A 55995-nucleotide genomic window follows, 5' to 3' on the forward strand; every position below is an offset into this window, starting at 1 on the left:
TCTGTATACAGAGTTCCATGTCCTGAGAGGGTGAGAAATGAAAGTTTTCTACGACAAAGATGCGGACATGTCGCTGTTGCTGGATAGGCGGATCGCGGTGATCGGTTATGGCTCTCAAGGCCATGCCCAAGCGCTGAACCTCAGGGACAGCGGCGCTGATGTGGTCATCGGATTGCGTGAGGGTGGTGCATCCTGGGGCAAAGCGGCCGCGGCCGGGCTGGTGGTGATGAGCGTAGATGAGGCTGTTAGCGGTGCAGATCTGGTGGTGTTGCTGATCCCCGATGAGCTGATCGCCGAGGTCTACACCCGTGACGTTGTACCGGCCATTCGTAAAGGTGCGGCGCTGGTGTTTGCCCACGGTTTCAACATTCACTACGGCCAGGTGATGCCGCGCGCCGATTTGGATGTGTTCATGGTCGCGCCGAAGGCACCGGGGCACACCGTGCGCTCAACTTATGCGGCAGGTGGTGGCGTGCCAGCGCTGATTGCCATCGATCAGGACGTGTCCGGTACTGCTCGCTCATTGGCGCTGGCCTACGCTTCGGCGATTGGCTGTGGCAAGGCCGGAATCATCGAAACCGATTTCCGTGAGGAAACCGAGACCGATCTGTTCGGTGAGCAGGTGGTGTTGTGTGGCGGTGCGGTGGATCTGATCAAGAACGGCTTTGAAGTGCTGGTCGAGGCAGGCTATTCGCCCGAGCTCGCTTACTTCGAGTGTCTGCACGAACTGAAACTGATCGTCGACCTGATCTATGAAGGCGGTATCTCGACGATGAACTACAGCATTTCCAACAATGCCGAATTCGGTGAGTACATCACTGGGCCGAAAATTGTCACTGCCGAAACCAAACAGGCCATGCGCGAAGCCTTGGCGTTCATCCAGGACGGCTCCTACGCCAAGGCCTTCATCCTTGAAAGCAAGGCTGGCAATCCGACGCTCACCTCGCGTCGCAATCAGCTCAAGCGCCACCAGATCGAAGTGGTCGGTGAGCAGCTGCGCGGCATGATGCCGTGGATCAAGGCGTCCGCCCTTGTGGACAAGGCTCACAACTAACTAAACGCTGATAGATGAGGAGTGAAATCATCCACAAACCGCGCGTCATTTTGTTCAGATAAATTGTATACAGAGTTCAGTAGCCTGAAATCTCGCTTAAGAACAAAAACGGAGATAATGTCATGACCGAGAAACTCGAACAGCACGAAGCCAAGCAGTCCACCGGCGGCGCAGCGCCCATCCCGAAGAAGCTGATCGCTTACGGCGGTTACCACACCAACAAGGTTCCAGATCACGACCCGGAGCTGACTGAAACCGGCCCTGGCACGCCTACCGGGGAGTACATGCGGCGTTTCTGGCATCCGGTGTGTATGTCTCTGGAGCTGACCGATACTCCACGCTTTCTGAAGATCCTCGGCGAGGAGCTGGTCGCCTTCCGCGATGGCAGCGGTCAGATCGGTGTCATGCACGCACATTGCTGCCACCGTGGTGCATCCTTGGAGTACGGCGCCATTCAGGAGAAGGGCATCAAATGCTGCTACCACGGCATGGTCTTCGATGTGGACGGGGCCTGCCTGCACGTACCGTTCCCGGCTGGTGAGGAAAAGGACGCGGAGAAATACGCAAGCTCGATTCGACAGGGTGCCTACAAGGCCTTCGAACGTCATGGTCTGGTGTTTGCCTACATGGGCCCGCCGGAAGAAGAGCCGCCGTTTCCTGAGTGGGAAGGCAATTTCACGGTGATGGAAGGCGACGAACTGGTGCCTTACAGCAACTTCCAGCATTGCAACTGGTTGCAGGTGCAGGACAACGCCGCTGACAACTTCCACCCGACCGCACTGCATGCCGCCAAAAACGTGGTGGACGAGCACTTCCAGGGCACCACCTTCGATGAGGTAGGCGCGGCCTCCATGGAAGTCGCCCCGGATATGCAGTTCATTCCAGTACATCAGGGCCGTAGCCTGGCCTGCGCGGGTGCTCGTCGTGTCGACAAGGACAAGATGTTCCTACGCGTGCAGCATCAGGTACTGCCCAACCTCAGTCTGCATGCCTACACCTCTGAAGATGGCTCGAAGAAGAAACTCTTCAGTCGCTTCCATATCGTGCGCTGGACGGTGCCGGTGGATGACGAGAACAGCAAAATGATCGGTTGGCGCGTCATGGGCCCCGGTATCGATACCCGTGGTGTGGGCAACAAGGAAATGGTCGGCTACGAAACCATCGACTTCCTTGAGGGCCAGGTGGCCATGCGCCGCCCAGAGCGTTTCGGCAAGTACAAGCTCAGTGATATTCCGCCGATTCCATCGAACCACCGTGAGCGTGAGAACTACAAGGATGCGCAGTACGCGCCGGGTGACTACGAAGCAATCATTTCGCAGCGCCCCATCGCCGTGCACAAGCTGGAAAACCCGACCAAGTTCGACGCCGGCCTGTATGCCTTCCGCAAGATGCTGCGTGATGGTGTACGCGGTACCAACCCAGCTGCTTCAGCCAAGGGCTTTGCCGACTGGCTGCGTTCCATGGCAGGTGAACCGAACAGCTACTGCACCGGTAACGTGTTCGAAATGCCGCTGGCAGACACCGTCGAGCAGGAAGTCGCTAACCGCCGACGCCTGGCCAAGGAGACCGTCGCGATCATGTCCGAGGCAGATACGCTCAAGGGCCGTGATCGCGAGATCTTCGTCAAGGAACGGCTGGAGCAACTTGAGCAGAGCTTCAAAAAATAACAACAAAGCCACTCCGTAACCGGGCTCGACATAGTCCGGTTACGGCATTGAGCAATGCCGAGGTGAGGTATGAACGCTATTTTAGAAGAGGCTTCCGTGACACATCTTGAGTTGCTGGTTAAGCAAATCCGGATGGAAGCGACCGGAATCAACTCCTACGAATTTGTATCGCCTGATGGGGCGCCGTTGCCGCCGTTTACCGCAGGTGCACACATTGATATTCATGCGGCTCCTGGTGTCGTTCGGCAGTACTCCCTGTGCAACTCGCCCAGCGACCGTCACCGCTATGTCATCGCCGTGTTGAAGGATCTCAAAGGGCGTGGTGGATCCGCCGCCGTGCACGAGAACATCAAGGTTGGCGACACCGTTCGGGTAAGTGTCCCGCGTAATAATTTCGAGCTGGTGCCAGGGCTGGGAAAAGTCTATCTCCTCGCAGGTGGTATCGGTGTCACGCCGATGAAATCGATGGCTCACCAGCTCGAAGCCGAAGGCATCCCCTACGAGTTGTACTATTGCTCCAGAGGCGCCGAGTTTGCGGCCTTCCAGGATGAGCTGGAGGATTTGGCCAAATCAGGGAAAGTGAGGTTCCACTTCGATGGGGGGGATCCCAACAACAGCCTGGACATTACGACGCTGCTGGAAAGCCCGGGTGAAGAGTGCCATCTGTACTACTGCGGGCCAGGTGGCTTCATGGAGGCATGCAAGGTCGCATCGAAGCACTGGCCAACGGGCACGGTGCATTTTGAGCACTTCAAGGCTCCGGTCAAAGAGTCATTGGCCGATGCCGGGCTGCAAGACGGCTTCATCGCAGAGATCGCGAGCACCGGAGAGAAGCTTCACATCGCGCCTGACCAGAGCCTCGCAGAGATCCTGCAACAGGCAGGCTACCCAGTGGAGACATCCTGTCTGTCGGGGTTGTGTGGCACTTGCAAGATCGGCTACCTCGCCGGAGAAGTTGATCACCAGGACTTCATTCTTGATGACGCAGAGAAGGGATCGTGCCTGACGGCTTGCGTGTCTCGAGCGAAGGGCTCGACTCTTCTGCTTGATCTCTAGTTCGTGCCGATCCAGCTGACGCCTAAGGCCGAAAGATTATCATCGCGTAAAGCCGGCTTGTGGCCGGCTTTCGTAAGGCAGGTCGGGCTTATTTTTGATAAGCCGCAGCTGCCTTGGTGATCTCGGCGCGGGCCGCTTCGGCGTTGCCCCAACCTTCGACCTTGACCCATTTGCCTTTCTCGAGATCCTTGTAGTTTTCGAAGAAGTGCTTGATCTGCTCGATCAGCAGCGGGGGCAGGTCGGTGTATTCCTGGACGTCCTTGTAGATGGTGGTCAGCTTGTCGTGCGGGACGGCGATCAGTTTGGCGTCGCCACCGGCTTCGTCGGTCATGTGCAGGACGCCGACCGGGCGGGCACGGATCACCGAGCCTGGCGCTACCGGATATGGGGTCACGACCAGCACGTCGAGGGGGTCACCGTCGTCGGCCAGGGTGTGCGGGATGAAACCGTAGTTGGCCGGGTAGAACATCGGGGTGGCCATGAAACGGTCGACGAACAGGCAGTCGGTGTCGTGATCGATTTCGTATTTGATCGGCGCGTGGTTGGCCGGGATTTCGATAGCGACGTAGATGTCATTCGGCAGGTCTTTACCGGCCGGAACCTTGCTGTAGCTCATGGGTGACTCCCTGATGTGGGCCAAAAAAGTGGCCGAATTATAGGGGGATTCCCACCTTGTTGCCATTCTGCCATTCCAGCCATTGGTCTTATTCGCCTAGGCAGAGTGAAGTGGCGTTCTTACGCCAAGTCTAGCTCTATCGTGCTTCCATCCACGCTTGGTGCAGGCGCTCTATTAGTAGTGGGCGCTGCGGTCAACCAAACCGAGCATCGGTTCGCCACGCTGATGCCTGCGCAGGTTGGCGAGCAGCACTGCGAAGGCACTGTGTGGCGAGGTCATTGCGCCTATATGGGGGGTTAGCCAGATACGCGGATGCTGCCAGAAGGCGTGGGAGTGTTCTGGCGGCTCGCTATCGAGCACATCGATGATGGCATGTGCCAGCTGTCCGCTGTCCAGCGCTGCGAGTAGGTGATCTTCCTGAAGGTGTGCGCCACGACCAAGGTTGATCAACTGTGCACCGCGCGGCAATGCGGCAAAGGTCTGGGCGTTGAGAATGCCTTGGGTTTCGCTGGTCAGCGGTAGCAGGCAGACGAGGATGTCGCATTGGGCGAGAAATTCCGGCAACTGTTGTATGCCGTGATAGCTCTGCACGCCCTCGAGTTGCTTGGGCGAGCGTGACCAGCCGCTGAGCGGGAAACCGAAGGGGCGCAGGCTGTCGAGCGCAGCGCTGCCCAGATTACCCAACCCCATGATACCGATACGCCGTTGCGCCGCGGGCAGCAGAGCGTGTGCTTGCCACTGTTGTTGCTTCTGCTGGTCGAGGTAGAGGGGGATCTGGCGATGCAGAGCCATGACGGCAAAGCACAGATATTCGGTTATACCCTGGGTGATGCCCGGGTCGAGCATGCGCACCAGGTCGATGGAATCGGGCAACTGCGCCGGGTCGAACTGGTCAACGCCGGCCGAGGTGGCGAACACCACGCTCAGGTTGGGGAAGCGCGTCGCGAGGTCTGCGGGTGGCTGCCAGGCGGCGAAGTAGCGGATGTCACGCGCATCACCTACAGCCGGCCAGAGGCGTACCTCAATGTCGGGGGCGTACTGCTCGAAGAGCGCCTGCCATTGCCGGGCGCGCTCATCATCGGTTTTGAACAGCAGGGCCATGAGTCGTCTCGTTGCAGTCGTGAAGATGTTGTAACCATGCCTGAGCGGCGCGCAACAATCCTCTGAATCCTGCTGCTGAAACAGAAGATTGCGCGCTATTCCGAGTTGTCAGCAGGCTGCTGCGATGGCCTTGCCGAGCGCCTCGGTGTTGCCGGTGCCACCAATATCACGGGTCAGCGGCGCGCGCTCCGGCCCCATGGCCAGGACGTTTTCGATGGCCGCCAGCACGGCAGCACCGGCCTCCGGGTGACCGAGGTGGTCGAGCATCATGGCGCCGCACCAGATCTGTCCGATGGGGTTGGCGATGCCTTTGCCGGCAATGTCCGGTGCCGAACCGTGCACCGGCTCGAACAGGCTCGGGAAGTTGCGCTCTGGGTTGATGTTGGCCGACGGTGCGATGCCTATGGTGCCGGTACAGGCCGGACCCAGGTCGGAAAGGATGTCGCCGAACAGGTTGCTCGCAACGACTACATCGAACCAATCGGGGTGCAGGACGAAGTTCGCGGTGAGGATATCGATGTGGTACTTGTCGACCTTCACCTCGGGGTATTTCTTGCCCATTTCGGCGACACGTTCATCCCAATACGGCATGGTGATGGCGATTCCGTTGGATTTGGTAGCGGAGGTCAGGTGCCTCTTCGGCCGGCTCTGCGCCAGGTTGTAGGCGAACTTGAGAATGCGGTCGACGCCCACCCGGGTCATCACCGTTTCCTGCAGGACGATTTCCCGCTCGGTACCCGGGAACATCTTGCCTCCGACGCTGGAATACTCGCCTTCGGTGTTCTCGCGTACTACCCAGAAATCGATGTCGCCGGGCTTGCGATTGGCCAGGGGCGCTTTCACGCCAGGCATCAGGCGGCAGGGCCGCAGATTGACGTACTGATCGAACTCGCGGCGGAACTGCAGCAGCGAATCCCAGAGAGAGATGTGATCCGGCACCACGTCTGGCCAGCCGACTGCGCCGAAGTAGATGGCATCGTACTCCTTGAGCAGCTCGAACCAGTTGTCGGGCATCATCTTGCCGTGAGCCAGGTAGTAATCGGCGCTGGCGAAGTCGAACCAGTCCCACTGCAGTTCGATGTTGTGCTTGGCCGTCACCGCGTCGAGCACGCGCACTCCCTCTGGCATGACTTCCTTGCCAATGCCGTCGCCGGGGATCACTGCGATCTTGTAATGGGCTTTGCTCATGATGCGACTCCTGGGATTGAAGGTAGACGCCGGCCAGTGTATGCAGTGTTCATGGATTAATAATTGGTCTGCGGCGAAAGCCATTATTAGATTTAGAGAAAGAATCCGTGAGTGCGATCGATGATCTGAGTTTTTTCCAGCAAGTGGCCACCCGCGGCAGCCTCACCGAAGTGGCGCGCCACCTGGGCCTTTCATTGCCAGCCGTGAGCAAGCGTCTGAGTCAGCTAGAGGCGCGACTGGGTGTGCAATTGCTGCAACGCACCACGCGGCGGCTTTCGCTGACCCCTGAGGGGGCGCAGTATCTGGAAGGCGGGCGGCCGATCCTGCGGCAGCTCGAGGAGCTGGAGAGCGCGCTCGACAGTCGCCAGGCGACATTACGCGGTCGGCTGCGGATCAACGCTACCCTGGGATTCGGTAGGCGCCATCTGGCTCCCGTGGTTTCGGAGTTCGCTCGTCTGCATCCCGGGCTGGAAATATTCCTGGAGCTCACCAGTCAGCCCTTGAGCCTGCTGGATGATCAGTTCGACGTCGGCTTGTGCATGGGCGAACCGCCGGATTCGCGCCTGATCGGCGTCAGGCTATTGGAGAATCCGCGCATTCTATGTGCATCACCACGATACCTTGAAGCTATGCCTGAGCCGGCCTGCGTGGCTGATCTGGCGGCGCACAACTGTATCGTTTTACGCCAGTTCGGTAGCGACTATGCAATCTGGCGTTTCCGCAAGAACGGCCAGGAGTTCTCTCACAAGGTCAATGGCACATTATCCAGCAACGACGGTGAGGTGGCCGTCAGCCTGGCGCTGGAAGGTCACGGGCTGATCCTGCGCTCACGCTGGGATGTGCAGGAGCACCTTGAGACCAGACGCCTGCAGGCGCTACTGACAGATCATCAGGCCCCCCATGGCGATATCTACGCGGTCTACCAGCATCGCCGCCATATTCCCCAGCGTATTTCGATATTCGTTCGCTACCTGGCTCATGCGCTAAGTCAGCGACTACCGTTTGCCGCGCTCAGGTGACGGTTTCGAAGCGATCATTCAGAGGTGTTTTGTGCATGATTTGAGGTTATGGGGTTGGTAACTATTCGTGCATTGCCCTGGCGCGTCATGCTCTTGTAACGTCCAGCTGTCCCGCTCGGATAAACAAAAAAAGCAAACCTGAGCAGAGCACGCGGGTGCCGGGTGTCAGTCGAGGGTTTTTGCGCTGCCGAATTAATCTACTTCCAGGATGATTTGCCATGAAAACCTTGTCTGTTGCTGCAGCTTTTGCTTCCGTCCTATCCCTGTTGAGTCTTTCGGTGGCGTGTGCGACATCCGCCATGGCCGACCAGATCACCTTTGTCTCCCAAGGCGGTAGCTATCAGGAGGCGCAGACCAAGGCCATTCTCGACCCTGCCGCGAAAAAGCTGGGCCTGACCATCAAACAGGACAGTGCGCCGGACGCCTGGCCAATGGTCAAGGCCCAGGGCGACGCGAAGAAACCGGTATGGGATGTGATCGATACGCCACCATCAAACTGCTTGCGTGGTGGCAACGAAGGACTGATCGAGCCGCTGGATCTGAGCAAGATGCCCAACGTGAAAAGCATGCCGGAGTCATACCGCACGCCGTACTCGGTGGCCTACGAATTCTATTCATCGGTGATCGGCTACAACCAGAAAAACCTGAAAAAGATCCCCCAGACCTGGGCCGAATTCTGGGATGTGGAAAACTTCCCCGGCACCCGCGCCCTGCGTAACGATCCCATGAGTACCCTCGAAGCAGCGCTGCTTTCCGACGGCGTTCCGCGTGACGAACTCTATCCCCTGGATGTCGATCGCGCTTACAAGCGGCTGGAGCAGATCAAGCCGGACATCGCCGTGTGGTGGAGTTCGGGTGGGCAGTCGGCGCAGTTGCTGGCCGATGGCGAGGTCGACATGCTGATGATCTGGAACGGTCGCGCCAGCGCCGTTCAGCAGAGCAACCCGGATGTCGCCTTCACCTATAACGACGGCCTGCTGCAGAACACGCAGCTGTGTATCCTCAAGAATGCGCCGAACTACGATGCCGCGGTCAGGTTCATCAACGAAGCGCTGTCGCCTGAATTGCAGGCCAACCTGCCGCTGTATATCGACTACGGCCCAGGTAACCCGGCGGCCTTCGAGACTGGCAAGATCACCGAGCAGCGTGCCAAGGAGCTGCCAAGTTCGCCGGATAACGCTGCCAGGCAAGCGTTGATGTCGGAAGAGTGGTGGGCCTCGGCAGCCGGTATCGCGGCCAAGGATCGCTGGCTGAAATTCATTCAGTAAGCGCAGGGTACCTGCATGATCGATTACCTGATCCTAGGTGGCGGCTCGGCGGGTTGTGTGCTCGCTGCGCGGCTTTCCGAAGACCCGGATAAACAGGTCTGTCTGATCGAGGCCGGGCGGGATATTTCCCTGAGCACGATGCCGCCAGCGATTCGCAGTCGTTATCCGGGCCGTGCCTACCTGGACGTCAGCAATATCTGGCAGCGGCTCGGCGCCTGGATGGGGAACCGGGCCGAGGCCGAGCGGCGTTATGAGCAGGGGCGAATTCTTGGTGGCGGCTCGGCGATCAATGCGCTGATGACCAACCGCGGAGCGCCGGCGGACTATGACGAATGGCAGCAACTGGGCGCTGAGGGCTGGAGCTGGGAGAGCTGTCTGCCGTACTTTCGCAAGCTGGAAAACGATCAGGACTTCACCGGGGCCGAGCATGCCGGGCTGCATGGGCATGGCGGCCCGGTGCGTATCCGGCGCACGCCCGACGAACGCCTGTCGCCTTTTGTCCGAGCGGTGATCGACACCCTTGGTCGCCAGGGGCTGGCGCACAAGCCCGACCAGAATGGCCGCTGGGAAGAGGGCGTGTTCGTGGGGGCGATTGGCGTCAGCGAGCAGGGCGAGCGTATTCCAACCTCGGTATGTTATCTGACCGATGAGGTGCGCAAGCGCAGCAATCTGACCATTCGCACGCACTGCCTGGTGGATCGAGTGTTGTTCGAGTCGGCAAAGGCCATCGGGGCGCGCATTGTGCCTCGGGGCGGCGAAAGCGAATCGCTGATGGCGCGCGAGGTGATCGTCTGTGCTGGCGCCCTGCACAGCCCCGCCGTGTTGATGCGCAGCGGTATCGGCCCGGCTGACGAGCTCATGTCGCTTGGCATTGCGATGGTGGCCGACAGGCCGGGAGTCGGTGGCAACCTGATGGAGCACCCGTCGATTGCCGTCTCGGCCTTGCTCACCCGGCGGGGCCGCACGCCGTTTCCGGAGGAGCACCACGAGCAGGCGATAGTGCGTTTTTCCTCCGAGCTGGCCGGTACGGTGATGGGCGATATGCATGGGGCGATTCTGTCGCGCTCCGGGTGGCACTCCATCGGTTACCGGTTGGGGACGATGTTTTTCTGGGTCAACAAGTCCTATTCCCGCGGTCGCCTGCGTCTCGCCTCTAAGGATCCGCAGGTTGAACCGCAGGTGCGCTTCGATATGCTTTCCGACCCCCGTGATCTGCAGCGCCTCAAGCAGGCTTTGCGGTTCGGCGCGACAATTCTCTCGGACGAGCAGATGGCCGCGCAGCGTAGCGTGGTGTTTCCATCCAGCTATTCGCCACGGGTGGCCAGAGTGGCGATGCCGGGTCTTTTCAACGCCTTGCAGCGTGGCGCCCTGAGCCTGTTGCTGGATATCGCCGGGCCGCTGCGCAAGGCACTGGTGCACGGGCTGATCACCCGGGGCGTGACCCTGGACAAGCTGCTGGCCGACGATGCGGCGTTGACCGACTTCGTGCAGCGCAATGTCGGTGGTACCTGGCATCCATCCGGTACCTGCCGCATGGGGCGTGCAGACGATCCGCTGGCGGTGACCGGGGGGGATGGTCGGGTGATCGATGTCGAAGGTTTGCGGGTCTGCGATGCGTCGCTGATGCCATCGATTCCCTGCGCCAACACCAACGTGCCGACCATCATGATCGCCGAGCGCATCGCTGACTTGATCAGGGCAGAGGTGCCCGTGACGAAGCTTGAGTCAGAAATGCTCGGCGCTTAGCCAGGGGGCGGGAGTCAGCTCGCTGACCAGCTGACTCTCGGAACGCTCAGTTTCCCCAGCCAACGATGCCCTTGGTTTCCAGAAATGCTTCAAGCCCCCATTCGGCGTACTCGCGGCCATTGCCCGATTGCTTGTAGCCGCCGAACGGAGCGGCGGCATCCCAGTCGGGATAGTTGATGTAGACGCTGCCGGCGCGCATCTGCAGGGCAACGCTGCGGGCTCGCTGCAGGTCGGACGATTGCACGTAGGCGGCCAGGCCAAAGACGCTGTCATTGGCCATGCTCACTGCCTGCTCCTGATCCTCGTACGGTTGAATCACCAGCACCGGGCCAAAGATTTCTTCACGGGCGATGGTCATGTCCTGCGTGACATCGGCGAAGATCGTCGGCTGCACGTAATAGCCCTCGGGCAGATGCGCGGGGCGACCCAGGCCGCCGCATACCAGTTGTGCGCCTTCGTCGATGCCGGTGGCGATCATCCGTTGAATCGAGTCGAACTGCCGCTGGCTGATCACCGGGCCCAGGGTGGTACCCGCCTCGTCGGGCACGCCGAGGCGATGGTCAAGGGCAGCGCGGCGGGCGATCTCCACGGCCTGGTCGTGCAGGGCGGCGGGCACCAGCATGCGGGTCGGAGCGTTGCATGACTGGCCGCTGTTGCTGAAGCAACTGTTCACGCCCGCGGAGACGGCACTTTGCAGATCCACATCGTCAAGCAGGATGTTCGCTGACTTGCCGCCCAGTTCCTGGTGCACCCTTTTTACCGTGGGCGCCGCCAGCCGGGCGATTTCAATGCCCGCACGGGTCGAGCCGGTGAACGACACCATGTCGACTTGCGGGTGCGCACAAAGGGTAGCGCCCACGGTCGGGCCATCGCCATTGATCAGGTTGAAGACCCCGGCAGGTACGCCGGCATCGTGCATTACCTCGGCGAACAGCAGGGCATTGAGCGGCGCGATTTCGCTGGGTTTCAATACCATGGTGCAGCCCGCGGCTAGCGCCGGGGCGACCTTGCAGACTACCTGGTTGATCGGCCAGTTCCATGGGGTGATCAGAGCGACTACGCCCACCGGCTCCTGGCTGATCAGCGTGTTGCCGCGAGCTTTCTGGAACTCGAAGCTGTCGAGGGTACGCAGTAGTTGCTCGAGATGGCGCTTGCCGATACCAGCCTGCCAGGCATGGGACAGCGCTTCAGGGGCACCTACCTCGCGGGTGATGATCTTGGCGATCTCGTCGTAGCGCTCCATGAAGGCCAGCAGAACCCGTTGCAACAGTTGCTTGCGTTGTGCCGGCGAACTGCTGGCGAACCCTGGGAAGGCGCGGCGAGCTGCCATGACCGCCGCTTCGACGTCGGTCTCGTTGCCCATGGCGATCTCGGCAAAAGGCTGTTCGGTGGCGGGGTCGATCACCGCCAGCCGTTCGCGGCCAGAGGGCTCCACCCAGTGACCATCGATATAAAACTTCAGGGCGTTTTCCATATAAAGAGCGGCCTCGCGGGGTCGAGTGTCGGTATCAGGTGCGGTGTGATCGAGGCCGTTGGCTTCGCGCGCAGTCGCTGGCAAGAATAGGCAGGCCGGTTTGCCTCGGACAATTTACTAATAGTTGGATTAAGCATAATCTCAAGTCATGTCAAATCTACGCCGAAAACTTCCCAGTTCCAGTTCGCTGTTCGTCTTTGAAGCCGCTGCTCGTTGTGGCAGCTTCACCCGCGCGGCGGACGAACTGTGCGTCAGCCAGCCGGCAGTCAGCCGCATGCTGTCGCGCCTGGAAGAACATCTCGGCGTGCAACTGTTCGAGCGGGTTCGGGGTGGTGCCAGACTGACCGAAAGCGGCAGCATTCTGTATCGTCGGGTGCAGGAAGGGTTCGGCACCATCGAGTCGGCGATCAGTGAAATCGAAGCCCGTGCCACTGGCATCGAAACCGTTACCCTGTCGGTTTCCACGGCATTCACCACGCACTGGCTGATGCCGAGAATGAGCCGTTTCAATCAGCGATTCCCCATGGTCGACATGCGTTATCAGCTGATGTACGGGAAGATCGGCGGGCCTCTGGTGGATGTCGATCTGGGCATGCGCTACCTCGAGCAAGGGAGCCTGAAGCCCTCTGATACAAGGGTTTTGCCGGAAATTACCCTGCCGGTCTGTAACCCTCACTACCTGAAGGAAATGCGGCCTGCACGGGGTAAAAAACAGCAGCCGACGCTGATCAGCATGGACGCGCAGGATCGTGGTTGGGCAGCGGCTTTTGCGAGCGCCAGTACCCTGGTGTTCTCCGACTACGCGGTGGTGGTACAGGCTGCGCTGCTCGGGCAGGGGATTGCCCTTGGCTGGTTGAACGTGGTGTCCAACGCGCTGTGCAAGGGGGAACTGGTACCCGCGACGGATACCATTCGGGTCGCGTCGAGGCGCTGTTGCCTGGTGGTGCCGAGCAATCGACCGGTGCGCCCAGTGGTGGAAGAAGTACGTGACTGGATCGTCGAGGAAATGCGCGATGACCTGTTGAAGATCGATGCGTTGTATCCCCATCTGGGCTTGGCAGCGACCCTCGAATCGACCCTCTGAGCATAGCTGCTGCTTGGCGAGTAGAAAAACAGTAGGTTATGCCTCAGGTGGGAAGCAAAACAGAATATTTCGTGAGAGGGTGGGTCGATAATGAACCGACCAGACAGTTTCACCTCACGATCTTTCTTGCGGAGCGCCCTATGTCTTTCAAGCAGTTCAAAGCCCTGACGTTCGACGTCGTCGGTACCCTGATCGATTTTGAAGCCGGCATCCTTGCCCATATCCGCGAAGTGTCGGGCGAAGCGGGCAAGGCCCACAGCGACGACGATATTCTCAAAGCCTACCGCGAGGCCCGCGCCAAGGATGATTCGGGCTGGTTCCCGGATGACCTGGAGCGCTGCTACCACCTGATGGCGCAGGCGCTGGGGCTGCCGGATAACGATGATTATGCGAAAGGTCTCGCCGCTTCGGTGAAGAACTGGCCGGCATTCCCGGATTCCGTTGACGCGCTCAAGCGCCTGCGCAAGCACTACAAGCTGGTGGCGATGACCAACGCCCAGCGCTGGGCCCTGGACTGCATGGCCAAGACCCTCGACCAGCCGTTCGACTTCGAATTCACCATCGACGACTCGCGCTACGAGAAACCCGATCCGCAGTACTTCGCCTTCGTGCGTGGCGCCCTCGCGACCCAGGGCATCCTGTTCGAAGACATCCTGCACACCGCGCAGAGCCAGTACCACGACATCGGCGTGGCCATGCGCCTGGGTTACCAGACCTGCTGGATCGAGCGCCGCCATGCCCAGAAGGGCAGCGGAGGAACGCTGGAGTCCGTGCGCACCGAGCCGCACTACCACTTCACTTCGCTGGCGCAGCTGGCTGACGCTGTCGAGAAAGAGTTGGGCTGAGCGGTCGCGCCGCGAGCAAAGACCGCTATTTCGCCAAGAGGCCGGCATGACTGTTCAAAGCTTATGGGTGGCCACCGCCCAACCTGCACCTGCGCTGCAATCGCTTCAGGGGGATCGGCAGTGCGACGTGGTGATCATCGGTGCCGGCTATACCGGCCTCTCGGCAGCACGGCACATCGCCTCGAGCGGCCGCGAGCCGCTGATCGTCGAAGCCAACACCCTGGCCTGGGGCGCCAGCGGGCGCAACGGTGGCGTGGTTTCGCCGAAGTTTCGCGTCGGCTTTCCCACCCTGATGGCGCGCTTCGGCCGTGACACGGCCCTGCACCTGTACCGTACCGGTTACGCGGCGGTGGACAGCCTGGTGGAAACGGTCGAAGCCCTCGGCCTGAGCCACGCCCGGTTGAAGATGGGCGGGCACATCGCGGCAGCGCACAACGTTCATGCCCTGGGCGGCCTGGAGTCGACCGCCAACTGGATCAAGCACGAAACCGGGGGTGAGTCCTCGGTCATGATTTCCGCCGAGCAGGTGCGCGAACTGACCGGTTCGACGATCTTTGCCGGCGGCCTGCTGACCCCGAAAGCAGGCGGCATTCATCCCATGAACTACGCCCGCGGGATCGCCCAGCACCTGGTCGATTCCAGCGTGAAGATCTTCATCAACACGCCTGCCGAAAAGGTGCAGCGCGAGGGCGACCGGGTCATCGTGCAGACGCCGCAAGGGCGGGTCAGCGCCCGCCAGGTGATCTACGCTACCAACGGCTATTCGGACCAGACCCGCGCAACCGATGCCCTGCATCGTCGGCTGATTCCATTTCGCAGTGCGATCATCGCCTCTGAACCCTTGCCGGCGAACGTGCTGGCGAGCCTCATGCCTGGAGGGCAGGTCTGCGGCGATACCAAACGCATGCTGCGCTGGTTCCAGGTGGTCGGTGATCGGCTGATCTTCGGTGGCCGTGGCGCATTCGGCAAGCACGACTCACGCAGCGCCTTCGATGACCTGCAGCGCAGCATGGGCGTGGTCTTCCCGGTGTTGCGCGATTACCGGGTCGATTATCGCTGGTCCGGCCTGGTTGCCATGACGCTCGACTATCTGCCCCATGCCGGCCAGCTCGACGAGCGCAGCTTCTACGCCATCGGCTACAACGGCGGCGGCGTGGCGATGTCGACCTGGATGGGCAAGCAACTGGCGGCGATGACGGCCGGTGAAAAGGTCGAGCTCGGCCTGCTTGTCGGTCAGGGGTTCAACCCGATCCCGCTGCATGCCTTTCGCGCCCCCGGTGTGCGCCTGGCCGCTGGCTGGCAGCAGTTTCTCGATGTGCTCGGCCGCTAGGCCGACTCCCTTTGCCGAATGAAGTGATTCCATGAGCCCGATCGTGCATTTCACCCAGCCCGAATCCGAGCGTCGTCTGCTCACCGAGTCACCTGTTCCCCTGCACGACGATCCGTTCGCCGCAGGGCGCCGGGTGCATTTCCACGAGCCGCGGCAGGGCTATGTCGCTGGCGTGGCGAGCGACCGCGATGCCGAGCGGAGGATCGAGGATTACCCCTGGGTCGAACTGAGCATCGTCGAGGCCGGCACCCTGCATATCGAGGGTGACGGCTATGGGTTGTCGGTATCGGCCGGTGAAGCGCTGGTGATACCGCGCGGCGCGAATCTGCGCTGGACTCACCAGGGTGAGTTGCGGCGAATCTTCGTCGTCTTTACCGGCGCCGCCAGCAGCGGCGACATGCCGGCCCGGGCGGTGAAGATCGATCCGCATGCCGATCTGCAGCCTTGCAACCCGCCCTCCGCCTCGGTGCTGCTGACGCCGGAGCCTGTGGCGCACAGCCATACCCAGTTCGAAAGTGGCGGCTGCCTGCGTATCGGTATCTGGCGTTGCAGCCCTTATGCGCGTCAGCAGGTCGAGCCGGGATACAGCGAGCTGATGTACTTCTACCAGGGCCGTGTTCGCTTCGACACGCCCACCGGGGAGCGCTACCGCGTGCATGCCGGTGAAGCCATCCTCATTCCTGTGGGTGCCACCAATGCCTGGCGCAACGATGTCGCGGTGAAGAAGCTGTTCTGCATCCTGAGCTGAAAAAGGCGGCTGGCGCCTGTCCTTCATACGCCGCCATCGGTTATGCGGTACCAGGCGATCACGGCCGCGATATACAGACGGCGCATGCCATAGAGCGGAAAGGCCTTGATGCTCGATGGCTGCACCGGCAGCACCCGGGCATCGCCACTGACCAGATAGCTGGCCAACGCCTGTCCCATGCGGGTCTGCAGGCCGACGCCGCGCCCCTGGCATCCGATATCGATCAGCAGGCCAGGGGCTGGCTCATGCAGGTGCGGCAGGTAGTCACGCGTGACGGCGACGTGGCCGCACCAGCGGTAGTCGAACGGGATACCGGCGACCTGCGGGAACAGCTTGGCCACCGCCGCCTCGAGATGCGACCAGTGATCCTGGCGGGCAGGGTCGGGTTCCTGGAAGGTGCCACGGCCACCCATCAGCAGGCGCCCGGTATGGTCGAGCCGATAGTAGAGCAGCAGGTTGCGTGCATCGGAACTCACATGGCCCTGCGGCAGTATGCTTTGCCGCAGGGCCTGCGGCAGCGGTTGCGTGGCGACCTGAAAGGAATTGGCATCGATGATGGTCTTGCGCAGCGCTGGCCAGAGGTCATCGGTATAGCCGTTGGTGCAGAGCAGCACCCGCTCGGCGCTGACCTCGCCACCCCCTGCCACCGATGCCGTCCACTGCGCGCCATGGCGTTTCAGGCTGCTGACGCGCGACTGGGTGAACAGGCGCACGCCGGCGTCGATGGCCACCCGCGCCAGCTCGCGTGCATAGCTCAGCGGCTGGATGCCGCCGCCCCGTGGATCGACCCAGCCGCCCAGGTACTTGCTGGTGCCCAGCAGGCGTTCGGCCTGGCTTCGGTCGAGCAGTTCGGTCGCCACGCCCTGGGCTGCCCAGTCATCGGCACGGCGCTGCGCCAGCCGCATGGCCTGCGCATTGTGCGCGCCCTGGATCCAGCCCTGGCGCACGCGCGGCACGTCCAGCGTGTGCCTGTCGATCAGCGAGAACACCGCATCCGCCGTGCTGCCGGCGAAATCGAGCAACTTCTGCCCTGCTTTTTCGCCGAAGCGGCTCAGCAGTTCGCCGGGGTCGTACTTCAGGCCCGGAATGACCTGGCCGCCATTGCGTCCGGAGCCACCGAAACCTGCCTCCTGCGCTTCCAGCAGCACCACGTCGACCCCTTGCTCGGCCAGGTGCAACGCTGTGCTCAGGCCGCAGTAGCCCGCGCCGATGACGATCACATCGGCCTTCAGTGACTCGCTCAGTGGCCGGGTTCGTGGTGCGGCAACCGCAGTCGCGGCCCAGAGCGAATGCTGCAGTGGGTAATATTCTCGGGTCATGGCCAGTGCCTCACAGCGGATTCAGGACGCGACGCAGAAAGTCCTGCGTACGCGGGCTCTGAGGGTTGTTCAGCACCTCGTTGGCGCTGCCTTGTTCGACGATGCGTCCACCGTCGATGAACAGGATGCGATCGGCCACTTCACGGGCGAACTGCATCTCGTGGGTCACCACGACCATGGTCATGCCTGACTCGGCGAGCTGGCGCATGACCTTGAGCACGTCGCCGACCAGTTCCGGGTCGAGCGCCGACGTCGGTTCGTCGAACAGGATCGCCTTCGGTCGCATGGCCAGCGCCCGGGCAATGGCCACGCGCTGTTGCTGGCCACCGGAAAGCTGGGTCGGATGGGCATCGGCCTTTTCCGCGAGGCCGACACTGGCCAGCAGTTCGCGGGCATGGGCGATGGCCTGCCCGCGGTTCTCGCCTTTCACGTAGACCGGGCCTTCGATGACGTTTTCCAGCACGCTGCGATGGGGAAACAGGTTGAAGCGCTGGAAGACCATGGCCACTTCGCTGCGGATCGCCTTGATGCTGCGCGAGCCACGCTCGACCCGCTGGCCGTCGATGGTGATGCTGCCGTCCTGGTAGCTTTCCAGGCCGTTGATGCAGCGCAGAATGGTGGACTTGCCCGAGCCGGACGGGCCGATGATGCACACCACCTCGCCCTTGGCGACGGTGGCGTCCACCCCCTTGATGACGTCCAGGTTGCCGTAGGACTTTTTCAGCCCGCTGATCTCGATCATTTCTGCCCCCGTTTTTCAAAGTGGCGCACCAGCAGGATCAAGGGTACGCACATGATCAGGTAGAGCAGCGCGACCAGGGTGAACACCGTGGCGTTCTGGAAGGTGGATGTGGCGATCAGCTTGCCCTGCAGGGCGAGTTCGGCAACGGTGATGGTGGACGCCTGCGAAGAGTCCTTGAGCATCATGATCATGGTGTTGCCATAGGGCGGTAGCACGATGCGAAAGGCCTGCGGCAGCACCACTCGACGCATCATCAGCCACCAGCTCATGCCCATCGACTCGGCGGCTTCCAGCTGGCCCCGGTCGATGGCCTCGATGCCGGCGCGAAAGTTTTCCGCCTGGTAGGCCGAATAGGCGATGCCAAGGCCGATGATGCCGGCCTGCAGGGCGCTCAGCGACAGGCCGAAATCCGGCATCACGAAGTAGATGTAGAACAGCAGCACGATGATCGGGATGCCGCGCAGCAGGTTGATTATCGAGCTGCTGAGCCAGGCGAGAACGGCGATTCCCGAGACCCGCATGGTCGCCCAGACCAGGCCGAGCAACGTGGATAGCAGCAACGAGCCTATGGTCACCTGAATGGTCAGCCAGGCACCTTGCAGGAGAATCGGCAGGTATTCGGCAGAGCGTTGCAGAAATTCGGACATGAACAGACTCTCGGGTCGGCACGGCGGCGGCTGGCCGCCGCCGTGGAGTACACGGACGATGGGCGATCGGGCGAGGCGCTCGGTTCAGGCTCACAAGCCCCATTTGCCGATGATGGCGTCGATGCTGCCATCGGCCTGCAGCTTTTCCAGGGCGGTGTTGATCCTGGCCATCAGTTGCGGGTCGTCCTTGCGCGCGGCGATGCCGATGCTGTTGACCATGGTCGGTTCGTAGCTGGTGACCAGGCGCAGATTGGGGAAGTTGTCCTGGGCAATGGCATAGGCCGCGATCGGGTAGTCCAGCACGGCCACGTCGATGCGCCCGGCATTGGCATCGCGCATCATGTCGGCGGTGGTGTCGTACAGCTTCACATCGCTGAACAGGCCGCTGCTCTGCAGCGGCGTGACGAATGCCGTGCCGACCTGGACGCCGACGCGCTTGCCCTTCAACTGGGCCAGCTCGGTGTACTCGGTGGTGTCCTTGCTCGGCACCACCACGCCTTCGCCATAGCTGTAGACCGGGATGGAGAAGTCGACCACTTGCTTGCGTTCGTCGGTGATGAACATGGCGGCCGAGATCAGGTCGACGCGTTTGGAGGTCAGCGAGCCGATCAGTGCGGAGAACTGCATGGGTTCGATCTGCACGTCGAATCCCGCTTGCTCGCCGACGGCGCTGACGATGTCGACCATCACGCCTTGGATGCTGTTGCTCTTGGTGTCGAGGAAGGTGAACGGGCTGCCGGTTGGCGTCGAGGCGACCTTCAGCGTTTCAGCCTGGCTGAAGCCACTCGCCAGTGTCAGCGTCGAGAACAGGGTGGCGATCATCAAACGATTTTTCATGCGGCGTTACCTCATGTGAAGGACGGTAGCGGTTCAGGAAGTCTTGCGGGCAATGGCCCAGATGACCGTTGTGACGCTCTGGCCGGGATTGCGCCAGCGGCGCGGGGTGGCGCCGTCGTAGCAGAAGCTGTCGCCCGTCTGCAGGCACAGCAGGCGATCCTCGATCACCAGTTCCAGCTGGCCCTCGACGATGTAGCCGACCTGCTCGCTCTGCTGGGTGGTGAACAGGCCATCGCCGGTCGAGCCTTGCGGCTCGATCACCACTCGGTACAGTTCAACGGCCCCCGGCGACCCCGGAGGCGTGAGGTTTTCCTTGTGGATGCGCTTTTTCTGCACATCGATCAGCGGGTGCTGGCCGGCCCGAACGACCGTGCTGCCGGCTTCGCTGTCGTGGTGCTGGGTGTTGCGGATGAGCTGCTCCAACGGCAGATCCAGCTCCTCTGACAGTGCGCTGAGCGTACGCAGGGACAACGAGCGCAAGCCGCGTTCGGCCTGGCTCAACAGGCTGACGGAGATGCCGGTGGCGTCGGCGACCGCTTTCAGGGACTTGCCCGATTGCCTGCGACGATGGCGAAGCTGCTCGCCGAGCCAGATATCGATGAAGGTATTGATACGCTGCGGTACCGGGGCCTGTGGCTGGTGATCGCAGCCGGCGTCATCTGCTTCGTGTTTCATGCGTACTCTGTGAATTTTTCAAAACTGTGTAATTTTCACAAAGCAAGTCTCGCGCCATGTACTCGGAGCGCTGGAAAATGGGCCGTCCTGGCGGTCGGTCGCTGGAGCACGCCAGTTGCGCGCACGATGCTGGAGCGCGTGTGCTCGATATGGGGCAAGCGTAATGGTGGATGGCCGCCATAAGGCGGGAGCGGACGGCCGATAAAAGCACTAGAGGCTGGAGGCTGAACGACAAGCAAACCCCATGGGCTCTTTCGTCCAGCTTTCCAGCCCGTAGGATGGGTGAAACCCATCAATTGCCGATGGGTTGCACCCATCCTACGACCTTTGAACGACCACTCAGCCCGTTCGCTCGGTTGGATCTGTGATGTGGCGTTCGGGGCGCGTAGTGCGCGTGCAGGGCGTCAGGAGGGGCGTAGGGTGGATGACGCTTTTTTCATCCACCATTGCGATCGCGGAGCGGTGGACGGATCGGGCCGCGTAGGCAAGCGTCGTCCACCCTATGACGGGTCGCTTGCGCCTTTGAGCAACCACTCAGCCCGTTCGCCCGCGATGTGGCGTTCAGGTCGCGCACCGCGCGTGCAGAGCATCAGACAGCGCGAACCAGGCTGCGCAGTGGCACGCTGCTCTTGACCACCGGCGACTTGATGACGATGTAGCTGAAGTACTTTTCGATGCCGATGTTCCTGTCGAGGATCGACTCCATCAGTTCCTGGTAGTGTTGGATGCTGCTGCACAGGAAGCGCACCAGATAGTCGTAGCCACCACTGATCAGATGGCATTCGAGCACCTCGTCGATACCACGAATGCTCGACTCGAATTTCACGAAGTCGGCGCGCTTGTGATCCGAGAGAGTCATCTCGGTGAATACGGTGACCGAATTGGCGAACTTGGCCAGGTTGACATGCGCTTCATAACCGCTGATGTAGCCCGCCGCCTCCAGGCGTTTGACGCGCTGCAGGCAAGGGCTGGGTGACAATCCCACCGCCTCGGCAAGGCTGACGTTGGTCATGCGACCGTCTTTCTGCAGTTGGACCAGGATGTTGATATCGATACGGTCGAGCTTGGTTGCAGCGTCCATGGTTCAATCCTCGCAATGTCGAAACGGATCCGTTGTCAGGTGAGCAGTGCCTTCTGATGGGCATGAGCCAGGTCGGCGAGGCTGGCATATTCACAGCGCTTGCCATCCATGGCCTGAGGCGAATGGTTCCATGGCTGGTTATGGCCGCGGCGCAGTGTGCAGACCGGAAAGTCCACCCGGTCGATCCACGGGTCGTCGCTTTCCGTACTGCGCACCGGTAACAGCTCTGAGCGCTCCAGGCCCAAGCGACGCAATTGGTGTTCCAGGCCTGCGTGCCAGTCGTCATGGTCGGGCTCGATGATCGCGTCGAACTCGATGGGCAAGCGTTTGGCCTGCGCCTGTGGATCGATGCCGTAGGGCGGGGCGATCAGTAGCAAACGGTAAAATTTGCTCAGGTACTGAAGGGCACCTGGAGCGTCTTCGAATATGGGCCATTGGGAGGAAGAGCTACTGAATGCCACACTTTCATCCCAGCCGGGAATAATCTGCAAATGTTGCGCCAGACGCTGGTAAAGCTGTCCGTGAAAAGCCGTCGCGCTGAGCGCTGTCGTGCTGCTGGCCAGTGCCTGGGCGACGTCCCGGTAACCACTCAGCAACTGGGCATCGCTGGTGGCGATAGCCGCTTGCACCGCCAGCGGTCGGAGACCCTCGAGAATGCCCCGTTCGCGGTCAACCAGGGTGCCGAAGGACAGCCCCAGCGCTTTGTATTGGGTGACTCTCATGACGTGCTCCTGAGTAATGCCATGCCACTTCCATCTTGATCGGGGCTGACCCTACGCTGCCAGGCAAGTCGGGCCAAGTGTTCCCCCCTGTTGTACTCAGCAGGCTGCTGCCAACGCTTTGTCGAGCATCTGCAGGGCTTCAGCCAGTTGCTCTCGAGTGGTCACCAGTGGTGCCAGGAAGCGCACCACGTTGCGGTGCACGCCGCATTTGATGACCAGCAGGCCGGCATTGCGCGCTTCGTCGATGACTTTCTGGGCGAGCACCGCATCGGGGCTTTGTCGAGCATCGTCGGCAACCATTTCAATGGCCTGCATGAAGCCCAGGCCACGCACTTCACCAATGCGTGGGTAGCGCTTCTGCAAGGCCAGTAAGCCTTCCCTGAGTTGCGCCGCCAGTGTCTCGCCCTGTTGCAGCAGATCCTGCTCTTCGAACAGGTCGAGTACCGCCAGAGCCGCCGCACAAGCCACTGCATTACCGCCGTAAGTACCCCCGAGGCCGCCCGGTGTCGGGGCGTCCATGATTTCGGCACGACCGACCACGCCGGACAGTGGCATGCCGCCGGCCAGGCTCTTGGCCACGGTGACCAGATCCGGCTGGATACCGGCGTGCTGAAAGCCGAACATGTTGCCGGTACGGCCGAAGCCAGCCTGGATTTCGTCGAGGATCAGCACGATGCCGTACTCGGTGCAGCGGGCGCGCAGGGCTTGCAGAAACTCCTTGGGCGCTGCCAGGAAGCCGCCGTCGCCCTGCACCGGCTCGATGATGATGGCCGCGACGCGATCCGGGGCTACGTCGGTGGCGAATAGTTCGTCGAGTTCGGCCAGGGCATCCTCACTGCTGATACCGCGATAGGCGTTCGGATAGGTGGCGTGGTAAATCTCGGCGGGGAAGGGGCCGAAGTTCTGCTTGTATGGCTGGCTCATGCCGGTCAGGGTCACGCCCAGCAGGGTTCGGCCATGGAAGCCGCCGCGGAAGGAAATCACCGCGCTGCGGTTGGTGTAGCCACGGGCGATCTTGACGGCGTTTTCCACGGCCTCGGCGCCGGAGGTGAACAGCACGCTTTTGTAGTGTTCGGCGCCGCCGACCAGCTTGTTCAGACGAGCTGCAAGTTCGATGTAGTTTTCGTACGCCACGACCTGAAAGCTGGCGTGGGAAATCTCACCAGCCTGGCGACGTACCGCTTCGATGATTTTCGGATGGCTATGGCCGGTGTTCAGTACGCCGATACCGCCTACGAAATCCAGGTATCGCTTGCCGTCGACATCCCACAGTTCGGCGCCCAGGGCGCGCGCCGCGACGACCGGGTGAGCGGTGGCGATGCCGCGTGGCACATGTTGTTCGCGCAGGGCCAGCAGGCGTTGGTTTTCAGTCAGTGCAGAATTCATCTCGATCTCCATGAACGTCAGGGGTGTCGGGTGACGTGATCAGGATAAGGATTGCCCGGAACCACAAGCGCTGAAGTTCGGCTGGGGAGTGGGGGGATCGGTTGTTTTGCAGCGCCGTTGCGAAATATTTCGCTGCAGGGGCTGGGGTTTGCCGGAGGGCTGGAGGGTGAGCTTGTCGACGGTTGCGGATCGTCCGCTCGCTACCGTCGACAAGTCGGCTGTGGAGCCTGAGTCATGTACCGGCGCGCGGTACGACGATGGTGTCTTCCGGGTGCAGGCGCATCCGCATGGGCGAGCCAATCGGTGGCAGGCTGAGGTTGCCTTCATGATGGCTCGCCTGACGCAGGCTGACGGTCGGGCCGTCTTCCAGGTCGACGAATACCTTGAGGCTTTCGCCCTGGAACACGATGTCGGAAACCCGGCCCCGTAGGCGATTCCACTCCGCACCGGCGCTGTCGTTGTCCAGTAGCAGCTTTTCCGATTGCAGGGCCAGAAACACGTCGCCGGATGCCGGAACCGGTCGGCTGGTGCGCAGCGGCGTGCTGCCAAGGATCAGGCCATTGCTGGCATCGCGCTGCAGCGGAACCAGCGTGCTTTCGCCGATGAAACTGGCGACGAAGTCATTGGCAGGATGGTCATGCAGACGACGCGGCGTATCGACCTGCACCAGCTCTCCGCCACGCATGATGGCGATGCGGTCGCTCATGGTCAGCGCTTCACGCTGATCGTGGGTCACGTAGATCATGGTGGCACCCAGGCGCTTGTGCAGAGCACGCAGTTCGATCTGCATGATCTCGCGCAACTGTTTGTCGAGTGCCGACAGTGGTTCGTCCATGAGAATCAGCTTGGGCTCGAAAACGATGGCGCGGGCCAGGGCCACTCGCTGGCGCTGCCCGCCGGACAGGGCTGCGATGTTGCGGTCTTCATAGCCGCTCAGTTCTACAGTGGCCAGCGCGTTCTTGACCCGCTCGCGGCTCTTGCTGGCACTTTCGCCCCGGGCGCGCAGCGGGAACGCCACGTTCTCGCCAACGGTCATGTGCGGAAACAGCGCATAGTTCTGGAACACCACGCCGATTTCTCGCTTGTGCGGCGGCATCAGGGTGACATCGCGATCGCCGAAGAAAATGCTCCCGGAGCTGACCCGGATGAAGCCGCCGAGAATGCTCAGCAGTGTGGTCTTGCCGGAGCCGGACGGGCCCAGCAGCGACATGAACTCGCCGGCTTCGACCTTCAGGTCGACATTGTGCAGGGCCTTGAGATTGCCGTATTGCTTGCATACCTGGTTAACGCTGACCGATTCGAAACCTTCAGTGAAATTCATGGAGTGCCCTCTGCGCAGAACGGGGTTGCCCGAGCTATCTGCATGTCATCTGAACACAGGCACGGGCCCGGTTCGTGCCGTTTTGAGCCGCCGGAAAAACAGGATCTGCTGCCCGGCGGCGTCTGCAAGCGGAACGCCTAGTCGAGGCCGCCGATGTGCCAGGCTTTAACTTCGAGGAACTCGTCCAGACCGTACTTGGAACCTTCACGGCCAGTGCCGGACTGCTTCATGCCACCAAATGGTGCTACCTCCATGGAGATCACCCCGGTGTTCAGGCCGACCATGCCGAACTCCAGGCGTTCGCCCACGCGCCAGGCGCGGCGCATGTCCTGGGTGAAATAATAGGCGCCCAGGCCGTAAGGTGTGGCATTGGCCAGCGCCAGGGCTTCGGCTTCATCCTTGAAGCGGAACAGCGGGGCGACCGGACCGAAGGTTTCTTCGTTGGCCAGCAGCATGTCGGCATTGGCATCGCGCAGCACAGTGGGTTGTACATACAGGCCTTCGCCCTCTGGCGCGCCACCGATGGTGATGCTGGCACCTTTTTCCAGCGCGTCGCCGATATGCCGTGCCACCTTGTCCACTGCCGCGGCATTGATCAGCGGGCCGATGGTGACGCCGCTCTGCAAGCCGTCACCAACCTTGAGCTGAGCCACCGTCGCACTCAGGCGTTCGGAGAAACGCTCGTAGATACCATCCTGCACCAGGATGCGATTGGCACACACGCAGGTCTGCCCGGCGTTGCGGAATTTGCTCTGCATGACGCCAGCAATCGCCAGGTCGAGGTCGGCATCGTCGAATACGATGAAGGGGGCATTGCCGCCCAGCTCCAGGCTCAGGCGTTTGATGGTGGCGGCGCACTGGCTCATCAGCAACTGGCCAACGCGTGTGGAGCCGGTGAACGACAGTTTGCGTACTGCCGGGTTGGCGGTCATCTCCGCGCCCACGCCCGCTGGCAGGCCGGTCAGCACGTTGAAGACGCCGGCAGGAATGCCTGCGCGTTCGGCCAGTACGGCCAGGGCTAGGGCCGACAGCGGTGTCATCTCCGAAGGCTTGACCAGCACCGGGCAGCCGGCTGCTAATGCCGGGGCGCACTTGCGGGTGATCATCGCATTGGGGAAGTTCCAGGGTGTGATGGCGGCTACCACACCGATCGGCTGCTTGAGTACCAGAATGCGCCGGTCTGCTGTTGGCGAAGGGATGGTGTCGCCATAGATACGCCGCGCTTCTTCCGCAAACCATTTGACGAAGCTGGCACCGTAGGCGATCTCGCCGCGCGCCTCGGCCAATGGCTTGCCCTGTTCGGTGGTCATGATCAGCGCCAGGTCTTCCTGGTTGTCCGTGATCAGTTGAAACCAGCTTTCCAGGTAGCGTGCCCGTTCGGCAGCCGGCACTTCACGCCAAGTGGAGAAGCGCGCTTCGGCTGCTTCGATGGCGCGGCGGGTTTCCGTTGCCTGCAGTGCTGGTACGCGGGCGATGACGCTGCCGTTGGCCGGATTGATCACGTCGATGGTGCCGCCGTCATCGGCTTCGATCCAGGCACCGTTGGCATAGGCACGTTCGACGAGCAGGGAAGGGTCACGCAATTGGCTTTTCAACATGATCAGAACCTTGAGGCTATGAAGGATGGGCTCATTGTAAAAATCACCGCCCAGCGGCCGATGCCGAGATAGAGCGGTACACGGCTGGTAGATGCTGAATTGCGACGATTGACGGCAGGCTGTGCTGGCACTCGAAGGGCCGGGTAGAGTGCTGGAGGCTGAATGAAAGAGCGGGCAGGCCGTGCCCGCGTTCTCGTTCAGCTTTTCTGTCAATCAAAGGTCTCGGGCCGCCTGCATTACCCCTGCTTGTTGCGTCCGGCAATGATTACCAGGATCAACGAGGCGAGAATCAGGATCGAACTGATCGCCGCGATGGTCGGGTCGATTTCGTCACGCAGGGCGGTGAACATGCGTTTGGTCAGGGTCTGGTTGTCGCCGCCGGAGACGAACAACGCCACCACGGTCTCATCCAGTGAGGTGATGAAGGCGAACAGCGTCGCCGATACGACGCTTGGCTTGATCTGCGGTAGGGTCACCGCCATGAACGCCCGAAAGCGGTTCATGCCGAGGCTGCGGGCCACCATTTCCTGGGACATGTCGAAGTTACGCAGGCCGGCGAGCAGGGCGATGATCACGTATGGCAAGGCCAGCATGATATGCGCCAGTACCAGGCCGGTCAGCGTACTGATGAGGCCGATGCGCGCGTAGACGAAGAACACCCCGGCGGCGATCAGAATGATCGGCACCATCATCGGCAGCAGCAGAATGATCTGCAGCGTGCGGACGACCTTCAGGGTCGAGTTATTGAGCGCGTAAGCCGCCGCCATGCCGATCGGCAGGCTGATCAGCATGGTGAAGCAAGCGGTGATCAGGCTGACCTTGGCTGCCGACATCCATTCGCGGCTATTGAAGAACGCCTCGTACCAGGTGGTCGACCACTGCTTGGGCGGGAACTGCAGAAAGCGCGCTTCGGAAAACGACATTGGCACCACGATCAGTACCGGGATGATCAGGTACAGCAGGATCGCTGCAACCACGATGGTGAACAACACGTGGGAGAGCCGCAGATAACGCAGGCTGGCGAACAGGTTCATTAGCGTGCTCCCAGAATTCGTTCGATGGGAATGAAGCGGTTGATACCCCAGAAAATCAGGAACACCACGAGCAGCAGCACCAGGCCGACCGCGCTTGCCGCGCCCCAGGCGTGATACAGCTCAACGTTACGTTGCACCAGCATCGACACCAGGATGGTGCGGCCACCGCCCAGCAACTCGGGGGTGATGAAGAAACCCAGGCAGATCACGAATACCAGAATGGAGCCGGCCATGATCCCCGGCGCGGCCATTGGCAGGAATACCCGGCGGAAGGTGTAGAAAGGCTTGGCGCCCAGGCTGTCGGAAGCCTGCAGCAAGTCCTGTGGGATCTTCTTCATTACCGCGTACAGCGGCAGCACCATGAATGGCAGCATCACATGCAGGGTGCCGATCACCGTGCCGGTAGTGTTGTGCATCAGATTCAGTGGCTGGTCGATGATGCCCATGTCAATCAGCGTCTGGTTGACCAGCCCGCGGCGTTGCAGCAGCACCAGCCAGGCGTAGGAGCGTACCAGTACGCTGGTCCAGAACGGCAGGATCACGCAGATCAGCACCAGATTGGCCCAGAAGCCATGCAGGCGCGACGCCGCGTAGGCGATCGGGAAGCCCATGATGATCGACAGGATGGTCACCAGGAAGCTGATCTTGAAGGTCAGTGCGAAGGTGTCCCAGTAGATCGGCTCCCTGAATATCCGCAGGTAGTTGGCCAGGGTGAATCCTTCCTCACTCTGCACCGACTGGAAGGCCAGCCAGCACAGGGGCAGTATCAGCAGCACGGCCACCATGAGCAGCGCGGGGGCGAGCAGCAACAGCATCGCGGTGTGCTCCTTGCGCTCCTCGCGAGCCAGGGCGGTTTCGTTGACCCGCGGCGGTCGCTGGTCACTGGAGTCGGGCAAGGATTTGACCAGATAGGCGTTGGACATGGGGCCTCCGATTACTTCTTCTGAACGAAGGAGAGCCAGCGTTCTTCAGCCTTGATGCCTTCTTCGGATGCCCACCATTTCGCGGACAGCAAGGCCTGGCGAGAAATGTTTTCAGGCGAGGACGGCAGCTTCGCGGCGCGCTCGGCGGGGATCACGCCAGTCTTGAACGCCTCGGGGTTGAGTGGGCCGTAGTCGATGATCATCGGCAGTGCGGCCTGTAGCTTGGCGTCGATGGCCTCGTTAACGAACTTCATCGCCGCAGCTTTGTGCGGGGTGCCTTTGAGCACGCACAGTGAGTTGGTTTCCAGGATGCCTTGGTTGTAATCGAATACCACCGGTGCGCCGGCTTCCTGTACCGCGCTGATGCGACCGTTCCAGGCCTGGATCATGTCGACTTCGCCATCGCTGATCAACTGCGCCGACTGCCCGCCAGACGTCCACCAGGTGGCGATATTCGGCTTGATTTCCTCCAGTTTTCTGAAGGCGCGATCAACATCCATGGGGTACAGCTCGTCGGCCGGCACACCGTCGGCGAGCAGGGCGATCTCCAGCGTTGGGCGCGGCAGGTTGCGCAGCGCACGTTGTCCTGGGTACTTCTTGGTATTCCAGAAGTCCGCCCAGGTTTTGGGCGCGGAGTCTTCATCGAAGGCATCGGTGCGGTAGGCCAGTACTGTGGAGTAGCTGATGTAGCCAACGCTGTAGTCATCTTTCAACTCGGCTGGGAGTTGCGCGGCATTGGGGATCAGCGCCAGGTCGAGCTTCTCGAACAAGCCTTCCTGTACGCCGCGAATGCAATCGCCTGTGGGCAGGTCGACCACATCCCAGGTGACCTTGCCACTTTCGACCTGGGTCTTGATGATCGGATAGGCCTTGGGCGAGCTGTCCTGTTTCAGCGTTAGACCAAGCTTCTTGGCCGCCGGGTCGAGAATCGCCTTGGTCTGGGCCTCCTGATAGGCGCCGCCCTGAGAGACGAAGGTGATTTGTTCTGCGAGTGCCTGGTTGCTCATGCCGATCAACAGGGCCAGGGTCGCGCCGCTGATTGCGTTGCTGGGAAATTGGCTCATAGGGGCTCCGAATGATTGGCAGATTTAATAGGCGAATTAGAGGTTTTATTCGGGTCGCTCTGCGGGAGCATGCAGTCCCTAATGTACTGGTAAGTACCAGACCAAAATGCATACAAATCGAAGGCGCCGGAGCTGTTTATTGCGAAATGAAGGCAGGCGGCAGCATGTCCTGCGCTGTACTTGCGCAGTCGTCCTTATGGCCTGTATGGCGGATGTGCTGAAGGGCTCAAGCGTGAGCTTTCTTGAGGAGGGAAAGGCTTAAGTCAGTGCGGGCGTTTCACATCTTGATCGGCAAGGCATTCGCCTTCGCCATCTGTTGGTGACGCGTTCGTCTCCTGATAGTCCGGGTGTTCGACCTGCAGGCGGCGCAAACGTGCCAGCGGATCCTGTCGATAGAACAGGCGCAACTGGGCGTAGACCTCGGGGAAGGTCTCGTCGAGCAGATCGGGGGCGTTGAAGAAGTATTCGCTGGTCACTGCAAAGAACTCGGCAGGGTTTTCCGCTGCGTAGGGATCGAGAGCGGTTTGCGCCTCGGGATCGGCATCCAGTACGGCGTTCATGCTGTCGAACGCCTGCTGCATGGCTGCCGCCCAATCCTGGATAGACATGCCGTGGTGCAGTGGCGGCAGGCCGTTGGCATCGCCGCCGAGCATGTCCAGCTTGTGCGCCAGTTCGTGGATCACCAGGTTGTAGCCTTCCCAGCCGCCGCTGGCCTGCACGCCGGGCCAGGCGAGAATCACCGGGCCCTGCTGCCAGGCTTCGCCGCTGTGCTCGCCATCCCATTCGTGTTCGACACCGCCGGAGTCACGATGCCGTTGCGGGCTGACGAAGTCGTCCGGGTAGAGGATGACTTCGTGGAAACCCTGGTACCAGTTCAGGTCGGCCAGACCGAGCAGTGGCAATTCGGCCAGCGTCGCCAGGGCCAGGCGATCTTCGTTATCCAGTTCGAGGCCGGGCAGGGTGGTCAGGTGTTTGCTGTGCAGAAATAGCACGGCGCGCTCGCGCAGGCGGCGTTCGTCGTCTTCGCTGAGCCCGTCGAGAATCGGCAGACGCTGGCGCACGATGGCCCAACTGTCGTCGCTGACGGGATGGCGGGAGAGGATGCGCCGACGGCGCCAGGCGCTAAACGACCACATGACAAAGGCTCGGTTGCAGGGTGGCGTCACCTTAACAGGCTGTTGAAAAACTACCTACGTTGCCGCTGCGTCGTTAAAAACAGGCTCAAAATGCTCATGTACAACTCGTACACTCCGCTTTCTCGCCTGCTTTTGCCTCGCATCGGCTGCCTCGGCTACGTTCTTCAACGGCCTGTTAAGCAGGCCATCCGCTTACCGCAAGCGCGCAGGTGTTACTCGCTGTTGATCGGCAGCACGTAGTTCTTGAACTGCTCGTCTTCGACGAAACCGATCGACTCATAGACCTTCTGCGCTACGTCGTTATCGCGGCTGGTGGCCACGCGCATGCGCACGGCATGGGTCTGTTTGGCCATCTTCTTCGCGGTTTGCAGCAGGCGGTCGGCGACCAGTTGTCGGCGGGCATCTTCGGCCACATAGATGTCATTGAGGATCCACACGCGTTTGAGCGATAGCGACGAGAAGCTCGGGTAGAGCTGGCAGAAGCCCAGCAGCTTGTCATCGTCGTCGGGCAGGGCCAGGTAGATCACCGATTCCTGGCGCTTGAGGCGGGTCTCGAGGAACTTGCGCGACGAGTCGGGGAAGGGCAGCTCGCCATAGAATTCGCGGTATTTGACGAACAGCGGGGTAAGTAGATCCAGATGCTCCAGAGTGGCTTGCACGATGCGCATGGGTGGGGCCTCGTTGGCTGTCGGATGGAGACGGCAGGCGTTTCGATTAAAGAGCAGTTTTCGCGCTAAAGCCAGCAGCGCAGAGCCTTTACACCATGGCCAGGCGGTTTCTCTGACCGCGTGAGATCGCCGTTTGGGCTCGTGCGAGCAGGCAGGCTGCGAGGCGCCGCTGTGCTAATCTGCGTCAATGTTTTCATTCGGCTCGCCCGCTATTCGGCGCGCCTGTTTTCGAGGTTTTCATGCATATCCACATTCTCGGCATCTGCGGCACGTTCATGGGCTCGCTCGCGGTGCTGGCCAAGGAGCTGGGCCATCGCGTCACCGGCTCCGACGCCAACGTCTATCCGCCCATGAGCACCCAGCTCGAGGCTCAGGGCATCGAGCTGATGCAGGGCTACGATCCAGCCCACTTGCAGCCAGCCCCTGATCTGGTGGTGGTAGGCAATGCCATGAGCCGCGGCAACCCGGCGGTGGAATATGTGTTGAACAAGGGGCTGCCCTATGTATCCGGGCCACAGTGGCTGGCGGATCATGTGCTGCAGGGCCGCTGGGTGTTGGCAGTGGCTGGTACCCACGGCAAGACCAGCAGTTCGAGCATGCTCGCCTGGGTGCTGGAACATGCCGGCATGGCGCCGGGGTTCCTGATTGGTGGCGTGCCGCAGAACTTCGGCATTTCCGCGCGCCTGGGCGATACGCCGTTTTTCGTGGTCGAGGCCGATGAATACGACAGCGCGTTCTTCGACAAACGCAGCAAGTTCGTCCATTACCGTCCGCGTACGGCGATCCTCAATAACCTCGAGTTCGACCACGCGGACATCTTCCCGGATCTGGCGGCCATCGAACGGCAGTTCCATCATCTGGTGCGGATCATCCCCGGTGAAGGCCTGGTCATCCATCCGGCCAGTGAAACCGCGCTGGCGCGGGTGATCGGCATGGGTTGCTGGACGCCCGTGCAGACCACTGGCGAAGGCGGTCAGTGGCAGGCACGTCTGCTCGCCGCAGACGGGTCGCGTTTCGAGGTGAGTTTCGAAGGCAAGGTCGAGGGCGTGGTGGAGTGGGGCCTGACCGGCCAGCACAACGTCGCCAATGCTCTGGCGGTACTGGCCGCGGCGCGTCATGTCGGTGTGGTGCCGGCGCTGGGCATCGAGGCCCTGGGGCGTTTCATCAATGCCAAGCGGCGCATGGAAAAGGTCGCCGAGGTGAAGGGGGTGACCGTCTATGACGACTTCGCCCACCACCCGACGGCCATTGCCACCACGCTCGACGGCTTGCGCAAGCGTGTCGGCGATGAGCAGATCATCGCGGTCATCGAGCCGCGCTCCAACTCCATGAAGCTCGGCGCCCATCGCGACGGCCTGGCCGAATCCGCCGAGCAGGCCGATGCGGTGTTCTGGTACGCGCCGCCGAACCTCGGCTGGGATCTGGCCGCCACCGTCGCGGGTGCGCGTACGCCGACCCAGGTGTGCGATTCGCTGGAGACCATCATCGAGGGAGTCAAGGCGCTGGTGCGCCCCGGCACTCAGGTGGTGATCATGAGCAATGGCGGTTTCGGTGGCTTGCACGGCAAGCTGGCTGCTGCGTTAGCAGGTGATAAATCTGAGGCGCATTCGGATCAGGAGAAGCTCCGTAGTCCGGATAGCGGCAATGTAATCCCTGGCCCATGGGGCGCTGGAAATTAAATGAACGGTTCCGAGAGAGTTACCCTGGCCATGACCGGTGCCTCCGGCGCGCAGTATGGTTTGCGCCTGCTCGACTGCCTGGTGCGCGAGGATCGGGAAGTGCACTTCCTGATCTCCAAGGCCGCGCAGTTGGTGATGGCCACCGAGACGGACGTCAGTTTGCCGGCCAAACCCCAGGCCATGCAGGCGTTTCTCACCGAATACACCGGCGCGACCGACGGGCAGATCCGCGTGTACGGCAAGGAGGACTGGATGGCGCCGGTGGCCTCCGGTTCCGGCGCGCCCTCTGCCATGGTGGTGGTGCCGTGCAGCACCGGCACCCTGTCGGCCATCGCCACTGGCGCCTGCAACAACCTGATCGAGCGTGCCGCCGATGTGGCCCTCAAGGAGCGCCGCCAGCTGATTCTGGTACCGCGCGAGGCGCCGTACTCGAGCATTCATCTGGAACACATGCTCAAGCTCTCCAACCTGGGCGTGACCATCCTGCCGGCCTCGCCAGGTTTCTATCACCAGCCGCAGACCCTGGATGATCTGATCGACTTCGTCGTCGCGCGCATTCTCAACTGCCTGAATATCCCTCAGGACATGCTGCCGCGCTGGGGCGAGCATCACCTCAACAGTGGCGATGAGTAAGCACGCGCTCTGCGCTGTGTTGCTGGCTTGCCTGCAAGTGGGCGGCTGCGCCACCGCGCGCACCCTGGACGCCGCCAAGCCCGGAGCGCCGGTGGTTTACGCCGGTACCCGGTTGGACTGGTATGCGCTGCAGGGCGGTTGCTGCCCCGTCGAGCGTTTCGGTGCCGAGGCGCCGACCTACGCCGCCGTCGACCTGCCGGCCAGCGCTCTGCTCGATACCTTGCTGTTACCGCTGTCGCTGGCGAAAGCCCTGGGCATTGGTCTTCTGGTCAGAGGCGGTGGATAAGCTCGCGAGCAGGCGGAGATAGACAGTGGCTTGATCCTTGGCATGCAAGCGTCGGTTGGGCGTCAGATTGTTCACCTTTGGCAGCCATCATCGCCCTCGGGATGATGCGATGGCGGATACCTCACAAAACGTAGTGTGCCCACCAATCGCCGGCAAGCCGGCTCCTACCGGGGCGCGTGACCTCTATGCATTATGTAAGAGCTGCGGGGGCGCCTAGCCTTGCGGGCGATGCTTGCAGACATTCAGCCGGACTCGTGGTCTGGCCGCCAATCGTCGTAGGAGCGCGACTCCTACGATCCGTTTCAGGCACCCGTTGCGTTCGCTTTCCTCACATCCTGATCAGATCGGCGTCAGCAGCGGCTCGCCGCGAAAGTGTCGGTCGATGTTGTCGAGGAACTGCGACAGGGATCGTTCCAGCGCCTGGGGCGAGTTGCCGCCGACATGGGGGGTGACGATCAGGTTGTCGAGGTCGAGCAGTTCGGCAGGGGGCAGTGGCTCGCTTTCGTAAACGTCCAGCGCCGCTGCACGGATGCGCTTCTCGCGCAGTGCGGCACCGAGAGCGGCGGTATCCACCACGCTGCCGCGTGCCACGTTGACCAGATAACCCTGCGGCCCCAGTGCATCGAGTACCTCGGCGTTGACCAGGTGGTAGGTCGATGCGCCGCCGGGAATGGCTATCACCAGGCAATCGCTCCAGCGCGCCAGTTCCAGGGCATTGGCGAAGTGGCGGTGCGGGCTGTCGGGCTTGGCCGAGCGGTTGTGGTAGCCCACCGGCATATCGAAGGCGGCGGCGCGGCGGGCGAGTTTTTCGCCGATGGCGCCGAGGCCGAGAATGCCCAGGCGCTTGCCGTAAACGCCGTCGGTCATCGGCAATGCATCGCGCCAGATGCCCGCACGGCAGGCGATGTCCAGGCGGCGCACATCGCGAATGGCGGCCAGCAGCAGGGCCATGGCGTGATCGGCGACGCAGTCGGCATTGCTGCCGGCGCCGTTGCTCATGGCGATACCACGGGCACGGGCTGCTTCCAGGTCGACCTTTTCATAGCCCACGCCTAGGGTGGCGACGAAGCTCAGTTTCGGCAGACGGGCGATTTCCTCGCCGGTCAGGCCGATGGTGCCGATGGTCAGTACCGCCTGCACGCTATCGGCGTGCTCGGCGATGGCCGCTTCACGTGCCGCGGCGTTGGGCGCATGGGTCACCTCGAAGCGCTCGGCGATACGCGCCAGGCTGGCGTCGCTGAGCGGGTTGAGAATCAGCAGATGCGGTTTCATCGAATCTCCAATGTCAGGGCAATCAGGGCGCAGCAGGCTTTGAACAGATTATCAGGGGCTTTCGACGGGCAGCGCCTGACACACATCCACCCACTCGGCGTCGACCAGTTCCGCCATGCGTGCGGGGGAAATGCGTACTGCGCTATGGATCGAGCCAGCAGCCGGCACCACTTCCTCGAAGGCGCGCAGGGATACATCGCAATACACCGGCAACGCCGTGGCGAGGCCGAACGGGCAGACGCCGCCGACCGGATGGCTGGTCAGTGCGAGTACGGTATCGGCATCGAGCATCTTGGCCTTGCTGCCGAAGGTTTCCTTGATCTTGCGGTTGTCGATGCGGGCATCGCCGCGGGCGACGATCAGCAGGTTGCGCTCGCCGGTGCGCAAGGCCAGGGTCTTGGCGATCTGCCCTGGCTCCACGCCGTGGGCTTCGGCGGCCAGGGCCACGGTGGCAGTACTGGTAGCAAGTTCGATGACGTGCAGGTCGGGGGCTTTCTCGGCGAAGAAGGCGCGAACGGATTGCAGGCTCATGTAGCGGTTCCCTGTGCAAAGCCGCCACCATGTCGCGTCGGGAGCTGGGAGGTCAAGCCTCAGTCAGGCAATTGCAGACGGCTGCGCCCGCGGCTGATGTCCGCCAGCAGGCGCTGCAGGGCTTCGATGTGCATCTGCGGCACGGCCAGCTGTAGTTCGGCGCCGTGGGCGTCGAAGGTTTCCTGTTCCAGCACGGCGTCGAATTCCCCGAGACGCGATTTGAGCAACGCCAACTCGGCGAAGCCGCAATGGCAGGAGCAGGGCATGCGCGGGATCTGTTCCTGGCGCTCGGCGTTCTGCAGACATTTGTTGGCGCTGCCGCCATAGGCGCGGGCCAGGCCGCCGGTGCCGAGCTGGATGCCGCCGTACCAGCGCGTCACCACCACCGCTACTTCATCGAAACCCTGACCTTCGATGGCGGCGAGGATCGGCCGGCCTGCGGTACCACCGGGCTCGCCGTCGTCGCTGAAGCGATATTGCTGGCCGATCTTCCAGGCCCAGCAGTTGTGCGAGGCGCTTGGGTCGCTGATCTGATCGATAAAGGCCTGGGCGTCCGCCGCAGTGGATATGGCACGGGCCTGGGCGAGAAAGCGGCTTTTGCGGATTTCCTCGCGGTAGTCGCAAGGGGCGAGTAACAGGAACGGCATCAGAGGCTCGGCTTCAGGCCGCAACCCTTGAGGATGATGCGTACCAGATTATCGGCGGCGGCCTGGTAATCCTGCTTGGTCAGGCGCGAGCGACCACTGACACGGCTGATCTCTGAGGCAAAGTCGGCGTAGTACTGGGTGCTGCCCCAGAGCAGGAAAATCAGGTGCATGGGGTCGAGCGGATCCATCTTGCCGGCGGCGATCCAGCTTTCGAACACCGCCGCTCGCTCGCGGAACCAGGTCTGGTGATCCTTGCCGAAATGCTGCGACAGGCAGGCACCGCCGCTGATCACTTCCATGGCGAAGATGCGTGAGGCCTTGGGGTAACGGCGCGAATATTCCATCTTGGCGCGGATGTAGCGCTCCAGGGCCTCGGCCGGGTCATCCTCGACACGCAGGTTGTTGAAGGCTCTGTCCCACAACGTGAGAATGTTGTTCAGCACCGCCAGGTACAGGCCCTGCTTGCTGCTGAAGTAATAGTGCAGGTTGGCTTTGGGCAGCCCGACCGCCAGGGCGATGGTGTTCATGCTGGTGCCCTTGAACCCGTGACGGGCGAATTCGTCCTCGGCGGCGGCTATGATCGCTTCTTCGTTCTTCTGCCGGATCCGGCCTGTCGGCTTGCCGGAGGTGGCGCTGTGGGCGAGGGCGTCGAGGGACATCGGAGGCTTCCGTTCTGATCAGAGGGCGCAACGGGTGAACAGATACTCCAGACCCGCCGACGTGACAAGCGCTTGCCTCTGAAAAATATCGTCGCCGACGTCCGCTGTCGGCGGGTGTGAGGGGTTAGCTGAACGCCTGGACGATACGCTCACGCAGCTCGGCGTCGGGCAGGCGGCCCTGGCCGGCCTTGAGATTGTCGACCACGTAACGTGGGTTCGACGTGGCTGGAATCACTGCGGTAACCGCCTCGTTGGCGATGATGAACTTGAGCAGCAACTGCGCCCAGGACGTCGCATCGATCTCGTTGGCCCACTCCGGCAGTGGCTTGCCCTTGACCCGGCCGAGCAGTTGCGAGCGCTGGAACGGGCGGTTGATCAGCGTTGCGATGCCATTGTCGGCACAGTAGGGCAACAGGGTCTTCTCGGCATTGCGCTCGCCCACCGAATAGTTGAGCTGGACGAAGTCGACCTTCTCCTTGGCCAGTACGGCAAGCAGGTCGTCGTGGGCCGATTCGATGTAATGGGTGATGCCGATGTAACGCACCTTGCCCTGTTCGCGCAGCTCTCGGGCCAGGGCCAGTTGGGTGGTGGTGTCCTGCAGGTTGTGCACTTGCAGCAGATCCATCTTGTCGGTCTGCAGCGCCTCCAGGCTGGCTTGGAATTGCGCCAGGCCGCGCTCGCGACCGGTACTCGACAGCTTGGAGGCGAGAAAAGCCTTGCCCTGGGTTCTGGTGCGCTTGAGCAGTTCGCCGGTCACTGCCTCGGCGGCGCCGTAACTGGGCGCGGTATCGATCAGCGTGGCGCCGCCATTGATGAAGGTGCGCACCACCTCATCCAGCGGTTTCAGGCTGGCGTTGTCGAGGCTCACATTGAAGGTCTGCGAGGTGCCCAGGCCGATCACCGGCAGCGACTCGCCACTCGATGGAATCGCCCGCTGCAGCAGTGGTGCCGGGTTGGCGGCGAAGGCGAAGCCGGGCAGCAACTGGCTGCCGGCGGCGAGGGTCATCAGGGCAGCGCTGCCCTGCAGGAAATGGCGACGACTGGGCATGGCGTCCTCCGTTCGAGGGAAAGGGGCGGAAGTGATCAGAACAGACTAGCCGCCCAGCCCTGTTCATCGATGGTATCGCCGTCGTTACTTGTTACCTGGTGTGTCGTTGCAGGGTAGGTGATGCCCATTCCTGGTGGGATATGCAGGGTGGATCGGGACGCGTAGCCGACGCTCTTTTCGTCCACCGGGTAGTGGTGCTGCAACGGAGCGTGATCCACTTAGGTAGCCGGCGGTATGAGCGATGCCTCCTGTCGATCTGGCAGCGGTGTACCGGTGGGTCGATGAAGCGTGACCCACCCTACGGCCGGCCTCGAGGCCGTAGGGGAACGACGCTTCTTTCGTCCACGCGGCAGCAGCGCATCGGTGGGTCAGGCGCTCGCGGCGAGTTCCTCGAGAAAGGTCTCCAGCACCAGGTGCGGGCGGCGGCCTTTGCGCGTTACCGAGGCGAGGTTGAGATCGTAGAAGCGCGTGTCCGCTTTCAATGCGCGCAGGCGGCCTTCCTGGATCCAGGCGGCAGCGTAGTGATCCGGCAGATAGCCGATATAACGCCCGGTCAGGATCAGAAAGGCCATGCCTTCGCGATCCGACGCGCTGGCCGTGCAGTTCAGGGCCTGGTAGTGGTTCTGGATTTCCGGCGGCAAGCGGAAGGTCGGGGCGATGGCGTCCTGGGCGTTGAGGCGTTTGTCCGGCAGCTCCTTGTCATCGACATAGAACAGCGGGTGGCCGACCGCGCAGTAGAGCAGCGAACGCTCGTCGTACAGCGGTTGGTAATCGAGGCCGGAGAGGCCGCCGACCATCGGCACCACGCCCACGTGCAGGCGGCCGTCGAGCACGCCCTGTTCGACCTCGCTGGGCGGCGTCATGCGGATATGCACGCGCACGTCCGGCCCACGATCCTTGAGGCGGGCGAGGGCACCGGTGATGCGCATGTGCGGCACCGTCACCAGGTTGTCGGTAAGACCGATGTTCAGCTCGCCGCGCAGGTGCTGGTGCAGGCCGTTGACCTCGGTGCGAAAGCTCTCCAGCGCCGCCAGCAACTGCTGGGTCGACTGGTACACCTCGCGACCCTCTTCGGTCAGGGCGAAGCCGGCGCGGCCGCGTTGGCACAGGCGCAGGCCGAGGCGTTGCTCCAAGTCGCTCATCTGCTGGCTGATCGCCGAGCGGCCGATGCCCAGCACGCTTTCCGCAGCGGAAAAACCGCCGCACTCGACCACGCTGCGAAACAGCTTGAGCAGGCGGATATCGAAATCGCTGACCTGGGCCAGCGGCTCCGGGCGTCGGGCGCTCATTGTTTAGTCACCAGTGAACTGAGGATAAGAAGAGTCAGGTTTGAGTGACTTTATGCCTGTGGCACCTTCGCTGACAACCGATACGCTTCTGGTAGACGCCGTGCACCATTGCCTGACCGTCCACCTCGCCCGTCACCGGATATCCGCCACTCACGAGGCCATCACCATGAACATGCCGCAGACCGCCACGCCGCCCCTGGCCAGCCAGCTCAAGCTGGATGCTCACTGGATGCCGTTTTCCGCCAACCGCAGCTTTCAGCGCGACCCGCGAATCATCGTCGGTGCCGAAGGCGCCTGGCTGACCGACGATTCCGGTCGCAAGGTCTACGACAGCCTGTCCGGTCTGTGGACCTGCGGTGCCGGTCACTGCCGCAAGGAGATTCAGGAGGCCGTGGCCAAGCAGCTCGGCACTCTCGATTACTCGCCGGGCTTCCAGTACGGCCACCCGCTGTCGTTCAAGCTGGCCGAGGAAGTCGCCGACCTGATGCCGGGCGACCTCAATCATGTGTTCTTCACCGGCTCCGGCTCCGAGTGTGCCGACACCGCGGTGAAGATGGCCAAGGCCTACTGGCGCCTCAAGGGCCAGGCCAGCAAGACCAGGATGATCGGCCGCGCCCGCGGTTACCACGGTGTCAACATCGCCGGCACCGCCCTTGGCGGCATCGGCGGCAACCGCAAGATGTATGGCCAGTTGATGGACGTCGACCACCTGCCGCACACCCTGCAGCCGGGCATGGCTTTCACCAAAGGGGCGGCCGAGACCGGCGGTGTCGAGCTGGCCAACGAGCTGCTCAAATTGATCGAACTGCACGACGCCTCCAACATCGCCGCGGTGATCGTCGAGCCGATGTCCGGCTCGGCCGGGGTCATCGTGCCGCCTGCCGGCTACCTGCAGCGCCTGCGCGAGATCTGCACCCAGCACAACATCCTGCTGATCTTCGACGAAGTGATCACCGCCTTCGGGCGCATGGGCAAATGGACGGGCGCCGAGTACTTCGGCGTAACGCCGGACATCGTCAACGTCGCCAAGCAGATCACCAACGGCGCCGTGCCCATGGGCGCGGTGATCGCCTCGCGGGAGATCTACCAGACCTTCATGGGCCAGCCGACGCCCGAGCACATGATCGAATTCACCCACGGCTACACCTACTCCGCACACCCGGTAGCCTGCGCCGCCGGCCTGGCTTCGTTGGAACTGCTCAAGCGCGAAAACCTGGTGCAGCAGGCCTTTGATCTGGCGCCCAAATTCGAGAACGCCATTCATGGCCTCAAGGGCGCCAAGCACATCGTCGACATCCGCAACTGCGGTCTGGCCGGCGCGATCCAGCTGGCGCCGCGTGACGGCGACCCGTCGATCCGCCCGTACGAAGCCGGTGTGGCGTTGTGGAAGGCGGGCTTCTATGTGCGCTTCGGCGGCGACGGCCTGCAGTTCGGGCCGATGTTCAACGCCAAGGTCGAAGACCTCGACCGCGTCTTCAGCGCCGTCGGCGACGTGCTGCAAAGGATCGACTGATGGCTGTCCGGCAGCAGGCGGTAGCCACCGTGCAGGTGGATAACGACGAGGTGATCGTCACCGAGTGGCGGTTCGCGCCGGGGACGGAAACCGGTAGCCACCGGCATGGTTACGATTACGTGGTGGTGCCCATGACCAGCGGCACGCTGCTGCTGGAAACCCCGGAGGGCGACAAGCACGCCCCTCTGGTGGCCGGGCAGAGCTACTTCCGCAAGGCGGGGGTGGAACACAACGTGATCAATGCCAGCGACCATGAAGTGGTCTTCGTCGAAACCGAAATCAAAGCGCATTGAAACCATTCATGCAGGAGCTAGCCGGCAGGCATCGCCGGCGAAGCCAGGTGTCACGCCGCTCCTGCAAAGACACTCATATCGAGGATTTTTCATGACCACCATCCAACACCTGATCCACGGCGAGCTCACCGACGGCCAGGGTGGCCGCAGCGCAGATGTGTTCAACCCGGCCACCGGTGAAGCGGTACGCCGCGTCGCCCTGGCCGACGTCGCCACCGTGCAGCAGGCCATCGACTCGGCCAGGCAGGCGTTCCCGGTCTGGCGCAACACGCCGCCGGCCAAGCGCGCCCAGGTCATGTTCCGCTTCAAGCAACTGCTCGAGCAGCACGAAGAGGCGATCGCCAAGCTGATCAGCGAAGAGCACGGCAAAACCGTGGAAGACGCCGCCGGCGAACTCAAGCGTGGTATCGAGAACGTCGAGTACGCCTGCTCCGCGCCGGAAATCCTCAAGGGTGAATACACCCGCAACGTCGGCCCCAACATCGACGCCTGGAGCGACTTCCAGCCGGTGGGCGTGGTCGCCGGTATCACTCCGTTCAACTTCCCGGCCATGGTGCCGCTGTGGATGTACCCGTTGGCCATCGTCTGCGGCAACTGCTTCATCCTCAAACCATCCGAGCGCGACCCCAGCTCCACCCTGTACATCGCCCAGTTGCTGCACGAAGCCGGCCTGCCCAAGGGCGTGCTCAACGTGGTACATGGCGACAAGACTGCGGTGGATGCGCTGATCCAGGCGCCCGAGGTCAAGGCCCTGAGTTTTGTCGGCTCCACGCCGATCGCCGAATACATCTACGCCGAAGGCAGCAAACGCGGCAAACGCGTGCAAGCCCTGGGCGGCGCCAAGAACCACGCGGTGCTGATGCCCGATGCCGATCTGGACAACGCCGTCAGCGCACTGATGGGCGCGGCCTACGGCTCCTGCGGCGAGCGCTGCATGGCCATCTCCGTGGCCGTATGCGTGGGCGACCAGATCGCCGATGCCCTGGTCGACAAGATCGTCCCGCAGATCAAGGCCCTGAAAATCGGCGCCGGCACCCAGTGTGGCCTCGACATGGGCCCGCTGGTCACCGCCGCGGCGAAAGACAAGGTCACCGGCTACATCGACGCTGGCGTACAAGCGGGTGCCGAACTGGTGGTAGACGGCCGAGGCCTGAGCGTGTCCGGTAACGAAAACGGCTTCTTCCTCGGCGGCACCCTGTTCGACCGGGTGACGGCGGACATGACCATCTACACCGACGAGATCTTCGGCCCGGTGCTATGCATCGTTCGCGTCGACAGCCTGGAAGCGGCCATGCAACTGATCAACGATCACGAGTACGGCAACGGCACCTGCATCTTCACCCGTGACGGCGAAGCGGCGCGGCTGTTCTGCGACGAGATCGAAGTGGGGATGGTCGGCGTCAACGTACCGCTGCCGGTACCGGTGGCCTACCACAGCTTTGGCGGCTGGAAACGCTCGCTGTTCGGCGACCTGCACGCCTACGGCCCCGACGGCGTGCGTTTCTACACCCGCCGCAAATCCATCACCCAGCGCTGGCCGCAGCGCAAGAGCCATGAGGCCGCGCAGTTCGCGTTTCCGAGTAATAGCTGAGTTGGGTTGAGGTGGTAAAACGGAAGGCCGGTCGAGAGACCGGCCTCTTTCGTTATATCTGCGCGAATGCGAGTTTGTATACGGGGCTTGAGCTGAGAAAATAATGACCCTAATCCGCTGTGTTCGTGGTGGACAAGCTTCGCGTTGTCCACCCTACTTGTTGCGGGCTGTGTGTCCTGGTGCGCGATAGAACGCCATGTGAGCTCTATTTATGGTTACGCACATAAAGCGCTTCACCACCTGAAGCGCTGCTAGCCCGCATCTTCAACTCAAAGCGTTTTGGATGGCCCTTGATCAAATCGCTTAGCTTCTTGAACCCATAAAGCCGTGCATCGAACGCTGGTTTCAACTTGCTGATATTCGAACCCAGTAGGCCTAGCTGAACCCATCCATCCTCGTCATCGATGTCGTCGATGACCTTGGCGATAAAGTCCACCGGCACTTTCTGCTTCTTCGCCTGGGTATCGGGTTTAGTCGCTCCTGTCTCCCCGCCGATATTGGCGACGGGTACAGGTTTGTCGCCATGTTCCGTCGCTGTTTCGACGGCATCGGCACGCAGAATTTCGGTGTAGATGAATTTGTCGCAGGCGGCGACGAAGGGCTTGGGTGTTTTCTCTTCGCCGAAACCATAGACGGTCAGGCCTTCCTCGCGGATGCGCGCGGCGAGTCGGGTGAAGTCGCTGTCGCTGGAGACCAGGCAGAAACCGTCGAAGCGCCGCGTGTAGAGCAGATCCATGGCGTCGATGATCAACGAGCTGTCGGTGGCGTTCTTGCCGCGGGTGTAGGCGAACTGCTGGATCGGCTGGATGGAGTGGTCGAGCAGAACCTTCTTCCAGCTGCCCAGGTTGGGCAGTGTCCAGTCGCCATAGATGCGTTTGACGCTGGCAACACCATATTTGGCGATTTCCTCGAACAGACCTTCGACGATGGCGGCGGGGGCGTTGTCGGCATCGATCAGTACGGCGAGGTGTTTCTGGTGTGTGGCGGTCGAGTTCTTGCTGGCCATGGTTCCTCCTTGAATGAGTTCATGGCCGACCTTACTGCTAATGCCTTATGGCGCGCCACCGGCCGCTTATGGCTTTTGGTCGCGGAGCACCCAGGTCATCGAGGGCGAGGTGACGTGGCCGCACTGAGTTGGTCTGAACCGCGACGGAGTCTCCCTGCGCCCGGCAACGGTGCAGAGTGTTTTGAGTTGTTACCGGTTACAAAATACGACTTTCCCCTGTCGCAGCCTGCTCAGGCAGCGCGAGCGCTCTGGAATCGACCCCTGGTGCCGGTTGGTGATGCCGATCAGCGTCTTCACATAATGCGCAGGTTTGTGCAGTGTTTCGGTTGGTTGCACCAGCATGGACGACCGCTTGCTCGGTCGAGGTGCGTAGTTGGCAGCGGTTTGCAGCGATCGTGGCGCCTTTTCAATCGAAATTGACGCATTCACCGAGACTGCTCACGTTACATCGGGCGTTACGCCCACTTTTGTCTCTCAGTGCAGGATCGGACGTGAGGATGGCACAGCGCTTGCTCCAGCAGGCGAGCCAATCCAAATACTCCTCAGGAGCACGTCCATGCCTCACACGTCTTTTCAGAAAGGTTTCTTGGCGCTCGCAATCACTGGCGCACTGGGTTTTTCCTCCCTCGCTCATGCTGACATCGTCATCGGTATCGGTGCGCCCATGACCGGCGGCAACGCGGCATTCGGCGATCAACTGTGGCGCGGCGCCGAGCAGGCAGCAGCGGATATCAACGCTGCGGGCGGCATCAACGGTGAGCAGATCAAGCTGGTGAAAGGCGATGATGCCTGTGAGCCCAAGCAGGCCGTGTCGGTGGCCAACCGTATGGTCGATTCGGACAAGGTGGTCGCGGTGATCGGCCACTTCTGTTCGTCGTCCACCATGCCGGCTTCCGAGGTGTATGACGAGGCGGGCATCCTGGCGGTAACGCCGGCGTCGACCAACCCGCAGGTGACCGAGCGCGGGCTTTCGGCGATGTTCCGCATGTGCGGCCGTGACGACCAGCAGGGCATCGTCGCTGGCGATTACATCGTCGATACGCTCAAGGCCACCAAGATCGCCGTGGTGCACGACAAGGACACCTACGGCCAGGGCCTGGCCGACGCCACCCGTTCGCAGCTCAACAAGCGCGGTGTGAAAGAGGTGATGTACGAAGGCCTGACCCGCGGCGAGAAGGACTTCAACGCACTGGTCACCAAGATCCGCGCGAGCGGCGCCGAGGTCGTCTACTTCGGTGGCCTGCACGCCGAGGCCGGCCCGCTGGTACGGCAGATGCGCGAGCAGGGCGTGACCGCCAAGTTCGTCTCCGGCGACGGTATCGTCACCGATGAGCTGGTCGGCACCGCCGGCGGCCCGCAGTACACCGACGGCGTGTTGATGACTTTCGGCGCCGACCCTCGCCTGATCGCCGATGGCAAGGCGGTGATCGACAAGTTCCGCGCCAATGGCTACGAGCCCGAGGGTTACACGCTGTATTCCTACGCCTCGCTGCAGGTGGTCGCCGCGGCCTTTACCGGCATCAAGGGTACCGATGGCACCGAAGCCGCTGAGTGGTTGAAGGCCAATCCGGTGCAGACGGTGATGGGCAAGAAGGAGTTCGACGAGAAGGGCGACCTGAAAGTCTCCGACTACGTGATGTACCAATGGGGCACTGACGGCAAATACAAGCAGCTTTAAGAGAGCCTATTCACGATCTGTCGGGCAGAACCGGCGTTGAAAGACGAGACGCTGCAAGACGTTAGCGGACGGTCGTAGGATGGGTGCAACCCATCGGCAATTGATGGGTTTCACCCATCCTACGGGCTGCAATCGCAATGGTGGACAAAAAGAGCGTTGGCTACGCGTCCCGATCCACCCTACATCTGCCTCGAAGATCGTGAACAAAACTCCAAACCCGGTGGGCCCATGGCCTGCCGGGGCTGCTGCAGTCGCCTGGCGACTGCACGCTTCTTTCTCCGTCACTGACTCAGAGATTTCTCAATGGACGGCATCTTCCTGCAACAGATGATCAATGGCCTGACCCTCGGTTCGGTCTATGGCCTGATCGCCATTGGCTACACCATGGTTTACGGCATCATCGGCATGATCAACTTCGCCCACGGCGAGGTGTACATGGTCTCCGCCTACCTGGCTGCCATCGCCATCGCCCTGCTGGGCTTCTTCGGCATTCATTCCTTCCCGCTGGTGATCCTCGGCACGCTGATCTTCACCATCGTGGTCACCGGGGTATACGGCTTCGCCATCGAGCGCATCGCCTACAAACCCCTGCGCAACTCGACGCGACTGGCGCCGCTGATCAGCGCCATCGGCATGTCGCTGATCCTGCAGAACTACGTGCAGCTCAGCCAGGGCGCGCGGCAGCAGGGCATCCCGACCATGCTCGAAGGCGCCCTGCGCCTGCATGTGGGCGACGGTTTCGTGATGATCACCTACACTAAACTGTTCATCATTGCCGCGGCCATCATCGGCATGCTGGCGCTGACCTTCATCATCCAGAACACCCGCCTGGGGCGCATGTGCCGCGCCACCCAGCAGGATCGCAAGATGGCGCAGATCCTCGGTATCAACACCGACCGGGTGATTTCCTACGTATTCGTCATCGGCGCTTCCATGGGCGCATTGGCCGGGGTGCTGATCACCCTCAACTACGGCACCTTCGATTTCTACGCCGGCTTCATCATCGGCATCAAGGCTTTCACCGCGGCGGTGCTCGGCGGCATCGGTTCGCTGCCCGGCGCGATGCTCGGCGGGCTGATTCTCGGCGTCGCCGAGGCGCAGTTCTCCGGGATGGTGAATTCCGATTACAAGGACGTGTTCAGTTTCTCACTGCTGGTGCTGATCCTGATCTTCCGTCCCCAGGGCCTGCTGGGCCGTCCTCAGGTAACCAAGGTGTAAACCGTGAGTACGACTTCTTCTATCGATGTGAAAAAGAGCCTGATCGACAGCCTGATGGCCGGCCTGATCGCGCTCATCGTGTTTGGCCCCGTAGTCGGTGTGGTACTGCAGGGTTATGACTTCAATATGCGTTTCGACCGCGTGGCGTGGATGGTCGGCACAGTGATGGTCGGCCGCCTGCTGCTCAGTCTGTTCCTGCAGACGGGCAAAGGGCGCGTGGTGCTGGAGGGCTTCGAGCGCTCCGGCGGTGGCGTCGGCGTGCAGCCTCCGGGCTACGTGTCGCGCATGCGCTGGATCATTCCGGGGCTGATCGTGCTGGCGATCATCTTCCCGTTCTTCGCCAACAAGTACCTGCTGACGGTGATCATCCTCGGCCTGATCTACGTGCTGCTCGGCCTGGGTCTGAACATCGTGGTCGGCCTGGCCGGGCTGCTCGATCTGGGCTTCGTCGGTTTCTACGCCATCGGCGCCTACGGCCTGACCATGGGCTACCAATACCTCGGCCTGGGCTTCTGGAGCATGTTGCCGCTGGCGGCGCTGATGGCGGCCTTCGCCGGGACGATCCTGGGCTTTCCGGTGTTGAGGATGCACGGCGACTACCTGGCCATCGTGACCCTGGGCTTTGGCGAGATCATCCGCCTGGTGCTGACCAACTGGCTGGCGGTCACCGGCGGTCCCAATGGGATGAGCGCCCCGTCGCCGACCTTCTTCGGCCTGGAGTTCGCCCGTCGCGCGAGGGACGGCGGTGTGCCGTATCACGAGTTCTTCGGCGTGACCTACAACCCCAACATGAAGTTCCTGTTCATCTATGCGGTGCTGGTGCTGGTCGTGCTGCTGGTGCTCTACGTCAAGCATCGCCTCACGCGCATGCCGGTCGGCCGCGCCTGGGAGGCGCTGCGCGAGGATGAAATCGCCTGTCGCTCCATGGGCCTGAACCACGTGCTGGTCAAGCTCTCGGCTTTTACCCTGGGTGCTTCCACGGCCGGTATCGCCGGGGTGTTCTTCGCCACCTATCAGGGCTTCGTCAATCCGACCTCGTTCACTTTCTTCGAGTCGGCGCTGATCCTCGCCATCGTGGTGCTCGGCGGCATGGGTTCGACCGTCGGCGTGGTGATCGCTGCCTTCGTGCTGACCATCGCCCCGGAGCTGCTGCGCAGCTTCGCCGACTATCGAGTGCTGCTGTTCGGCATTCTCATGGTGGTGATGATGATCTGGCGGCCACGCGGGCTGATTCGCATCAACCGCATCGGCATCGCCCCGCGTAAAGGAGTCGCACCATGAGCGACAATATCCTTTCGGTCGACAGCCTGATGATGCATTTCGGTGGTATCAAGGCGCTCAACGACGTCAACTTTTCCATCAGGCGCAATTCCATTTCGGCGCTGATCGGCCCCAATGGCGCCGGCAAGACCACGGTGTTCAACTGCCTGACCGGCTTCTACTCGGCCACCGGCGGCAAGATCCTGCTCAATGCCCAGGGCAAGCAGACCGACGTGATCCAGATCCTCGGCGAGCCCTTCGCCGTCGACGATTTCATCAAGCCGCGGCAGTTCGGCTCGCGGCTCTGGTACAAGATGTTCGGCGGCACCCACCTGGTCAATCGCGCCGGGCTGGCGCGCACCTTCCAGAACATTCGCCTGTTCAAGGAAATGACCGTGCTGGAGAACCTGCTGGTGGCCCAGCACATGCTCGCCCAGCGCAGCCTGGTCAAAGGCATCCTCAACACGCCGGGTTATCGGCGCGCCGAGGAGAAGCTGCTGGACACGGCGTTCTACTGGCTGGAGGTGGTCAACCTGGTCGAGCATGCCAATCACCTGGCCGGCGAGCTGTCCTACGGCCAGCAGCGGCGCCTGGAAATCGCCCGGGCCATGTGTACCGGCCCCGAGCTGATCTGCCTGGACGAGCCGGCCGCCGGCCTCAACCCGGTGGAAACCCATGCGCTGAGCAAGATCATCCGCCTGCTGCGCGACGAGCACGGCCTGACCGTGCTGTTGATCGAGCACGACATGGGTATGGTGATGAGCATCTCCGACCATATCATCGTGCTCGACCACGGCCTGGTCATTGCCCAGGGCGGCCCGGACGCCATCAAGAACGACCCGAAAGTGATCGCCGCCTACCTCGGCGCGGACGAGGAGGAAGTGGCATGAATGATATGAGTGCTGCACCGATCCTGGCGTTCAAGGACGTCGACGTGCATTACGGGCAGATCCAGGCGCTGAAGAAGGTCAACCTGCATATCGATCCAGGCGAGACGGTAAGCCTGATCGGCGCCAACGGTGCGGGCAAGTCGACGCTGCTGATGTCGATCTTCGGCCAGCCGCGGGCGAGTGGCGGACAGATCCTCTATCAAGGCCAGGACATCACCCGCAAGAGCACCCACTTCGTCGCGTCCAACGGCATCGCCCAGTCCCCGGAAGGGCGCCGGGTGTTTCCGGATATGAGCGTGGAGGAGAACCTGCTGATGGGCACCATCCCCATCGGCATGAAGCACGCCGAGGAAGACAAACAGCGCATGTTCGAGCTGTTTCCGCGGCTCAGGGAGCGGCGTAACCAGCGGGCGATGACCATGTCCGGTGGTGAACAGCAGATGCTGGCCATCGCCCGGGCGCTGATGAGCCGACCCAAGCTGCTACTGCTCGATGAGCCGTCGCTGGGGCTGGCGCCCATCGTGGTCAAGCAGATCTTCGCCACCCTGCGTGAGCTGGCGCAGACCGGCATGACCATCTTCCTGGTCGAGCAGAACGCCAACCACGCGCTCAGGCTCAGCGACCGCGCCTATGTGATGGTCACCGGGGAAATCCGCATGACCGGCACGGGGCAGGAGTTGTTGGGCAATCAGGACGTGCGCAACGCCTACCTGGGCGGGCACTGACCGCCTGTACCTTTATCGCCCGCAAGCGGGCTCCTACCCATCGAGACTGACCTCGTTCCTGTAGGAGCTGGCTTGCCGGCGATTCGATTTCTCCCGCGACGCGATCTCACTCGTCGCTCAGGTACCCGTGGCGCCCTGTGCATAAACGGCGAACCACTGCTGCAGGCTATCCAGGGTCATGGCGCTTCTCTTCTCGAACATGGCCCCAGCGTAGGCCTGCGTCCGCGTTCTGGCCGCTTGCTTGTCTGGATCGCCTCGATAGGTTTTCTGGATGACCCTGCGGTCTGTTGCCTCAGGTCATGGGAAACGGCCGCTCGATAGGGCACGCTGCACGCAGCAATCGCCTTTTACTGCCAAGGAGACTCCCATGATTCGCAAGTTTGTCGTCGCTTCTGTGCTGGTTCTCGCCAGTTCTCCGTTGTGGGCTGCCGAGTGCTCGGTGGAAGTGCATTCCACCGACCAGATGACCTTCGATACCAAGGAGATCAAGGTAAGCAAGAGCTGCAAGACCTTCACCATCGACCTCAAGCACGTCGGCAATCTGCCCAAGCAAGTGATGGGACATAACCTGGTGCTGGCTAAAACCGCTGACGTTCAGGCCGTCAGCACCGATGGCATCGCCGCCGGTGTCGACCAGGGTTACCTGAAGGAAGGCGACGAGCGGGTGATCGCCCATACCAAGTTGATTGGCGGTGGCGAATCCGACTCGGTGACCTTCGACGTGAGCAAGCTGGACTCGGCAGAAAGCTACCAGTTCTTCTGCTCCTTCCCAGGCCATGCGGCACTGATGAAAGGTGCGCTGACTCTGGTCGACTAAGCACTCCGCGTCATCCCAAAGGCCGCTGCAGCGTCAGCGGCCTTTTTGCATCTGTGTAAAAAGCTCGTATTTTCAGAGTTACACACAAAGGCTGTTGATAAACCTGTTCCGAAGGTGTGCACAGATGTGCGTAGCGCCTTTCCTGCGCTGCTTTCAGCCGATAGCGCTTTTTTTGATCAGCAGTTTTCTTCTTTAAAAACAGGATCTTGAGCTTGCAGATTGGGTGCGCGCCAGATTGTCCACGACTCCTGTGGGCAGGGTTGTGGATAAGTTGGGTGTGTCTGTCTGCAAGCCACGCCCTACTTGATCTACAGCGTGGTGATCGTTCTTTGACCAGTTTCACCAAGGCGAAAAAATACCAGCCGGAAACGTGTTTGAGTCAAGAAATAATTCAATTATTTCAGCAGGTTGTGGGTGGCACCTGTGACCGCACAGGGCTTTATCCACGATACCTGTGGGGCACGCTGTGGATAAGTTGGGAATAGCTTGGCGCAGGCCAATCGGCGTAAGCCCTGCCGCATGCTGATGTTTTTTCACTCAGATGCTGCTGGCGATGATTTCAGTCTTCCGCAGGGTCGCTCAGGCCCAGCCCACGCCAGCGTTTGGCGCCGATCAGGATAAAACGCAACTGCTCGATCATCTTGGTTTCCGGGCGGCGGTGCGGGGGCAGGGAAGCCGACTGGGGATCGATCAGCTCAGGGAGGGTGGCGAATACGGTTTTCACCACCAGATCTGCCAGCATGCTGCGCGCCGCCTCATCGAGGTGCTGCAGCTTGGGCATCAGGCTCAGGTCACTGGCCAGGTCGGCGGCGATGTCTTCGCGAAAGGTCGCCAAGGCCAAGCGTACGGGGAGGGAGCCACCAAACTGTTCGCGGGCGAGAAACAGGAACTGGCCGTGGTTCTGTTCCACGGCGCTGAGAAAGATCTGCACCGAGGCGTCGATGATGCCGCCCAGCTCGAATTCGTTGCGGCGCACCTGCCGCAAGGTGATGCGAAAGGTTTCGCCTACTTCCGCTACCAGGGCGAGGCCCAGGGCATCCATGTCCTTGAAGTGCCGGTAGAAGCCTGTCGGCACGATACCGGCGACGCGTGCTACCTCACGCAAGCTCAGGCTGCTGAACGCACGGCCGCTGTCCAGCAACTGGCGTGCTGCATCCATCAGCGCCTGCCGGGTAGGGTGGTGTGATATCTGTGCTGGCATCGAATCGCTTCCCTGTTCTGCCCGATTCGGAATCGTAAAGCAAAACCCCGCCATGCGGCGGGGTTCGGAGTGCTCAAGCCGCTACTTAGTGGCGGTTTTTCAGACCGTAGCCCTCGTCGAGCATGCCGGGAACGTCGGCACCCTTGGGTGCGTAGTCCTTGGGGATTTCCATGTCGCGCGGCGGCGTCAGGCGTTCACGCTTTTCGCTGCTCGGTTCGGCGTGCAGGGTGGCGAGCAGGCGCTGGCGGGTCACTTCGTCAAGGGCCAGGCGATCGGCACCGTGGGACAGGTGCTCCTGAACGTCGTGATAGCTCTGGGTCAGTTTCTTGACCAGATTGGCGGTGGTGTTGAAGTGGGTGACCACTTCGCTCTGGTAGGCCTCGAAACGTTCCTGCATGTCGTCCAGTTGGCGCTGGGTGCGGCTAGGCGCGGCATTGGGCGCAAGGCGGGCGATCAGGAAACCGATGGCGATGCCAGCGACCAGGGTAAGTGCCGGTAGCAACCAGGCGGTGAGCGTCTGTTCCACGAGTCCTTCCTCTCTAAACGGCTTTGCTTTACGTTAACGGCTGGAACCTGCGCTGTACACCGCTATGTTGAGGTGTGCCGACGCAGGCTGTCAGCTAGACGAGTCGACCCTGTTCGAGGTCACGGAGTTCACTGTTGCTCATCCGCGAAACCCCCGTAATGATCGATGGCCCGAGCGGCCAGCTTGAGGCCCTTTCCCTGGAGGCGGCCGAGGCGCGCGGCGTCGCGCTGATCTGCCACCCCAACCCGGTGCAGGGCGGCACCATGCTCAACAAAGTGGTGTCGACCCTGCAGCGCACGGCCCGCGATGCCGGCTATCACACCCTGCGCTTCAACTACCGCGGCGTGGGCGCCAGTGCCGGCAGCCATGACATGGGCAGTGGCGAAGTGGATGACGCCGAAGCCGTTGCCCACTGGCTGCGCGAGCGTTATCCCGAGTTGCCACTGACCCTGCTGGGGTTTTCCTTCGGCGGTTTCGTGGCGGCCAGCCTCGGTGCACGCCTGGAACGGCAGGGGATCGAGCCTGCGCAACTGTTCATGATCGCCCCGGCCGTCATGCGCCTGAGCGGTGACAATCCGCCTGCCGAGCGCTGCCCGATGGTGGTGATCCAGCCGGATGCCGACGAGGTGGTCGAGCCCCAGCTCGTCTACGACTGGTCAGCCAACCTCGGGCGTGCCCACGAGCTGCTGAAAGTGGCAGAATGCGGGCACTTTTTCCACGGTAAACTGACCGACCTGAAAGACTTGCTGCTACCCCGACTGTGAGGGTGCATCCGTCAGCCGCCTTCCTCCTGTTTAAGCGATCGTCATGACCACTCGTATTCTTACCGGCATCACCACCACCGGCACGCCGCACCTCGGCAACTACGCTGGCGCAATTCGCCCGGCCATCGTCGCCAGCCGCAGCCCCGACGCGGATTCCTTCTACTTCCTCGCCGATTATCATGCGTTGATCAAGTGCGACGACCCGCTGCGCATCCAGCGTTCGCGCCTGGAAATCGCGGCCACCTGGCTGGCGCTGGGTCTGGATACCGACAGGGCGACCTTCTATCGCCAATCCGATATCCCGGAAATTCCCGAGCTGTGCTGGCTGCTGACCTGCGTGGCCGGCAAGGGCCTGCTCAACCGTGCCCACGCCTACAAGGCCTCGGTCGACAAGAACGTCGAAGCCGGTGAAGACCCGGATGCCGGTGTGACCATGGGGCTGTTCAGCTACCCGGTGCTGATGGCGGCGGACATCCTGATGTTCAACGCCCAGAAGGTGCCGGTCGGTCGCGACCAGATTCAGCACGTGGAAATGGCCCGCGACATCGGTCAGCGTTTCAACCACCTGTTCGGCCAGGGCAAGGATCTGTTCAAGCTGCCCGAGGCGGTGATCGAGGAAGACGTCGCCACTCTGCCGGGGCTCGACGGGCGCAAGATGTCGAAGAGCTACGACAACACCATTCCGCTGTTCTCCAGCTCCAAGCAATTGAAGGACGCCGTGGCGCGCATTGTCACCGACTCCAGACTGCCCGGCGAGGCGAAGGATCCGGACAACTCGCACCTGTTCACCCTCTATCAGGCCTTTGCCGCACCGACCCAGCAGGCCGATTTCCGCGCCGCGCTACTTGGCGGGCTGGCCTGGGGCGAAGCCAAGCAGGCGCTTTATGAACTGCTGGAAGCCGAACTGGGCGAGGCGCGTGAGCGCTATCACGCATTGATCGCCCGCCCGGCCGATCTCGAAGACATCCTGCAGGCTGGCGCGGCCAAGGCCCGTCGTATCGCCACCCCGTTCCTCGGTGAGTTGCGCGAGGCGGTTGGCCTGCGCTCGTTCCGCAGCCAGGCGGCCAGCACTGAAGCCGTGAAGAAGAAAGCCGTCAAGCGCGCCCGTTTCGTCAGTTTCCGCGACGAAGACGGCAGCTTCCGCTTCCGCCTGCTGGATGCCGACGGCGAGCAACTGCTGCTGTCGCCATCCTTCTCCGACGGTAAGGCAGCGGGGCAGGTGAGTAAACGCCTGCAGGCCGGCGAGCCGCTGGATATCCGCATTCAGGGCGACGCCTTTGGTGTGTGGCTGGATGAGCAATTGGTCGGTGAAAGCCCGGCGTTCGCCGATGCAACCGCCACCGAGGCCGCTGTCGCCCGCCTGCGCGAAGCGCTGGCGCCGGAAGAAGCCTGACACCTACACCTATATGCGGAGGGTCGGTCTGAGACCATGGTTCTGTAGGGTGGATCGGGGCGCGTAGCCGACGCTTCACCTACGCGGCCCGATCCGTCTACCATTCGATGAGTGCAGTGGTGGATCGGTGAAGCGTGATCCACCCTACGGCCTCGCTCATGGCTCCGCTGCCCCCAGGGCTCATTCGCCAACGCCCGCAGGCGCAAGGAACTCTTCCCGTTTCAGCGGCGTGGCTTGCGCTGAGGCGGGAACAGCCCCTAAAGTGTCGCCCCCGCTTTATTTGCCCGGTTTACGCACTATGACCCCGCTCGAACGCTACCAGGCCGACCTCAAACGTCCGGACTTCTTTCACGATGCCGCCCAGGAACAGGCCGTGCGCCACCTGCAGCGCCTGTACGACGATCTGGTCGCTGATGATCGAAGCAAGCCCGGCGTGCTCGGCAAGCTGTTCGGCAAGAAGACCGTCACGCCGGTCAAGGGCCTGTACTTCTGGGGCGGCGTCGGCCGCGGCAAGACCTATCTGGTCGATACCTTCTTCGACGCCCTGCCGTTCAAGGAAAAGGAGCGTACCCACTTCCATCGTTTCATGAAGCGCGTGCACGAAGAGATGCGCACCCTCAAGGACGTCAAGAACCCGTTGACCGTGATCGGCAAGCGCTTCTCCGAACAGTTCCGGGTGATCTGTTTCGACGAATTCTTCGTCTCCGATATCACCGACGCGATGATCCTGGCGACCCTGCTGGAAGAATTGTTCAAGAACGGCGTGACGCTGGTGGCGACGTCCAACATCGTGCCCGACGGTTTGTACAAGGATGGTCTGCAGCGTGCCCGCTTCCTGCCGGCGATCGAACTGCTCAAGGTGCACACGGACATCGTCAACGTCGACAGCGGTATCGATTACCGCCTGCGTGCCCTGGAGCAGGCCGAGCTGTTTCACTTTCCTCTGGGCGAGGCTGCCGAGCAGAGTCTGGAGAAGAGCTTCAAGAGCCTGCTGCACGAGCAGGCCAGCGTTCAGGAAAACGAAGCGCTGACTATCGAGAACCGCGCCATTACCGCTCGCCGTGTCGGTGGCGACGTGGGCTGGTTCGATTTCCGCGAACTGTGCGACGGCCCGCGTAGCCAGAACGATTACATCGAGCTGGGCAAGATCTTCCACTCGGTGATCCTCGCCAACGTCGAGCAGATGAGCGTGTCCAAGGAAGATATGGCGCGCCGTTTCATCAATCTGGTGGACGAGTTCTACGACCGCAACGTCAAATTGATCATCTCCGCCGAGGTGGAGCTCAAGGATCTGTATACCGGTGGCCGACTGAGCTTCGAATTCCAGCGCACCCTCAGCCGTCTGCTGGAAATGCAGTCCCACGAGTTCCTGTCGCGTCCGCACAAGCCCTAGAGCAGCCTCACGCTGCAAGTGAACGTCCGGCGTTAGTCGGGCTGTGCCTTTGCTTGCAGCTTGTGGCTTGCAGCTTGCCGCTGTCTGTATTGGTTCGGCGACAGGCCAGTGTGCTGGCGGAACAGCCGGGCGAAGAAGCTCGCATCGTCGTAACCGATCTCGTAACTGACGGTCTTGATGCTCTTCGGTGAGGACGACAGCAGCCCCTTGGCTGTTTCGATGCGCAGCCGCTGCAGGTAATACAGCGGTTTGTCGCCGGTGGCGGCGTGGAAGCGGCGCATGAAGTTGCGGATGCTCATGCCGTGCTCGCGGGCCACGTCTTCGAAACGAAAGC

At 61.9% G+C, this 55995-nt stretch carries 54 protein-coding genes and 1 pseudogene (1 of these 55 cut by a window edge); 25 read left to right on the forward strand and 30 right to left on the reverse strand.

Annotated features, from left to right (window positions below; translation table 11 throughout):
- Window positions 1-37 precede the first annotated feature (37 nt).
- From ilvC to DNK10_RS18040, 3 genes are all read left to right on the forward strand, one after another.
- Window positions 38-1054 carry a ketol-acid reductoisomerase gene (ilvC, locus tag DNK10_RS18030; protein ID WP_131192501.1) on the forward strand — a complete coding sequence of 339 codons (1017 nt, stop codon included), beginning with the start codon at window positions 38-40 and terminating at the stop codon, window positions 1052-1054.
- A gap of 122 nt (window positions 1055-1176) precedes the next feature.
- Window positions 1177-2721, forward strand: coding sequence for a Rieske 2Fe-2S domain-containing protein (locus DNK10_RS18035; protein ID WP_131192502.1), 1545 nt, complete (start codon window positions 1177-1179; stop codon window positions 2719-2721).
- 69 nt (window positions 2722-2790) lie between these two features.
- A complete protein-coding gene (locus DNK10_RS18040; RefSeq protein WP_131192503.1) occupies window positions 2791-3777 on the forward strand; it encodes a PDR/VanB family oxidoreductase in 987 nt (328 codons plus the stop codon).
- An 88-nt stretch (window positions 3778-3865) separates the two neighbouring features.
- Here DNK10_RS18040 and ppa read toward each other — a convergent pair whose 3' ends face one another.
- The 3 genes from ppa to DNK10_RS18055 all read right to left on the reverse strand — a co-directional run bounded on the left by ppa (window position 3866) and on the right by DNK10_RS18055 (window position 6682).
- Window positions 3866-4393 (reverse strand): inorganic diphosphatase, encoded by a 528-nt coding sequence (gene ppa, locus DNK10_RS18045; RefSeq protein ID WP_042556316.1) that lies wholly within the window; start codon window positions 4391-4393, stop codon window positions 3866-3868.
- A gap of 174 nt (window positions 4394-4567) precedes the next feature.
- Window positions 4568-5494, reverse strand: coding sequence for a 2-hydroxyacid dehydrogenase (locus DNK10_RS18050; RefSeq protein ID WP_131180165.1), 927 nt, complete (start codon window positions 5492-5494; stop codon window positions 4568-4570).
- 108 nt (window positions 5495-5602) lie between these two features.
- On the reverse strand, window positions 5603-6682 hold the full coding sequence (locus tag DNK10_RS18055) for a tartrate dehydrogenase (RefSeq protein ID WP_131180166.1): 1080 nt from the start codon (window positions 6680-6682) through the stop codon (window positions 5603-5605).
- Window positions 6683-6789: 107 nt separating this feature from the next.
- Here DNK10_RS18055 and DNK10_RS18060 point away from each other — a divergent pair, with 107 nt between their 5' ends.
- The 3 genes from DNK10_RS18060 (at window position 6790) to DNK10_RS18070 (ending at window position 10715) form a co-directional block, all read left to right on the forward strand.
- Window positions 6790-7701 (forward strand): LysR substrate-binding domain-containing protein, encoded by a 912-nt coding sequence (locus tag DNK10_RS18060; protein ID WP_131192504.1) that lies wholly within the window; start codon window positions 6790-6792, stop codon window positions 7699-7701.
- Window positions 7702-8000: 299 nt separating this feature from the next.
- A complete protein-coding gene (locus tag DNK10_RS18065) occupies window positions 8001-8969 on the forward strand; it encodes an ABC transporter substrate-binding protein (protein WP_244216282.1) in 969 nt (322 codons plus the stop codon).
- Between the two features lie 15 nt (window positions 8970-8984).
- Complete coding sequence (locus DNK10_RS18070) at window positions 8985-10715, forward strand: GMC family oxidoreductase (RefSeq protein ID WP_131192506.1); 1731 nt, start codon at window positions 8985-8987, stop codon at window positions 10713-10715.
- Between the two features lie 46 nt (window positions 10716-10761).
- Here DNK10_RS18070 and DNK10_RS18075 read toward each other — a convergent pair whose 3' ends face one another.
- The gene (locus DNK10_RS18075; RefSeq protein WP_131192507.1) at window positions 10762-12189 is read right to left on the reverse strand and encodes an aldehyde dehydrogenase family protein; all 1428 of its coding nucleotides are present in this window, start codon (window positions 12187-12189) and stop codon (window positions 10762-10764) included.
- 148 nt (window positions 12190-12337) lie between these two features.
- On the opposite strand from DNK10_RS18075, the gene DNK10_RS18080 reads away from it, so the two are divergent.
- The 4 genes from DNK10_RS18080 (at window position 12338) to DNK10_RS18095 (ending at window position 16196) form a co-directional block, all read left to right on the forward strand.
- Window positions 12338-13273: a LysR family transcriptional regulator gene (locus tag DNK10_RS18080; protein WP_131192508.1), complete on the forward strand. Its 936-nt coding sequence runs from the start codon at window positions 12338-12340 to the stop codon at window positions 13271-13273.
- 140 nt (window positions 13274-13413) lie between these two features.
- The gene (locus tag DNK10_RS18085; RefSeq protein WP_131192509.1) at window positions 13414-14118 is read left to right on the forward strand and encodes an HAD family hydrolase; all 705 of its coding nucleotides are present in this window, start codon (window positions 13414-13416) and stop codon (window positions 14116-14118) included.
- 46 nt (window positions 14119-14164) lie between these two features.
- Window positions 14165-15448, forward strand: coding sequence for an NAD(P)/FAD-dependent oxidoreductase (locus DNK10_RS18090; RefSeq protein ID WP_165496010.1), 1284 nt, complete (start codon window positions 14165-14167; stop codon window positions 15446-15448).
- A gap of 31 nt (window positions 15449-15479) precedes the next feature.
- The gene (locus tag DNK10_RS18095; protein ID WP_131192510.1) at window positions 15480-16196 is read left to right on the forward strand and encodes a cupin domain-containing protein; all 717 of its coding nucleotides are present in this window, start codon (window positions 15480-15482) and stop codon (window positions 16194-16196) included.
- A 23-nt stretch (window positions 16197-16219) separates the two neighbouring features.
- Here DNK10_RS18095 and DNK10_RS18100 read toward each other — a convergent pair whose 3' ends face one another.
- From DNK10_RS18100 to DNK10_RS18170, 15 genes are all read right to left on the reverse strand, one after another.
- A complete protein-coding gene (locus tag DNK10_RS18100; RefSeq protein ID WP_131192511.1) occupies window positions 16220-17515 on the reverse strand; it encodes an NAD(P)/FAD-dependent oxidoreductase in 1296 nt (431 codons plus the stop codon).
- A gap of 10 nt (window positions 17516-17525) precedes the next feature.
- Window positions 17526-18257, reverse strand: a complete 732-nt coding sequence (locus DNK10_RS18105; protein WP_131192512.1) for an amino acid ABC transporter ATP-binding protein — start codon at window positions 18255-18257, stop codon at window positions 17526-17528.
- Window positions 18254-18904, reverse strand: a complete 651-nt coding sequence (locus DNK10_RS18110; RefSeq protein WP_131192513.1) for an amino acid ABC transporter permease — start codon at window positions 18902-18904, stop codon at window positions 18254-18256. The genes DNK10_RS18105 and DNK10_RS18110 overlap by 4 nt, the downstream gene beginning before the upstream one ends.
- Before the next feature lie 90 nt (window positions 18905-18994).
- A complete protein-coding gene (locus DNK10_RS18115; protein WP_131192514.1) occupies window positions 18995-19741 on the reverse strand; it encodes an ABC transporter substrate-binding protein in 747 nt (248 codons plus the stop codon).
- Between the two features lie 33 nt (window positions 19742-19774).
- Window positions 19775-20416 carry a helix-turn-helix domain-containing protein gene (locus tag DNK10_RS18120; protein WP_131192515.1) on the reverse strand — a complete coding sequence of 214 codons (642 nt, stop codon included), beginning with the start codon at window positions 20414-20416 and terminating at the stop codon, window positions 19775-19777.
- A gap of 589 nt (window positions 20417-21005) precedes the next feature.
- Complete coding sequence (locus tag DNK10_RS18125) at window positions 21006-21497, reverse strand: Lrp/AsnC family transcriptional regulator (protein WP_131192516.1); 492 nt, start codon at window positions 21495-21497, stop codon at window positions 21006-21008.
- A gap of 35 nt (window positions 21498-21532) precedes the next feature.
- Window positions 21533-22219 (reverse strand): HAD family hydrolase, encoded by a 687-nt coding sequence (locus DNK10_RS18130; RefSeq protein ID WP_131192517.1) that lies wholly within the window; start codon window positions 22217-22219, stop codon window positions 21533-21535.
- A 96-nt stretch (window positions 22220-22315) separates the two neighbouring features.
- A complete protein-coding gene (gene gabT / locus DNK10_RS18135; RefSeq protein ID WP_131180178.1) occupies window positions 22316-23605 on the reverse strand; it encodes a 4-aminobutyrate--2-oxoglutarate transaminase in 1290 nt (429 codons plus the stop codon).
- A gap of 232 nt (window positions 23606-23837) precedes the next feature.
- The gene (locus DNK10_RS18140; protein ID WP_131180179.1) at window positions 23838-24926 is read right to left on the reverse strand and encodes an ABC transporter ATP-binding protein; all 1089 of its coding nucleotides are present in this window, start codon (window positions 24924-24926) and stop codon (window positions 23838-23840) included.
- 137 nt (window positions 24927-25063) lie between these two features.
- Window positions 25064-26524, reverse strand: coding sequence for an NAD-dependent succinate-semialdehyde dehydrogenase (locus DNK10_RS18145; RefSeq protein WP_131192518.1), 1461 nt, complete (start codon window positions 26522-26524; stop codon window positions 25064-25066).
- Between the two features lie 236 nt (window positions 26525-26760).
- Window positions 26761-27558 (reverse strand): ABC transporter permease, encoded by a 798-nt coding sequence (locus DNK10_RS18150; RefSeq protein ID WP_131192519.1) that lies wholly within the window; start codon window positions 27556-27558, stop codon window positions 26761-26763.
- Window positions 27558-28481, reverse strand: a complete 924-nt coding sequence (locus tag DNK10_RS18155) for an ABC transporter permease (RefSeq protein ID WP_131180182.1) — start codon at window positions 28479-28481, stop codon at window positions 27558-27560. The genes DNK10_RS18150 and DNK10_RS18155 overlap by 1 nt, the downstream gene beginning before the upstream one ends.
- Before the next feature lie 11 nt (window positions 28482-28492).
- Window positions 28493-29545 carry an ABC transporter substrate-binding protein gene (locus tag DNK10_RS18160; protein ID WP_131180183.1) on the reverse strand — a complete coding sequence of 351 codons (1053 nt, stop codon included), beginning with the start codon at window positions 29543-29545 and terminating at the stop codon, window positions 28493-28495.
- 263 nt (window positions 29546-29808) lie between these two features.
- Window positions 29809-30681 (reverse strand): M90 family metallopeptidase, encoded by an 873-nt coding sequence (locus DNK10_RS18165; RefSeq protein WP_131192520.1) that lies wholly within the window; start codon window positions 30679-30681, stop codon window positions 29809-29811.
- A 212-nt stretch (window positions 30682-30893) separates the two neighbouring features.
- Window positions 30894-31349, reverse strand: a complete 456-nt coding sequence (locus DNK10_RS18170; RefSeq protein ID WP_131180185.1) for a GNAT family N-acetyltransferase — start codon at window positions 31347-31349, stop codon at window positions 30894-30896.
- 239 nt (window positions 31350-31588) lie between these two features.
- On the opposite strand from DNK10_RS18170, the pseudogene mpl reads away from it, so the two are divergent.
- The 3 genes and pseudogenes from mpl to DNK10_RS18185 form a co-directional block, all read left to right on the forward strand.
- A pseudogene (gene mpl / locus DNK10_RS18175) lies at window positions 31589-32932 on the forward strand (UDP-N-acetylmuramate:L-alanyl-gamma-D-glutamyl-meso-diaminopimelate ligase); the annotation flags it as partial.
- Window positions 32933-33028: 96 nt separating this feature from the next.
- On the forward strand, window positions 33029-33661 hold the full coding sequence (ubiX, locus tag DNK10_RS18180; RefSeq protein ID WP_131180186.1) for a flavin prenyltransferase UbiX: 633 nt from the start codon (window positions 33029-33031) through the stop codon (window positions 33659-33661).
- A complete protein-coding gene (locus tag DNK10_RS18185; RefSeq protein ID WP_131192521.1) occupies window positions 33654-33947 on the forward strand; it encodes a YceK/YidQ family lipoprotein in 294 nt (97 codons plus the stop codon). Before ubiX ends, DNK10_RS18185 begins: the two co-directional genes overlap by 8 nt.
- Window positions 33948-34286: 339 nt before the next feature.
- Here DNK10_RS18185 and DNK10_RS18190 read toward each other — a convergent pair whose 3' ends face one another.
- The 7 genes from DNK10_RS18190 to DNK10_RS18220 all read right to left on the reverse strand — a co-directional run bounded on the left by DNK10_RS18190 (window position 34287) and on the right by DNK10_RS18220 (window position 39393).
- Window positions 34287-35219, reverse strand: coding sequence for a 2-hydroxyacid dehydrogenase (locus tag DNK10_RS18190; protein WP_131192522.1), 933 nt, complete (start codon window positions 35217-35219; stop codon window positions 34287-34289).
- A gap of 51 nt (window positions 35220-35270) precedes the next feature.
- Entirely contained in the window at window positions 35271-35750 is a 480-nt protein-coding gene (locus DNK10_RS18195) for a YbaK/EbsC family protein (RefSeq protein ID WP_131192523.1), read from the reverse strand.
- Between the two features lie 59 nt (window positions 35751-35809).
- Window positions 35810-36397 (reverse strand): IMPACT family protein, encoded by a 588-nt coding sequence (locus tag DNK10_RS18200; protein WP_131180190.1) that lies wholly within the window; start codon window positions 36395-36397, stop codon window positions 35810-35812.
- The gene (locus DNK10_RS18205) at window positions 36397-37056 is read right to left on the reverse strand and encodes a TetR/AcrR family transcriptional regulator (protein ID WP_131192524.1); all 660 of its coding nucleotides are present in this window, start codon (window positions 37054-37056) and stop codon (window positions 36397-36399) included. The genes DNK10_RS18200 and DNK10_RS18205 overlap by 1 nt, the downstream gene beginning before the upstream one ends.
- A gap of 124 nt (window positions 37057-37180) precedes the next feature.
- Window positions 37181-38104 carry an aldo/keto reductase gene (locus tag DNK10_RS18210; RefSeq protein WP_131192525.1) on the reverse strand — a complete coding sequence of 308 codons (924 nt, stop codon included), beginning with the start codon at window positions 38102-38104 and terminating at the stop codon, window positions 37181-37183.
- A gap of 35 nt (window positions 38105-38139) precedes the next feature.
- Window positions 38140-38322 carry a hypothetical protein gene (locus DNK10_RS18215; protein ID WP_131192526.1) on the reverse strand — a complete coding sequence of 61 codons (183 nt, stop codon included), beginning with the start codon at window positions 38320-38322 and terminating at the stop codon, window positions 38140-38142.
- Between the two features lie 150 nt (window positions 38323-38472).
- Window positions 38473-39393 carry a LysR family transcriptional regulator gene (locus tag DNK10_RS18220; RefSeq protein WP_131192527.1) on the reverse strand — a complete coding sequence of 307 codons (921 nt, stop codon included), beginning with the start codon at window positions 39391-39393 and terminating at the stop codon, window positions 38473-38475.
- 166 nt (window positions 39394-39559) lie between these two features.
- On the opposite strand from DNK10_RS18220, the gene aptA reads away from it, so the two are divergent.
- The 3 genes from aptA (at window position 39560) to DNK10_RS18235 (ending at window position 42790) form a co-directional block, all read left to right on the forward strand.
- Complete coding sequence (gene aptA / locus DNK10_RS18225; RefSeq protein ID WP_131180333.1) at window positions 39560-40906, forward strand: omega-aminotransferase AptA; 1347 nt, start codon at window positions 39560-39562, stop codon at window positions 40904-40906.
- Entirely contained in the window at window positions 40906-41199 is a 294-nt protein-coding gene (locus DNK10_RS18230; protein ID WP_131180194.1) for a cupin domain-containing protein, read from the forward strand. The genes aptA and DNK10_RS18230 overlap by 1 nt, the downstream gene beginning before the upstream one ends.
- Before the next feature lie 91 nt (window positions 41200-41290).
- The gene (locus tag DNK10_RS18235) at window positions 41291-42790 is read left to right on the forward strand and encodes a CoA-acylating methylmalonate-semialdehyde dehydrogenase (protein WP_131192528.1); all 1500 of its coding nucleotides are present in this window, start codon (window positions 41291-41293) and stop codon (window positions 42788-42790) included.
- Between the two features lie 205 nt (window positions 42791-42995).
- Here the strand turns inward: DNK10_RS18235 and DNK10_RS18240 are convergent, their stop codons facing one another.
- Window positions 42996-43796: an NYN domain-containing protein gene (locus DNK10_RS18240; RefSeq protein ID WP_131192529.1), complete on the reverse strand. Its 801-nt coding sequence runs from the start codon at window positions 43794-43796 to the stop codon at window positions 42996-42998.
- 556 nt (window positions 43797-44352) lie between these two features.
- Here DNK10_RS18240 and DNK10_RS18245 point away from each other — a divergent pair.
- The 6 genes from DNK10_RS18245 to azu all read left to right on the forward strand — a co-directional run bounded on the left by DNK10_RS18245 (window position 44353) and on the right by azu (window position 50384).
- Window positions 44353-45474, forward strand: a complete 1122-nt coding sequence (locus DNK10_RS18245; RefSeq protein WP_131192530.1) for a branched-chain amino acid ABC transporter substrate-binding protein — start codon at window positions 44353-44355, stop codon at window positions 45472-45474.
- Window positions 45475-45777: 303 nt separating this feature from the next.
- Complete coding sequence (locus DNK10_RS18250) at window positions 45778-46692, forward strand: ABC transporter permease subunit (protein WP_131180198.1); 915 nt, start codon at window positions 45778-45780, stop codon at window positions 46690-46692.
- A 3-nt stretch (window positions 46693-46695) separates the two neighbouring features.
- Window positions 46696-47973: a high-affinity branched-chain amino acid ABC transporter permease LivM gene (gene livM / locus DNK10_RS18255; protein ID WP_131180199.1), complete on the forward strand. Its 1278-nt coding sequence runs from the start codon at window positions 46696-46698 to the stop codon at window positions 47971-47973.
- Window positions 47970-48842: an ABC transporter ATP-binding protein gene (locus DNK10_RS18260; RefSeq protein ID WP_131180200.1), complete on the forward strand. Its 873-nt coding sequence runs from the start codon at window positions 47970-47972 to the stop codon at window positions 48840-48842. Before livM ends, DNK10_RS18260 begins: the two co-directional genes overlap by 4 nt.
- Window positions 48843-48847: 5 nt before the next feature.
- The gene (locus DNK10_RS18265) at window positions 48848-49567 is read left to right on the forward strand and encodes an ABC transporter ATP-binding protein (RefSeq protein ID WP_131180334.1); all 720 of its coding nucleotides are present in this window, start codon (window positions 48848-48850) and stop codon (window positions 49565-49567) included.
- A 367-nt stretch (window positions 49568-49934) separates the two neighbouring features.
- Complete coding sequence (azu, locus tag DNK10_RS18270; protein WP_131180201.1) at window positions 49935-50384, forward strand: azurin; 450 nt, start codon at window positions 49935-49937, stop codon at window positions 50382-50384.
- A gap of 559 nt (window positions 50385-50943) precedes the next feature.
- Here the strand turns inward: azu and DNK10_RS18275 are convergent.
- Both DNK10_RS18275 and DNK10_RS18280 read right to left on the reverse strand, forming a co-directional pair.
- Window positions 50944-51585, reverse strand: coding sequence for a TetR family transcriptional regulator (locus DNK10_RS18275; RefSeq protein ID WP_131192531.1), 642 nt, complete (start codon window positions 51583-51585; stop codon window positions 50944-50946).
- Window positions 51586-51670: 85 nt separating this feature from the next.
- The gene (locus DNK10_RS18280) at window positions 51671-52111 is read right to left on the reverse strand and encodes a Z-ring associated ZapG family protein (protein ID WP_131180203.1); all 441 of its coding nucleotides are present in this window, start codon (window positions 52109-52111) and stop codon (window positions 51671-51673) included.
- Between the two features lie 134 nt (window positions 52112-52245).
- Between DNK10_RS18280 and DNK10_RS18285 the strand changes: the two genes are divergently transcribed.
- The 3 genes from DNK10_RS18285 (at window position 52246) to zapE (ending at window position 55661) form a co-directional block, all read left to right on the forward strand.
- Complete coding sequence (locus DNK10_RS18285; protein WP_131192532.1) at window positions 52246-52875, forward strand: alpha/beta hydrolase; 630 nt, start codon at window positions 52246-52248, stop codon at window positions 52873-52875.
- A 43-nt stretch (window positions 52876-52918) separates the two neighbouring features.
- Entirely contained in the window at window positions 52919-54268 is a 1350-nt protein-coding gene (locus DNK10_RS18290; RefSeq protein WP_131192533.1) for a tryptophan--tRNA ligase, read from the forward strand.
- A 298-nt stretch (window positions 54269-54566) separates the two neighbouring features.
- Window positions 54567-55661, forward strand: coding sequence for a cell division protein ZapE (gene zapE / locus DNK10_RS18295; RefSeq protein ID WP_131192534.1), 1095 nt, complete (start codon window positions 54567-54569; stop codon window positions 55659-55661).
- 32 nt (window positions 55662-55693) lie between these two features.
- On the opposite strand, the gene DNK10_RS18300 is transcribed toward zapE, so the two are convergent.
- Window positions 55694-55995 carry the 3' portion of a GlxA family transcriptional regulator gene (locus tag DNK10_RS18300; protein ID WP_131192535.1) on the reverse strand. The gene runs 721 nt beyond the window's last position, so the window shows 302 of its 1023 coding nt (coding positions 722-1023); the start codon falls outside the window, past its right edge — the gene reads right to left on this strand; its stop codon occupies window positions 55694-55696.

This window comes from Phytopseudomonas daroniae, assembly GCF_004327275.1.
GTDB classification, from domain to species: domain Bacteria; phylum Pseudomonadota; class Gammaproteobacteria; order Pseudomonadales; family Pseudomonadaceae; genus Aquipseudomonas; species Aquipseudomonas daroniae.

Excerpts from the sequence above, each read along its gene's own strand:
- DNK10_RS18230 (WP_131180194.1), top strand. The coding sequence starts at position 40,906 with ATGGCTGTCCGGCAGCAGGCGGTAGCCACCGTGCAGGTGGATAACGAC.
- DNK10_RS18090 (WP_165496010.1), top strand. The coding sequence starts at position 14,165 with ATGACTGTTCAAAGCTTATGGGTGGCCACCGCCCAACCTGCACCTGCG.
- DNK10_RS18150 (WP_131192519.1), bottom strand. The coding sequence starts at position 27,558 with ATGAACCTGTTCGCCAGCCTGCGTTATCTGCGGCTCTCCCACGTGTTG.
- DNK10_RS18110 (WP_131192513.1), bottom strand. The coding sequence starts at position 18,904 with ATGTCCGAATTTCTGCAACGCTCTGCCGAATACCTGCCGATTCTCCTG.
- DNK10_RS18105 (WP_131192512.1), bottom strand. The coding sequence starts at position 18,257 with ATGATCGAGATCAGCGGGCTGAAAAAGTCCTACGGCAACCTGGACGTC.
- gabT (WP_131180178.1), bottom strand. The coding sequence starts at position 23,605 with ATGAATTCTGCACTGACTGAAAACCAACGCCTGCTGGCCCTGCGCGAA.
- DNK10_RS18190 (WP_131192522.1), bottom strand. The coding sequence starts at position 35,219 with ATGAAACCGCATCTGCTGATTCTCAACCCGCTCAGCGACGCCAGCCTG.
- DNK10_RS18220 (WP_131192527.1), bottom strand. The coding sequence starts at position 39,393 with ATGAGCGCCCGACGCCCGGAGCCGCTGGCCCAGGTCAGCGATTTCGAT.
- DNK10_RS18205 (WP_131192524.1), bottom strand. The coding sequence starts at position 37,056 with ATGTCCCTCGACGCCCTCGCCCACAGCGCCACCTCCGGCAAGCCGACA.
- DNK10_RS18075 (WP_131192507.1), bottom strand. The coding sequence starts at position 12,189 with ATGGAAAACGCCCTGAAGTTTTATATCGATGGTCACTGGGTGGAGCCC.
- DNK10_RS18125 (WP_131192516.1), bottom strand. The coding sequence starts at position 21,497 with ATGGACGCTGCAACCAAGCTCGACCGTATCGATATCAACATCCTGGTC.
- zapE (WP_131192534.1), top strand. The coding sequence starts at position 54,567 with ATGACCCCGCTCGAACGCTACCAGGCCGACCTCAAACGTCCGGACTTC.
- DNK10_RS18130 (WP_131192517.1), bottom strand. The coding sequence starts at position 22,219 with ATGAGAGTCACCCAATACAAAGCGCTGGGGCTGTCCTTCGGCACCCTG.
- DNK10_RS18210 (WP_131192525.1), bottom strand. The coding sequence starts at position 38,104 with ATGCCCAGTCGTCGCCATTTCCTGCAGGGCAGCGCTGCCCTGATGACC.
- DNK10_RS18040 (WP_131192503.1), top strand. The coding sequence starts at position 2,791 with ATGAACGCTATTTTAGAAGAGGCTTCCGTGACACATCTTGAGTTGCTG.
- aptA (WP_131180333.1), top strand. The coding sequence starts at position 39,560 with ATGAACATGCCGCAGACCGCCACGCCGCCCCTGGCCAGCCAGCTCAAG.
- ppa (WP_042556316.1), bottom strand. The coding sequence starts at position 4,393 with ATGAGCTACAGCAAGGTTCCGGCCGGTAAAGACCTGCCGAATGACATC.
- DNK10_RS18170 (WP_131180185.1), bottom strand. The coding sequence starts at position 31,349 with ATGCGCATCGTGCAAGCCACTCTGGAGCATCTGGATCTACTTACCCCG.
- DNK10_RS18145 (WP_131192518.1), bottom strand. The coding sequence starts at position 26,524 with ATGTTGAAAAGCCAATTGCGTGACCCTTCCCTGCTCGTCGAACGTGCC.
- DNK10_RS18055 (WP_131180166.1), bottom strand. The coding sequence starts at position 6,682 with ATGAGCAAAGCCCATTACAAGATCGCAGTGATCCCCGGCGACGGCATT.
- azu (WP_131180201.1), top strand. The coding sequence starts at position 49,935 with ATGATTCGCAAGTTTGTCGTCGCTTCTGTGCTGGTTCTCGCCAGTTCT.
- DNK10_RS18165 (WP_131192520.1), bottom strand. The coding sequence starts at position 30,681 with ATGTGGTCGTTTAGCGCCTGGCGCCGTCGGCGCATCCTCTCCCGCCAT.
- DNK10_RS18160 (WP_131180183.1), bottom strand. The coding sequence starts at position 29,545 with ATGAGCCAATTTCCCAGCAACGCAATCAGCGGCGCGACCCTGGCCCTG.
- DNK10_RS18195 (WP_131192523.1), bottom strand. The coding sequence starts at position 35,750 with ATGAGCCTGCAATCCGTTCGCGCCTTCTTCGCCGAGAAAGCCCCCGAC.
- DNK10_RS18290 (WP_131192533.1), top strand. The coding sequence starts at position 52,919 with ATGACCACTCGTATTCTTACCGGCATCACCACCACCGGCACGCCGCAC.
- DNK10_RS18200 (WP_131180190.1), bottom strand. The coding sequence starts at position 36,397 with ATGCCGTTCCTGTTACTCGCCCCTTGCGACTACCGCGAGGAAATCCGC.
- DNK10_RS18250 (WP_131180198.1), top strand. The coding sequence starts at position 45,778 with ATGGACGGCATCTTCCTGCAACAGATGATCAATGGCCTGACCCTCGGT.
- DNK10_RS18080 (WP_131192508.1), top strand. The coding sequence starts at position 12,338 with ATGTCAAATCTACGCCGAAAACTTCCCAGTTCCAGTTCGCTGTTCGTC.
- DNK10_RS18265 (WP_131180334.1), top strand. The coding sequence starts at position 48,848 with ATGAGTGCTGCACCGATCCTGGCGTTCAAGGACGTCGACGTGCATTAC.
- DNK10_RS18095 (WP_131192510.1), top strand. The coding sequence starts at position 15,480 with ATGAGCCCGATCGTGCATTTCACCCAGCCCGAATCCGAGCGTCGTCTG.
- ilvC (WP_131192501.1), top strand. The coding sequence starts at position 38 with ATGAAAGTTTTCTACGACAAAGATGCGGACATGTCGCTGTTGCTGGAT.
- DNK10_RS18115 (WP_131192514.1), bottom strand. The coding sequence starts at position 19,741 with ATGAAAAATCGTTTGATGATCGCCACCCTGTTCTCGACGCTGACACTG.
- DNK10_RS18235 (WP_131192528.1), top strand. The coding sequence starts at position 41,291 with ATGACCACCATCCAACACCTGATCCACGGCGAGCTCACCGACGGCCAG.
- DNK10_RS18155 (WP_131180182.1), bottom strand. The coding sequence starts at position 28,481 with ATGTCCAACGCCTATCTGGTCAAATCCTTGCCCGACTCCAGTGACCAG.
- DNK10_RS18140 (WP_131180179.1), bottom strand. The coding sequence starts at position 24,926 with ATGAATTTCACTGAAGGTTTCGAATCGGTCAGCGTTAACCAGGTATGC.
- DNK10_RS18070 (WP_131192506.1), top strand. The coding sequence starts at position 8,985 with ATGATCGATTACCTGATCCTAGGTGGCGGCTCGGCGGGTTGTGTGCTC.
- DNK10_RS18275 (WP_131192531.1), bottom strand. The coding sequence starts at position 51,585 with ATGCCAGCACAGATATCACACCACCCTACCCGGCAGGCGCTGATGGAT.
- ubiX (WP_131180186.1), top strand. The coding sequence starts at position 33,029 with ATGAACGGTTCCGAGAGAGTTACCCTGGCCATGACCGGTGCCTCCGGC.
- DNK10_RS18035 (WP_131192502.1), top strand. The coding sequence starts at position 1,177 with ATGACCGAGAAACTCGAACAGCACGAAGCCAAGCAGTCCACCGGCGGC.
- DNK10_RS18185 (WP_131192521.1), top strand. The coding sequence starts at position 33,654 with ATGAGTAAGCACGCGCTCTGCGCTGTGTTGCTGGCTTGCCTGCAAGTG.
- DNK10_RS18245 (WP_131192530.1), top strand. The coding sequence starts at position 44,353 with ATGCCTCACACGTCTTTTCAGAAAGGTTTCTTGGCGCTCGCAATCACT.
- DNK10_RS18120 (WP_131192515.1), bottom strand. The coding sequence starts at position 20,416 with ATGAAACACGAAGCAGATGACGCCGGCTGCGATCACCAGCCACAGGCC.
- DNK10_RS18050 (WP_131180165.1), bottom strand. The coding sequence starts at position 5,494 with ATGGCCCTGCTGTTCAAAACCGATGATGAGCGCGCCCGGCAATGGCAG.
- DNK10_RS18100 (WP_131192511.1), bottom strand. The coding sequence starts at position 17,515 with ATGACCCGAGAATATTACCCACTGCAGCATTCGCTCTGGGCCGCGACT.
- DNK10_RS18260 (WP_131180200.1), top strand. The coding sequence starts at position 47,970 with ATGAGCGACAATATCCTTTCGGTCGACAGCCTGATGATGCATTTCGGT.
- DNK10_RS18085 (WP_131192509.1), top strand. The coding sequence starts at position 13,414 with ATGTCTTTCAAGCAGTTCAAAGCCCTGACGTTCGACGTCGTCGGTACC.
- DNK10_RS18240 (WP_131192529.1), bottom strand. The coding sequence starts at position 43,796 with ATGGCCAGCAAGAACTCGACCGCCACACACCAGAAACACCTCGCCGTA.
- DNK10_RS18065 (WP_244216282.1), top strand. The coding sequence starts at position 8,001 with ATGGCCGACCAGATCACCTTTGTCTCCCAAGGCGGTAGCTATCAGGAG.